The sequence below is a fragment of the Erythrobacter sp. S267 genome (assembly GCF_057365045.1).
In genome coordinates, this window is the sequence record NZ_CP200298.1 from 394585 (window position 1) to 451542 (window position 56958).

Sequence of the window (56958 nt, forward strand, 5' to 3'; positions counted from 1 at the left end):
TCTCCCGGAGCAAAGGCGCTGCAGGTGCTGTCGAGCATCAGCTCGCGCATTTGCAGCGTGGACAGCCCTTCAAAAATCGCGACGTTCTGGCGATAAACTTCGAGCCAATGGTCGACGCCTTTGTTGCCCGGCAGCCCCGCAAACACGGCTTCCAGCAAAGGCTCATCCGCAGGCTTGACCGGCTCACCGGTCGCCAGAGCTTCGATCACATCGTGACCCTGGTTCATGCAGTGTTTGATCAGCGGGTATCCGGCGAGCGCGCCGATGACGAAGATGCCTTCCTTGGTCGTCTCGAAAATCGGCGAGAGTTTGGGGAAGGCGTTGCGGTCTTCGCTGGTGAACTCGATCCCCATGCTTTCGATGAATTTGCGCGGGGGCTGAGAGCCGATGCGGGCGATGATCATCTCGCACGGGATCACTTCCTCGCCGGTCGCGGTTTCGACCACCATTTCGCCATCGCGGACCTCTGTTGGAGAGGTGCGGTAGGCGATGCGCAGTTCCTTCTCCTCATCCGCCGTGGTGAGGTCGGTCGCGTTCTTGGTCTTGGCTTTCGCGAAATTGTCGCCGCGGTTGAGGATCGTGACGGTGTTGCCGAGCGCTGGATCAGTCGCAAGGCCAAGCGCGTTCTCAATCCCTGCATCGCCGGTGCCCACGACCACGATATTCTTGTCGATGTGATCCTCAGGATCGTCGAGCTGCGAGGTAATCATCGGGTGGTCAGCGCCCGGACAGCGCAGCTTGTTGGGGTTCCCCTGCGTCCCGATGGCAAGGATGATCGTCTTGGCGTTGATCGTCTCGCCCGACTTGGTCTTTATCGTGAAGTTGCCTTTTTCGCCTTCGACCTGCGTCACTTCGGCGTTGAACTTCACATTGACGCCCCAAGCCTCAACCGCGTCTTCGCCGTCGAAGGCCGGGATGCTTTCATCCTCCACTCCGCAATGCAGGTTCCAGGTGCGCAAGATCCGCTCGCGCTTGCCTTCTGCAAACTGCATGCCGGGCGATCCGTCTTCCTCATATCCTCCGGCCCGCAATTGCAGGTCGGAAGGGGTCGCCATGACGTGCTTGCCCTTTTGATACTTGAAAATCGTGTCGGAGAGATGGTCTGTCTTTTCGAGCAAGACATGGCTCATGCCGCGCTTGGCCGCTTGGCCAGCAGCGCTCATCCCGGCAGGGCCGGAACCAATAATGACGACTTCATACAAGTCCGACAATCTATCCCCCCCTTTGGATAGATTTTTCCCTGTCGCCACCATACGGGAAGTGGACTTGAATGCCAGAGTCAATTGCTGTTTTCTGCACCGGTTGCTACGGAATTTCCCATGGAAACGAACACGGATGGAGCGGATCAGCGCTCAACGAATGAGGGCTCGACCAGCAAGGCTGCGTGGTTCCTGTTGGGCGGGGCCGCTTTGCTCGCGGCGGGCTCGATTGGCTACAACGCCTATGAGGGCGAAAGCGCGCCTGATGTTGAGCAAGCCGCCACTGACGCGGCCCCTTCGATAGAGGAATTGCGTGCGGCCGCCGAGGCGGCTGGTGATGATGCAAGGCCTTGGAGCAATCTGGCGTTTGAACATTACAACCGCAGCGAATTTGCATCCGCGGTCGAGGCCTATGAGCGAGCCATCGAAATCGACGATGGTGCAGCGGAATTGTGGTCAGCCTTGGGCGAAGCGCGGGTCATGGCGGTGGACGCGAATGATCCAGCGGCGGACCCGCTTCCTGCTGTTGCGCTCGACGCTTTCCGCAAGGCGATCGAACTGGACCCCAAAGATCCGCGCGCGCGCTACTTTCTCGCAGTGAAGCGCGATATTGATGGCGACCATGAAGGGGCGATTTCGGACTGGCTGGCGCTGCTCGCCGATACGCCGCCCGGTGCGCCGTGGGAGCGCGATGTCGTCCGCACGATCCAGCAGGTCGGCGCTATTCAGGAGATTGCAGTGGAGGACCGCATCGCGGCCGTCGTCGCAGCGCGCACGCCGCAAGTTGCGATACCCGGCTCAGGTTCTGTCGCGGGCGAGGCTGCTTCCGCCACCGTTCGAGGGCCTAGCGCAGAGCAAGTCGCGCAAGCCCGTAATATGAGCCCTGGCCAGCAAGAGGCGATGGTGGCTGGCATGGTTGAGTTGCTCGAAGCGCGGCTTGAGCAAGACAAAGGCGATCTCGACGGTTGGGTGATGCTGATCCGCAGCCGCATGACTTTGGGTGAAACTGGCAAAGCACGGCAAGCGCTGGAAGATGCCGTCGCCGCCAACCCGCAATACGCCCCGCAATTGCGCGCGCAGGCGCTGGAATTGGGGCTTGAGTAGGAGGCCTTCTTGAGCGCAGACGCAAAAAAGGGCGCCGCAGCGGGCGCCCTTTTCTTGTCCTATAAAGCTCTGGCTTAGACCACCCCAAACGCCAGCATCGCATCGGCGACCTTCTTGAAGCCTGCAATATTCGCGCCCTTCACATAGTCGACATAGCCATCGCCTTGATCGCCATATTCGGTGCACTTTTCGTGGATGCCCGCCATCAGGTCGGTGAGCATGTCGCCCAGGCGCTCCTGATTCCAGCTGATCCGCTCTGAGTTCTGGCTCATTTCCAGACCAGAGACCGCCACGCCGCCAGCGTTCGCCGCCTTGCCGGGGCCGTACATGATCTTGGCGTCGTGAAAGACTTTTACGCCTTCCAGAGTGGTCGGCATGTTTGCCCCTTCGGAGACGCCTTTGCAGCCATTGCTTACGAGCGTCTTGGCTTCGTCTTCGTTCAATTCATTCTGCGTCGCGCAGGGCAAAGCGAGATCGGCGGCGACACTCCAAGGACGCTCGCCTTCGTGATAGGATGCGCCTTTGAATTCATCGACATACTCGCTGATCCGGCCGCGCTTCACGGTCTTGAGGTGCTTGACCCAGTCGATCTTGTCCTGATCGATGCCGTCGGGATCATGGATAAAGCCGCCACTGTCCGACAGGGTCAGGACCTTGCCGCCCAGCTGTGTGATCTTTTCAGCCGCATGGGTCGCGACATTGCCCGAGCCTGAGATGACAGCGCTGTGGCCTTCAACATCCATGCCTTTGTGTTTGAGCATGTTTTGCAGGAAGTAGACCGCGCCATAGCCGGTTGCCTCAGGCCGCATTTGTGAGCCGCCATATTCCTGACCTTTACCGGTCAACACGCCTTCCCAGCGATTGGTGAGGCGTTTGTACTGGCCGAACATGTACCCGATTTCGCGGCCGCCGACGCCGATATCGCCGGCTGGCACGTCGGTGTTGGGGCCGATATGGCGGTAGAGTTCGGACATGAAGCTCTGGCAAAAGCGCATCACTTCACTGTCAGACTTGCCCCTTGGGTTGAAGTTCGCGCCGCCCTTACCGCCGCCCATCGGTAGGCCGGTGAGCGAGTTTTTGAAGGTCTGCTCAAAAGCGAGGAATTTGAGGACGCTTTCCGTCACACTCGGGTGAAAGCGAATGCCGCCCTTATACGGGCCGATGGCGTTGTTGTTCTGCACCCGCCAGCCACGCTGAACGCGGATATTGTGGTTGTCGTCTTCCCAGCAGACGCGAAAGGAGACCACCCGGTCTGGCTCCGCAATCCGGCGCAGGATTTGCGCTTCATGGTACTCGACCTTGTCTTCCATGAATTCGAAAATGTCCTGGGCGACCTCGTGGACGGCCTGGATAAATTCGGTCTGGCCCGGATTGCGCTTTTTCACACCCGCCATGAATTGTTCGAGATTGACGTGATCGGATACCGGCATTGCATTCTCCCCCCTAGAAGTGATGCGACCATAGATTGTTTTATGTTCTTGGCTTGTATGTTTTGCCCCAAAGCGCGCTGCGCGCAAGGGTTTGCTTCATGCCATGCGAGAACCGTTCGGCACTGGGACATCGGGCCGAGCAAGGATAATGGCCCCGTTTTCGTCGGGAAAGCCCAGCACCAGCACCTCTGACATAAAGGGCCCGATCTGGCGCGGGGCGAAGTTGACCACAGCCATCACTTGCCGCCCAACAAGGCTTTCTGGCGTGTAGTGATCGGTGATCTGTGCGGAGCTTTTCTTCACCCCGATTTCCTCGCCAAAGTCGACCCACAGCTTGATTGCGGGCTTGCGCGCTTCGGGAAAGGGTTCAGCCTTTGTGACCGTGCCGGCGCGGATGTCCACCGCCATAAAGGCGTCGAATTCGATTGTGCTCATGGGATGGATGCTAGGCAGAGGATGGCGTCAGGGGAAGGCCCTTCCCATCCGTCTCACCGTGCTATAAATTGCGTTTTGAAACCGAGCCCTCGACCGTTTGGGCGCGCAATCTGGAAAGGCGAAACCCGTGGCCAATTTCAAACTCAATGGCGAGGATGTGACGCTCGACGTCGATCCGGACATGCCGCTGCTTTGGGCGGTGCGTGAGGAAGCCGGATTGCTCGGCACCAAATTCGGCTGCGGCGTTGCGGCCTGCGGGGCCTGCACAATGCATCTGGATGGAGAACCAATCCGTTCATGCTCGACACCGGTGTCCGCAGCCGAGGGCCGCGAGATCACCACCATCGAAGGCATCGGTGAGGGTGAGGGCGCTCTGACAGCTATTCAGGAAGCTTGGATCAGTGAACAAGTGCCGCAATGCGGATATTGCCAATCCGGCCAGATCATGGCCGCGACCGCTCTGCTGCGCGACAATCCTTCGCCCAGTGACGACGATATCGACGAAGCGATGAAGGGCAATATCTGCCGCTGCGGCACCTACACCCGCATCCGCCGCGCGATCAAAGTCGCAAGCGGCCAACTCGAACCGCGTGTTGAGGAGGCATAAGCCATGAACGATATGTCTCCCGACAAGAAAGAGCGCTCGACCCTCGGCAAATGGAGCCGCCGTGCCTTTATCGGTGCAGGCGTGCTGGCTGGTGGCGGACTGCTGATCGGCATCGGCGTGCGACCCGGAAATCCGATCGACAAGCTCGCGCCCAAAGTGGCTCCCGGTGAGGACGAATTCCTCGTCAATTCCTGGGTCAAGATCGACGCCGACAACATCGTCACCGCCATCGTCCCGCATTGCGAGATGGGGCAGGGCGCGCATTCGGTGCTGGCACAGATGCTGGCGGAGGAGCTGGATGCGGACTGGTCCAAGGTCCGTGTGATGCAAGCGCCTGCTGACGGCAGCTATGTCGTTACCGACACTGCGCGGATGTTCGTAGCGCCCTTCACGATGAATGCCGCTGACTGGATTGAGCCAACATGGAACGGCCTGTTCACGCAGATCGCCAAGCTGGCTGATGCGATGATAACCGGCGGCTCCTCTTCGATCCGCACGACGGGGCAGTTCTCTATGCGGGTCGCGGGAGCCTCTGCGCGCAAGATGCTTGTCGGCGCGGCGGCTGAGAGCTGGGGTGTTCCGGCCTCCGAAATCACGACGCGCGATTCCACCCTCTTCCACGAAGCCTCTGGCAAATCCGCATCTTACGCCGAGTTTGCGACCGCTGCGGCCGAACAACCGATGGACCAGACGCCCGCTTTGAAGGCGCCCAAAGACTACCGCCTGATTGGCAAAAGCAAGGCGCGTACCGACATCCCGGCGAAGGTCGATGGCACGGCTGAATTCGGCATCGACGCGACGCCTGAAGGCCTCGACCTCAAATACGCAGCGACCCTCCGCCCGCCAGTGCCCGGACGCACGGTGGCCAGCATGGATGCAAGCAAGGCCGAGGGCATGCGCGGCGTGATCCAAGTCCTCAATATGGGCGATTTCGTGGCCGTAGTGGCCGACGGATACTGGCACGCGCAGCAGGCTCTGAACGCAGTCGATGTGACGTGGAGCGAGCCGACCAGCGCGATTGCGACCATGGACGACCAATATGCGGTCTTCACCAAGGCCATCGACGACGCTGGCGCGACTGGCGGAACGGCGGCGGCGGGCAAGGGCGACGTGGAGGCTGCTTTTGCGGGCGCTGCGACCACTCTGGAAGCTGAGTATCGCGTGCCCTATCTCGCCCACGCGCCGTTGGAGCCGATCAACTGCACCGCCCATGTCGCCGACGGCAAATGTGCGGTTTGGACCTCGACACAGGTGCCCTTGATGGTGCGCAGCGCGCTTTCCGAAGCGCTCGACATCGACAAGGATGCGATCACCGTCCACCACCCCTTCCTTGGCGGGTCGTTCGGACGGCGGTTGGAGGCGGTCTATGCGGTGATGGCGGCGCGGATCGCGGCGGAGACAGGCTTGCCGATCAAGTCGATCTGGAGCCGTGAGGAAGACACGCGCAAAGCGCTCTACCGCCCCGCTGATGTCAGCCGGTTCAAAGCAGGTCTTGATGAAAGCGGCGCTCTGGTCGCCTACGACAACATCTTCACGCAGCGCGACGAACCTGCCGAAGCGAGCGTTCCGGGCATCTACTCGATCCCCAACACCTCCGTCCGCGTGGCCGAGGCTGAGGCGCTTTTGCCCTTTGCCGCATGGCGCTCTGTGGACCACTCGCAGCACGGCTGGTTTATTGAGAGCTTCATCGACGAAGCTGCCCATGCAGCCGGCGCTGACCCGTATGAATATCGCCTCGCCATGCTCGACAAAGCACCGCGCCACGCAGCGGTTCTGACCAAGGTGGCCAAGATGGCCAACTGGTCTGCGCCTCTGCCAGAGAGGCACGCCAAAGGCATCGCGATTGTCGAGAGTTTCGGCACGATTGTCGCCCAAGTGATTGAGGTCGATATGACCTCTGGCAAACCGGTGATGACCAATATCTGGGCGGCCTGCGATGCGGGCTATGTCGTCAATCCTGACGGCTTCCGCAACCAGATCGAAGGCGGGATTGTCTACGGCTTGACCGCGGCGATGTATGGCGAGCTCGACCTCGTCGATGGCGCGATCGTGCAGGGCAATTTCTACGATTACCAAATGCTGCGGATGGACGAAGTGCCTGCAATCGAAGTCGCGATCATCAACAGTGGCGATGTGCCCACAGGCGGTGCTGGAGAGCCAGGCCTGCCGCCTGCAGCGCCAGCGCTGACCAACGCGATCTTTGCCGCAACGGGTGAGCGTTTGCGGTCCTTGCCCATCGCCAAGCAATTTGCCTGAATGCAGGCGTCAGCTTGCTTGATCTGAAGCCCGTCCTGCACTTTCTTGCCGATGCTTGCGGGCAAGGAAAGCCGTGCGTGCTAGTCACCGTATGCGCGGTTGAGGGCTCCTCCATGCGCGGCCCCGGCACGATCATGGGCGTGGCTGAGGATGGCAGCTTTGCCGGTTCACTCTCTGGCGGCTGTATCGAAAATGCGGTGGTGGCCGAAGCGTTGGAAGTGATCGCAGCGCGTGAGCCTCGGGTCGTGCGGTTTGGTGCAGGCTCTCCCTATCTCGACATCAAGCTGCCCTGCGGAGGCGGCCTGGATTTGCATTTCAGCCCCTTGGTCGAGCGCGCCTTTGCCGAGGCTTGCCTAGGCTCTTTGGAAGCGCGCCAGCCCTTCACAATCATGCTCAGCCCAATCGGATTGCAGCACCACGCAAGCTGGAGCGAGAGGCGTTTTGATCCGGCGTCAGGCGAGGGCGCATTTGGCTACTGGCCGGCTCCGCAATTGCAGATCATCGGCCATGGAGCAGGCGTTGAAGCGCTGGCTAAACTCGCACAGGTCATGGGCTGCACGGCCCGCGTGCTGACCCCGGATGAGCGCATTATCGCCGAGCTTGCGGAGCAGAACATCCCGGCCGAGCGTCTCAACCGAGTGGACCAAACCGATCTTGTCGCGAGCGATCCTTGGAGCGCTTTCGTCTTCCTGTTCCACGACCACGACTGGGAAATCGCGCTGATGGAGGCGGCTCTCAATGCGCCCCATTTCTATATTGGCGCGATGGGCGGACGAAAGGCGCACGCCTTCCGGACTGAGGCGCTGGCGGCGCGCGGTGTGAGCGAGGAAGCCCTCGCCACCATCCACGCACCGATTGGTCTGTTCCACTCCTCCCGCGACCCGCAGACGCTTGCGTTGTCTACTTTGGGCGAGGTGATCGAGGCCTATCACAAGGCGGATTTCGGCGGGGCCGATGGCTGATCCACGCATCTTTGTAGCGGTGCTGGCTGCTGGGGCCTCCCAGCGGTTCGGAGAAGAGGACAAGCTGCTCACGCCCTTTCGCGGCAAGGCTTTGGGGGAGCATGTCTGCGATACCTTTCCGAATGAGCGGATCGCGCCTGGCTGTGCCTCGGTCGTGGTTTCGGACATGAACCATCCTCTTGCTCCGCGCTGGCGAGAAGCGGGCTTTGGCTTGTCGGGCAATCTCAACAGCGCAGTGGGAATGAGCACTTCGGTTCAAACGGCTGCGACGACTGCGGGCAAGGCTGAGTGCGAGGCGGTGCTGATTGCGCTCGCCGATATGCCGTTGGTCCCGCGCGACCACTTTGAGGCTTTGCTTGACGCCTATGTAGGGCCGGAGAGCCTGATCTGTTCAAGCGACGGGAGCAAACGGATGCCACCTGCGATCATCGGCGCAGAGCATTGGGATGCACTCTTTGCGCTGCAAGGCGATCAAGGGGCTCGTGCACTTCTGAGCGAGGCGGAAGCCATCACCTGCCCGCCGGAATGGCTGGTCGATATCGACACACCGGACGACCTAGCGAGAGCATAGACAATCGCCCCAAATCAGCCCTAAGTCAGCTGCAAAGGGAGACATGAAATGAGCGGATTTGTCCCGCGTCCACAAAGCGACAGGCCTACCCATTGCTCAGCCGAGCAATATCGCGAACTCTACGACGCTTCTATCGCTGATCCCGACAGCTTCTGGCTTGATCAATCCGCGCGGCTCGATTGGGTCAAGGCACCGTCAAAGGGCGGAGAATGGTCCTATGATCCGGTCCAAATCAAGTGGTTCGCTGATGGTTCTCTCAACCTTTGTCACAATGCGGTCGACCGCCACGTGGAAGCCGGCCGGGGCGAGACTACGGCGCTGATCTTCGAACCCGATGATCCCGCCAGCGCAGGCCGCACGCTCACCTATGCGCAGCTGCAAGACGAAGTGGTCCAGATGGCCAATGCGCTCAAAGCCATTGGTGTCACTCGTGGCGAGCGGGTGACGATCTACATGCCCAACATCGTTGAGGGCGTCACAGCGATGCTCGCCTGCGCACGGATTGGAGCGATCCACTCGGTCGTGTTTGGCGGCTTCTCTCCCGAAGCGCTCGCCGGGCGGATCATCGACTGCGAGAGTCGCTTTGTAGTGACCGCTGATGCAGGAACGCGCGGGACAAAGCCGGTGCCTCTCAAGGCCAATGTCGATGCCGCTCTGGCGATTGAGGGGGTCGAGGTGGAAGGCGTGCTCATCATCCAGCACACCGGCACGAACGTCGCATTCACCGAAGGCCGGGATCACTGGTTCCACGACGTGAAATCCGACGCACCGGTGCCTTGCGAGGTTATGGCAGCCGAAGACCCGCTCTTCATCCTCTACACGTCAGGCTCAACCGGAAAGCCCAAGGGCGTGCTGCATACAACCGGCGGCTATGGCGTTTGGACCGCGATCACGTTCCAGACCGTGTTCGACTATCAGCTGGGTGAAGTGTTTTGGTGCACCGCCGATATCGGCTGGATCACCGGGCACTCCTACATGGTCTATGGCCCGCTGTTGAACGGTGCGACGCAGATCGTTTTCGAAGGCGTTCCCAACTATCCCGACCATGGGCGCTTCTGGGATGTCGTGGACAAGCACTCGGTCAACATTCTCTACACCGCGCCCACCGCAATCCGTGCCTTGATGCGTGAAGGCGACACGCATGTGACCAGCCGCGACCGGTCTTCTCTGCGCCTGCTGGGAAGTGTCGGGGAGCCGATCAATCCAGAGGCTTGGCGCTGGTATTTCGACGTAGTGGGAGGCGGGCGCTGCCCCATCGTCGACACGTGGTGGCAGACCGAGACAGGCGGCTGCATGCTGACCACGCTTCCCGCAGCGCATGACATGAAGCCGGGCTCTGCGGGCCTGCCGATGTTCGGCGTCCGACCTCAACTGGTCGACAATGACGGCAAGGTGTTGGAAGGGGAGGCCGAGGGGAACCTGTGCCTCACCCATAGCTGGCCGGGCCAGGCACGCAGCGTCTATGGCGATCATGAACGCTTCGTCCAAACCTATTTCAGCACCTATGCGGGCAAATATTTCACCGGCGATGGCTGCAAGCGCGACGAGGACGGCTATTACCGCATCACGGGCCGCGTTGACGATGTGATCAATGTCTCTGGCCACCGCATGGGAACGGCGGAAGTGGAGAGCGCGCTGGTGCTCCACCCCCTTGTCGCAGAGGCCGCAGTGGTGGGCTATCCGCATGACATCAAGGGGCAGGGCATCTATTGCTACGTCACGCTGAATGCAGGCGAGGAAGGCTCGGACGCGCTGTATGCCGAGCTGCGCGCCCACGTCCGCAAAGAGATCGGCCCGATTGCAACGCCCGACCATCTCCACTTCACTGACGGTCTGCCCAAAACCCGCTCCGGCAAGATCATGCGCCGCATCCTGCGTAAGGTTGCCGAGAATGATTTTGGCTCGCTGGGTGACACCTCGACCCTCGCTGATCCGTCGCTGGTGGATCGCTTGATCGAGGGAAGGCAGAACCGCTGAGCAGAGCGGGCCATCTGCTGCTGGTCGGAGGCGGACACGCGCAATTGGCGGTGCTTGCGGATTGCATTCGTGGTGGGTTGCCGTGCGAGCGTGTAACGCTGCTCACTCCGCACACGCATCTGCGCTATTCGGGCACAGTGCCGGGCTGGATTGCAGGGCAATATGCGCGCGACTTTGGCTTGGTCGATGTGGCAGGATTGGCACGGCGAGCAGGCGTGGAGTTTGTGGCCGGGCGTTGCATCGGGATCGACCCAGAGGCTCGAACCGCGACCATAGACGCGGGCGAGACCATCGCCTTCGACATCGCCTCGCTCGACACAGGCGGGGTCAGCCGCGCGCTTGTAGTTCTGGGCGATGATCCCCGCGTGATTGCTGTGCGTCCGATCGAGGGTCTGGTCGACCGGCTCGCTGGCATCACAGGGCGGCGGATCGCCGTTGTCGGCGGCGGAGCTGGCGGTGTGGAGCTCGCCTTTGCGCTGCAAAACAGGTGGGCGGAGGAACCCGTTCAAGTCACTTTAATTGCTGGAGAACAAGGGCTTGTCCCGAACCTCTCAGACGCTGTGCGAGGGAAGGTCGCAAGCGAACTCGCGCGGCAAGCCATCGCGGTAATCGCTGCGGACGCTCGGCTTGAGGGCGGCGCGCTGATGGCCGGAACCCAATCGCTTGAGCCGCAAGATGTCGTCATCGCAGCAATCGGTTCAGCTGCCCCCGATTGGCCAGTAGCGAGCGGTCTTGCCTGCTCCGACCAAGGCTTTGTCGCAGTCGACCGGCACCAGCGCTCAACCTCCCATCCGCACATCTTTGCAAGCGCGGATGTGGCGTCTCGCACAGACCTCCAAGTGCCACATTCGGGCGTCCATGCGGTGCATACCGGCCCCATCCTCGCCGCGAATTTGCGCGCGGTTCTGGAGGGACGGGAGCCGATCCGAACCTATCGCCCGCGGCCAGCACATCTCTATCTGCTTGCGACAGGCCGGGGGGAGGCGATTGCGAGCTACGGCCCGCTCGCTGCACAAGGACGCTGGGCGGCAAAGCTCAAACACGCCATTGATAAGCGCTGGCTGGCCTCCTACGCCAAGCTCATAGAGGGATCAGGTTCGGCCAACGCGAACAGCGCGTAACCAAACGTGCAAGTTCTGCGAACAGGCTGAAGGAACTAGGGACATCCATGAAGAAAATCGCCATCCTTGCCGTGCTCGCTGCGCTGATTGCTGCCTATTTCGTGTTCGATCTGGGCGCGTATCTGACGCTTGACGGGATCAAACAGGTCGTTGCGGATACGGAGGCTTTTTATCAGGAAAACCAGTTCCTTGTCCTGGCTGTCTTCTTCCTGATCTACGTCGCAGTAACGGCCGCTTCGCTTCCCGGCGCGGCGATCATGACCTTGGCGGCGGGCGCTCTTTTCGGGCTGGTGACCGGCACAATCCTCGTCTCCTTCGCATCCACTATCGGTGCGACACTTGCCTTTCTTTCGTCCCGCTATGTCCTGCGCGACACGGTGGAGGCGCGTTTCGGTGAGCGGCTGAAAGCGATCAATGACGGGGTCGAGCGTGACGGGGCCTTCTACCTTTTCTCGCTGCGAATGATCCCGCTTTTCCCGTTTTTTGTGGTCAATCTGGTGATGGGGCTGACGCGGGTCAGGACCTGGACATTTGTGTGGGTGAGCCAGCTGGGCATGCTGCTGGGCACCGTGGTGTATGTGAATGCGGGCATGCAACTGGCTCAGATTGACAGCCTGTCCGGCATCGCATCGCCTGCGGTGATCGGTTCCTTCGTCCTGCTGGGTATTGCCCCGTGGATCGCCAAGGCGATCATCGGCTTCATCCAGCGTCGCAAGGTCTATGCAGGCTATTCCCGGCCCAAGAGCTATGACCGCAATCTGATCGTGATCGGAGCGGGCTCTGCCGGGTTGGTTTCGGCGCTGATCGGATCGACGGTGAAGGCCAAGGTTACGCTGATCGAAGCGCATGACATGGGCGGCGATTGCCTCAACACGGGCTGCGTGCCCTCCAAGGCGCTGATCAAGAGCGCCAAAGTTGCGAACACGATGCGCCATGCGGACAAATATGGCCTCAAACCCGTGGAGCCCGACGTGCCGTTCGGCGAGACCATCCGCCGCGTTCAGGACATCATCAAGACGATCGAGCCGCATGACAGTGTTGAGCGCTACACGGGCCTCGGCGTCGATGTGATCAAAGGCTACGGCAAGATCGTTGATCCGTGGACGGTCGAGATCGCGCTTAATGACGGCGGTACAAAGCGCCTTACTACCCGCTCAATCATTATCGCCAGCGGGGCTGAGCCGGTTGTCCCGCCGATCCCCGGCATCGACGAAAGCGGCTACCTCACCAGCGAGACGATGTGGGACGCTTTTGCCAAGATGGACAAAGCACCCGCGCGTGTGGCGGTGCTGGGCGGTGGTCCGATTGGTTGCGAGATTTCGCAGGCGATGGCGCGGTTGGGATCAGATGTCACTCAGATCGAGATGGCCGACCAGCTTCTGGGCCGCGAAGACCCTGAGGTTTCCGAGGCGGCGAAAGCTGCGCTCGAAGCGTCCGGCGTCACTGTGCTCACCAGCCACAAGGCGGTACGGATTGAGGGCGGCGCGGTGATCGTCGAGGGCTCGGAGGGTGAAAGCCCCGTCCCCTTCGACGCGCTGATTGTCGCCGTGGGTCGCAAGGCGCGGCTCACCGGTTTTGGCCTTGAAGAGCTTGGCATTGATACGGAGCGGACCGTGGTCACCGACGAATTCCTCGCCACCAAGTTCCCCAACATCTTCGCCGCCGGAGATGTCGCAGGCCCCTATCAATTCACCCACACTGCCAGCCATCAGGCGTGGTTTGCCAGCGTCAACGCGCTGTTCGGTCAGTTCAAGAAGTTCAAGGCCGACTACCGCGTCATCCCCGCCGTCACCTTCACCGATCCAGAGATCGCCCGCGTCGGCCTCAACGAAACCGAAGCGCGCGAAAAAGGCATCGAGTTTGAAGTGACAACATATGGCCTGGACGATCTAGACCGCGCGATTGCGGAGAGTGAGACGGCGGGCTTTGTCAAAGTGCTGACCCCGCCGGGCAAGGACACGATCCTTGGCGCAACCATCGTCGGCGCACATGCGGGCGAGCTACTGGCCGAATACACTTTGGCGATGAAGTATAAGCTGGGCCTCAACAAGATCCTCGGCACGATCCACCCCTATCCGACCATGGCGGAGGCGAACAAATTCGCCGCGGGCAATTGGAAGAAGGCGAACAAGCCCGAAGCCCTGCTGAACTGGGTCGAGAAGTACCACAATTGGCGCCGTCGCTAAGGCGCAACCGGACACTGGAGAATTCTGAAATGCTGACTTCGATTTCACTGCTCATCATGCGCGTCGGCACGGGCGCGCTGCTGATTGTCTGGGGGCTTGTCCGGGTTATCGGCGGCATGGGACCGGGCCTTGCCGATAAGTATTACGCGGGCCTCGCCTCGCAAGAGACGTTTCAGTTGATCTTCGGTTGGAGCGAAGTGGCGCTGGGCGTGCTGGTCGTGCTTGGGCTCTTTCGCAAATACACGCTGATCGGCTCGGCGCTGATCCTTGTGGGAGGAGCTATCCCGATCTGGCGGCACTTCCTCGACCCGTTCGGACGCTATCTGTTTGAGGACCCTGAGCAGGCCAACATCCTGTTCTTTCCATCGCTGACAGTCGCGGGCGCGGCACTGGCGCTGATCGCTTTGCGTGAGCTCGACACGCTGGCGCTCGACCGCGTTTTCAGCAAGAAGGACGGCTGAACCTAACCAGGAGAGCCCTACTTGGAAATTTTCGATCAGCTGCGCGGAGTTCTAGGGATCGCCGTGCTGCTCACGCTCGCTTGGGGCTTGAGTGAGAACCGCTCGCGCGCACCCGGATGGCGCTGGATCGCAGGCGCGCTGGCTTTGCAAGCAGGGTTGGCGCTTTTGATCGTGCGGGTGCCGTTTGTTTGGGACGTGGTGACATTGGCCAATGAGGCTGTTGCCGCGATTGAGCGCGCGACATTGGATGGCTCGGCCTACATGTTCGGATACCTCGGAGGTGCGGACCTGCCGTTCGAGCTGAAAGGGGGCGCGCAGCCTCCGCTCATCATCGCGTTCCAGATCTTGCCGCTGGTGATCGTCTTCTCCGCGCTCGCTGCCCTGCTGTGGCACTGGGGCGTGCTGAGATGGCTGGTGAACGGTCTGTCCTTCCTGCTGCGGCGAACCTTGGGCGTCAGCGGCGTGGTTGGCCTGTCGGGAGGGGCGAATATGTTCCTGGGCGTGGTCGAGAGTCCGCTGGTGGTGCGCGCTTACTTCGCGAAGATGAGCCGGGCGGAGCTGTTTCAGGTCATGGTCCTTGCCATGGCGACGATCAGCGGTGCGATCCTGATCCTTTATGCGACGACCCTTCGTGAGACTGTGCCTGATGCGGTCGGTCATATGATTTCCGCCTCGCTCGTATCGCTCCCGGCCGCTTTGCTGATCGCCAAGCTGATGGTGCCGGGCGAGGAGGAGGACGAAGCGACCGAAGCAGACGATCAGGAAGAAGGCCTCAAATACGAATCCAGCATCGATGCGATTGTCAAAGGGACGATGGACGGGATGCAGCTGTTTCTGGCCGTCATCGCGATCATCATTGTGGTGTTCGCGCTGGTTTCGCTGTCCGACCAAGTGCTGGCGCTGCTGCCGCTTGTCGGGGATGAGCCGCTGACCCTGAAGCGCATCTTCGGGTGGGTCTTCGCGCCCTTCATGTGGCTGATCGGCGTTCCCTGGGCAGAGGCTCAGGCGGCTGGCGGCTTGATGGGGACCAAGGCGATCCTGAACGAATATGTCGCCTATCTGGAGCTGGCCGCTCTGCCGGAGGGAACCCTGAGCGAACGCAGCCTGCTGATCGTCACCTATGCCCTGTGCGGCGTCGCCAATCTCGCCAGCGTTGGGCTGCTTGTCTCCACCATCGGAACCTTGTGCCCAGAGCGGCGCGGCGATGCGGCGGGGCTGGGGATCAAGAGCTGGATTGCGGGCAATATTGCCACCGCGATGACCGGTGCGTGGATCGGGCTGGTGACTTTTGGGAGCGTGAGCGGTGCTTGACGCAAAGCTGCGCCCGCTGATTGATCCGCCGCTCAACCGCGTGGGCCGCGTGCTCGCAGGAGCGGGTGTCTCCGCGAACATGCTGACCTTTGTGGGGCTGGCACTGGGGCTGGGCGGGGCGGTCGCGATTGCGTTTGGACAGCTGTGGCTGGGCCTTGCGCTCATCATCGCCAACCGCGTGATCGATGGCTTGGATGGAGCTGTTGCGCGCGCTTCCAAGCCGACCGCTGTGGGCGGCTATTTCGACATCGTCGCCGACTTCGCCTTCTACGTCTCGGTCCCCTTGGGCTTTGGCGTCATGGCGTCTGCGAACACACTGCCTGCGCTGGTTCTGGTCGCGAGCTTTGTGCTGACAGGGGTAAGCTTCCTCGCATTCGCCGTCATCGCTGCGGAGCGGGGCGAGGAGACGCAGGCGCACGGGACAAAGAGCTTCTTCTACTCAACGGGCCTCGCTGAAGGGGCAGAGACCATCGCGGTATTCATCGCTATGTGCCTATTCCCCGCATGGTTTGGCCTGATCGCCTATGCCTATGCAGGGCTGTGCGTGTTGACCGTCATTCAGCGCAGCGCGCTGGCGGTTATTTCTTTCCGCTAAGTCTTAGCGCCCAAAACTATCTTTGGCCGATTTGCTCGGCAACACGCTCGCGCAGTTCAGCAATACGAGCGGCATTGGCGCCAAGGTCGCTTTGCCCGACGCGGCTGACTGAGCGGAAGTCGATCTCCTGCTCGCCAATGCGGGCGACGACGTCGTCTTCAAAGCCATACCAGAAGGTGACGGCGACCCCTTCAACTCGGCCCGCTTCGACGTCTGTCCTGATGTCCTCAAATCCCATATTGCCCATGGCGGCTGCCACAGCGGCCACTGCGTCGGCGCGCGACGCTCCGCCTAATGGCAAGGGAGAAAGCTCTGCATAGGTGTCGTTGATGATCTGGGCGTGGCTCTTGATCGCAAGCTCAGGCGCGGCGCGCGAATACATCTCTATCTCGCCCAGCGGCACCTGATAATCGTTCAGAGGATTGGCCTCACTCTCCGCCCGCGCAGCGATCGTTTCGGCGGAGAACATTGGCGGATTGGCCGTGTCAGTGGCGACGTCATGGATCGGGTTGTCGCCCGCTTTGCTCGCAGCGCTCATGCCGAAAATCGCCAGCCCCGCCGGCACGATCAGGCCCATGGCAGCAACGCCGATCACGCGCTTGCGACGCGGTTTGCGGAACACGCCGAGTAGCAGCGAAATCAGCGCCACCACTGCCAGAATGCCGAGCAGGAACGGCCCGCCGCTAAAGGTCATGCCCACAAGGCCCGTTTGCCAGCCCCAAAGGCCAATCTTGGAACCCAATGCCGCGTTCATGAAGTAGATCGGGAGGAAGACTGTGAGCCCAAGGACAAGCTTGGCGTGCCAAGGCCACCGCGACAGTGTCTTGGCCGCAGTCTCTGTGGCCCCGTCAAGTGTCGTGTCTGGCCCTGCATCGATCGTTGTCTCAGGGGGGCTCTGGGGTGCGCTTTCAGGCGTTGGTGTACTCATATCCGCCTCTTTAACGCGCGCCTTCAAATTGGCAATGTGGGATCGAATTCTCAGCCGAGCCGCAAATTTGCATCCATTGGCCGACATTTATCGTTTTTTCTCACCGGGATCGGAACGAAACCACCCCTCGGGCGTAAGGTTGAAGTTCCGGTCCCAAACGGCCATACTATGGGCGGGATGACATTAATTGGCCATGTGGCGTGAGCGCGTGGCGATTTGATCATTGAGTAGGGGAATTTCCTTATGCGTAAGATTGTTATGAGCTCGGTCGCGGTGACCGGCCTTCTGGCACTCGCTGCTTGCGGCAGCGGTAAGCCTGCTGGCGAAGAAACGGCAGCAACCGAAGAAACCACGGAAGAAGTCGCTGAAGAAACAGCCGAAGAAGCACCTGCGCCCGCAGCAGATGTGGCTTTCGCTGACCTGACTGGTGACGCAGCTGCTGGTGAAACCGTGTTTGCACAGTGTCGCACCTGCCACCTCGTTGAAGAAGGCAAGAACGGCGTTGGCCCGTCGCTTTACGGCGTGATTGGCCGCGAAGCTGGTTCGATCGAAGGCTTCAACTACTCAGAAGCCAACGCGAATAGCGGCCTCACCTGGACGCCAGAGATCATGTTCGATTATCTCGAAGCACCGCGTGAGTACATGCCGGGCACCCGCATGGCCTATCCGGGTCTGAAGGATCCGCAGGACCGCGCCAACGTCATCGCCTATCTTGAAGCGACCGACGACTAAGCACACGCCTTTACCGGCAAACTAAAAAGGGCGGCTTGGATCATCCAAGCCGCCCTTTTTGCTGGCGCGAAGGCTTCTGCTGGCAGGGATCAGGCCGCAGTTGCCATGCGCGCAAGCTCGCATTGGGACCAGATCTCGCTCAGCGCGTTGACGAGCCTGGTGATGTCGCCGGTGTCATGCACCGGAGACGGAGTGACGCGCAGCCGCTCAGTGCCCACTGGCACCGTTGGATAGTTGATCGGCTGCACATAGATGCCGTGATTGTCCATCAGCCAGTCGCTGATCATTTTGCATTTCTTCGCATCGCCAACCATCACCGGGATGATGTGGCTGGGATTGTCGAGATGCGGGATGCCCAGCATGTCGAGCTGGCGTCGCACTTCCCGCACGCGTTCCTTTTGCAGGTCGCGCTCGTGATTGCTTTCCTTCAAGTGGCGGATACTGGCCGCTGCGCCGGCTGCCACAGCAGGGGGCAGGGCGGTTGAGAAGATAAAGCCGCTGGCGAACGTGCGGACGAAGTCGACGAGGTCTTTGCTCGCCGCGATATAGCCGCCCATGACGCCGAACGCTTTGCCAAGCGTGCCTTCGATCACAGTGATGCGATCCATCAGCCCTTCGCGCTCTGCAATGCCACCGCCGCGCGGGCCGTAGAGGCCAACCGCGTGCACTTCGTCGATATAGCTCATCGCGCCGTGCTTCTCGCACACGTCAAGAATCTCGGCGATCGGGGCGATGTCGCCATCCATCGAATAGACACTCTCAAACGCGACCAGTTTGGGCACGTCGGGGCCGTAGTCGGACAGCATCCGGTCGAGGTCTTCGACGTCGTTATGCTTCCAGATTTTGTAGGGCGCGCGGCTATGGCGGATGCCTTCGATCATGGATGCGTGATTGAGCGCGTCGGAGAACACCACGCAGCCCGGAATCTTGCTCGCGAGCGTGCCGAGGCCCGCCCAGTTCGAGACATAGCCCGAGGTGAACAGCAGCGCGGCTTCCTTGCCGTGGAGGTCGGCGAGCTCGGCTTCCAGTTCCACGTGGTAATGGTTGGTGCCAGAGATATTGCGCGTGCCCCCTGCGCCAGCTCCGCATTCGTCCAATGTTGCGTGCATCGCGTCGATTACTTTGCGGTGCTGGCCCATGCCGAGATAATCGTTCGAGCACCAAACGGTGACCGCACGCGTCTCATCTTCGACAAAGCGGGTGGCGTGCGGGAATTTGCCGCAATGCCGCTTGATGTCGGTGAAAACGCGGTAACGACCTTCTTCGCGAACGCTGTCCAGTTCGCTTGCGAAATAGGCATCAAAGTCCATTTGTATTTCCCCCAAGGCGATTTTCTTTGGTTTTGGTATTCTGGCGGTTCCCGCGTTCGGGAAGCGCCCAGCCCCACAGCATTCCGTCGCGGAACGGTAGGGCGAGGAAGAGGTGTTCCAGCGCGCCCAACAGGCACAGTGCGGTAAGCAGGCTTGCGCCCACCATCTCCGGGCTTCCAGCAGGCACGGCCATGGCGAGGCTTGCGAACCAACCGCCCAGCGCGAGGATCGCAAGGATCGAGGCGGCGAGCAGCCAGGTCATGCGATTGCGGCCAAAATAGCTCTTCAGATAGTCGAGATGCGCAGGCAGCATTTCCGTGCTCGAATTGGGTACGCCGACGAAGAGATTGATCTTCGACGACAGGCGCAGGCCAAACATCAGTACGAAGACAATCGCTCCGATCTGATTGGGCGCGTTCCACGACAGCGAGATCAGCATGAGCGCCGTCAGTGCCAAAGCGACTTCGTGATGGATCACTGTGGCGCTGGCTTGCAGAAAGCGGTCCAGACCCTTTGATCCGGGCGGGCAGGCGGTGCGGCGTGGACCGGCAGCAGCTCCGGTAAGAAAGCCGATCTCGTGCCAGCCCCAAACCAGCAGAGCGCCGACAAAGGCGACGTAAACCGCCCCAACGCTGACGTCCTGTGCAGCAAACAGGATCGCGACAAGGCCAGCAATGCCTCCGATCCCGCCCAGCGTAATGCTGCGCCGGAAGGTCGCATGGCCGCGATTGTCCGCCCAGGCAATTAGCCCGGTCGCCATGAACCAGATGGCCACCGTTACGATGAACGGGACAATATGGCCGCTCCAGCTTACCATGCAGGGTGGAGCCTGATGGATTGCGGCAGCGTGTTGGGCTTGGGACGCATGAAGAACATGCGGGCAAAGTTGTAACCGGCGCCTGCCATGCCGCTGGCGCGTTTCAGCAGACCGCCAATGCCGCCTTGCGCTTTGCCATCCTCGATCCGGTTTGCCGCGATGCGCAGGGCTTCCATGCGCGCGCGGAATTTGGGATCGTCAATGTCAAGCTCAACCGGGAAGACCTGGCGCGCGATCTGATTGCAGACCTGAAAGACCTTGTAGTCATACTCGGTCGGATCAACGCCGAGCGCCGCGTGGAACACCGGCCGTGCGTGGTCGCGCACATACATCGTCGCATAGACCGAGAGCAGGAAGAAGCGGATCCATAGCTTGTTGCCGCCTTCCAGCAGCTTGGGGTCTGCGCGCATCAGCATCGCGAAGGCTTCGCCATGGCGGAACTCGTCATTGCACCATTCTTCGAACCAATCGAAGATCGGGTGGAACTTGTTGTCTGGATTGGCTGCGAGGTGCCGGTAGATCGTGATGTAGCGGGCGTAGCCGATCTTTTCGGACAGATAGACCGCGTACCAGATGAATTTGGGCTGGAAATAGGTGTATTTCTTGGTCTTCGTCAGGAAGCCGAGGTCGACGCCAATACCTGCATCCTTAAGCGTTTCGTTGATGAAGCCCGCATGGCGGCTTTCGTCGCGGGCGAGCAGTTTGAACAGCTGCTTCACATCCGGGTTCTTGGTCCGCCGGGCGATCTCTGCATAGAGCACGCAGCCAGAAAATTCGGATGTCATCGAGCTGACGAGGAAATCGGTGAACTCCGCGCGCAGTTCAGGCTCAAGCCCTTCGATGATGCCTTTGAAATCGTCCTTGTAACGGAAGTGGGTCTTGTTCGGATCGCCGACCATATCGGCGATCAGCTGGTCCCACTCCTCACGCACTAGGCTCACATCGATCGCATCGAGCGCGTCGAAATCGGTGGTGTAGAACCGCGGCGTCAGCATCGTCTCCTGCGTCGCGAGGCCCATGGCCTCCTCGCTGGTCATCATGCGGTCAGGCGCCGGGGCCTTATTGGCGTGCGCTTTGATGTCCGTATGGGCGTTCATTTGATCCTCCCAGCGTTGAAGCTGACTTCATAAAGTTCGGCAAAGTCGAAATAGGCGGCGGCGCGGATCAGCGCGCGCTTGATCGGGCCTGCCCGTGTGACCGTTGCGGTACGCTCAAACACTTCGCGGCTGCCGAAGGGGATCGAGATCGGATCGCCATGGACGCGGACCTTGTCGCCCGGCTCCATCTCGATCTCTTCGGGCAATTCAACATGGGCGTGGAAGTGTTCGGGAGACTGCTCGACCGTGATCGTGCAGGGCGTGTCGAACACCCGGGCGCCTGTGTCATATGTTTGAGCGAGCGTATTCATTGTGCCGCGCCGCCTTTCAGGAAAGCTGCAAAGGTTGCGCGGTTTCCGGTGCCAAAGGAGGCCAGCTCGACCGTTTGATCGGTGGTCGGGTCCATCAGCGTCAGTTCGCCATTGTCCCAAGCGACCAACTCAAACGGAACCTCGCGCCCGATGCCGTTGATGCGGCGCTTGTGGACAAGGCTGCGCGCGCTGGTGCGGACAAAGCCACCATAGCCTGGGCCGAAGCTCGCGATTTCCTCGCCGCTTACCGCGTCTTCGATCCGTACTGTGCCGTCCGGATCATCGAAGAAGTAGAGCGAGCGTGTCTCAACCATCTGCGCCCCTGACGCAGCCCGCGCTTCGCTGGGGATGGCTTGCCGTTCAACAAAGCCAAGACTGACCGACACAGTCAATGCCAGCACCGACGCGATGAGGAGGCCGGCCATGATCAGCGGCACCTTGTGGACGGTGACTTCGTCCTCTTCATATTCGCGTACGATCATGCTGGCGCTCCCCTTAGGTCATTGTCGGCATAGGCCCCTGCGGCAGGCTTGCTGTCAGCGGCGGTAGCAGGGCCGTTCACCTGCTTACCTGCCATGTTGTCAGGCTGAGCCTCGTCCGCATTGACCTGCGTCAACTCAGCACCGGCAGGCGCCATTTTTGCACATGCGTCGGCGACCAGCGCCGCGACTTTCTCCGCCTCAGGCAAAGCGCGCAGCATCGGCTCTGGCTCGCTAAACCGCCATGGGCGCACATGCGGCCACAGCAATGCGTAGCCGAGCAGCCGCTCGCCCTCGATCTTCAGCGCAATGTCGCCATGGGTCTTGTCGCGCATCCGCAGATTGGCTGAGGTGACCCGCTTCAACGGAATGTTGATCCGCGTCTCCAACGCCATCCCGATCCGCATGATCAGACGCTCATCGGTGAGGATGTACATCGTCGTGCGAACGCTCACCCAGGCGAGCACATGCAGGATCGCCATCGCGGCGAGCCCCAGCATCGTGCAGACAATCGCTGCATTGACATTGCCAACCATCGCCGCCCCTCCGATCAGGAGGAGGAAGTACAGCCCCACTTTGCGTGTATGAAATGCGCTGCGGGCCAGCATTGAGGTGTCCGGACGCCCCCGCCACAACACCCGCTCATCCGCAGCGGGTGTGCCCATGGGATCACCATGGGCGGTGGGGCCGTCGCTTTCCTCAAGCGAGGTGGGCAGAATGTCGTTTACAGCCATGGCTCTGAACGCTCCGCATTGGCGTACATGTAGCCGCCGCCATAATAGGCCATGATCTTGTCCTCTTCGAGACGAGTGATCTGGCCAGGAGTGGCGATGGCAGGCGTGTCGTCGAATTGGTCGGCGTTGATCGCGGTGATGTCGATCAGTTCGGTCTGATCATCGACAATCGGGATTAGGCCGCCGAGCCATGCCTTGCCCTGCACAGCGCACACACCCATCGGCGCGAGCACTTTCTTGCCCGAGTTGGTGGTCACTTCGAGATAGCGGATGAGATGCTCGGCCTGGTCGACCCAGACATCGCTGACGGTTCCGGCCAGCTTCTTGTCCGCTGAGTAGACCGGCAGACCAACAGGATCGCGGTCCATCGGAGCAATCTCAATCTCATGCGCGTCGCCAATCGGAACGATGCGTGGGCGGCCATCCATGGTCAGGTCTGGATAATCCTGACGGTTGGCATAGGCTGCTGGGCCAAGCCCATCTTTCATCGGATCGCCGGTCGGCACAAACGGAGCGCCGATGCCAGCAAAGGCTTGCTTGGCCGGGATGTTGATGTCGTCGCGTGGCACGTCTTCCGGGACATAAGTGCCCCGGCCATGCGGCAGCTTGAAGGTCTTCTTGTCGCCATCGGACAGCGGCGCACCGCGCATCACGATACCGGTTTGCTCATGCTCGACCGGATAGCCTTCACGGCGGCTTTCACGGTTGAGGTAGATAACGAGGCCGACAAAGAACAGGATGAAGAGCAGGATCGCCAGCTCAGCAACGTCGAAATCTCCGACGATGTAAGCCGCATTGCCCAGTAGGTTCATGGCATTCATGGTACTTTCCTCTCAGATGCAAAGGAGCGGACACGCCACTCGCTCCTTGCGGTATTGACCGCGCTATCCCCATTTGGCGCGGTCATGTCGGGAACTCCCGCAGGCCGAACGGCTGGTCTGCTTTGTTCCCTTGGTCGGTGGAATTTGTGCGGTTGCGACCGACAAGCGGTCCAATCGCGGCGAGACCTGCAAGAAGCAGCAGGATTTCGATGACATAAACGCTGGTGTAGCCCGTCGCACGCGTAGCAATCGCAGCAGAAGGGTCAGCATTTATGGCGAAGTAAGCGATGATGTCGCGCAAGGCTCCGCCGACAGCGATGCCAGCGCCAGCGCAGGTGGCCTGCACCGCGCCCCATGCGCCCAGCGCGAGGCCAGCGGTCTCGCTTTTTGCGAGCGCCATCGCCTCGATCAACGTGCCGACCGAGAACAGGCCAAGGCCAAGGCCGATCAGCATCGAACCGGCATACAGCATCGTGGGCGATGAGAAGGGCGCTGAGAACAGCACCAGGATAAAGGCGTTGAGGCCCACAACAAGGCCAAGCCCTGCGATCCGCAGCGGGTCCATGCCTTTGGTGAGCGAGCGTCCCGACCACATGAAACCGACCAGCGAACCGAGCGCCCATGCGCCTGTCAGCGCGGTGGTCGCTCCGACGGAGAGGCCAAGAATCTCACCGCCATAGGGCTCCAGCAGAGCGTCCTGCATCGCAAAGCCCGCAGCGCCAATTCCGATCGCGGTCAGCAGCCGCGCATTGCGGCCATCGCGCACGAAACCGTTCCACAGTTCGCTAAAGCTGGGCGCGTTAGGATCAGGCTTGGTCCGGGCGGGCGCGCGGGCCTCTTGTTTCCAAAGCGCGATCACATTGAGGACGAGGGTCAGAACCGCTGAGCCCTGGATTACCTGCACCAGCCGCGTGGGAGAGAAATCAATCAGCAGCCCGCCGATCACGAAAGCGGCGAGCATCATGCCGACCAGCAGCATGACATAAAGCAGCGCCACAGCGCGTGGGCGTTTGTCTTCAGGAGCGAGATCCGTTGCAAGCGCAAGACCAGCGGTTTGCGTCACATGGAAACCGAGGCCCGTCAGCAGGAAGGCGACAGCCGCAGCGATCAGGCCCATTTCAAACCGGCCCTCAAGTTCGAGCAGCAGCAGCGCGAAGGGCATGATCGCAAGACCGCCAAACTGCATCATCGTGCCGAACCAGATGTACGGCACGCGCCTCCATCCCAGAGCGGATACATGACGGTCTGACTTGTGCCCGATCAGCGCGCGGAAAGGCGCGACCACCATCGGTACCGCGATCAGAACCGCGATAAGCCAAGTCGGCGTACCCAGCTCAACCACCATCACGCGGTTGAGTGTGCCTGAAAGCAGCACCATCGCCATCCCCACGCTCACCTGGAACAGCGCAAGTCGCAACAGTCGGCTCAGCGGCAGCTCCGTGCTCGCCGCATCCGCAAAGGGAAGCAGCTCCACGAGCATCCGGGCAAAGGGGTAGGAAGGGCGAGGGTTTTGGCTCATCCGCGTCTCACCAATTCCAGCGCCTGGCTGGTGTAGAAGCCGGAGGAAACGCGCTCTGTCCGGCCAATTGCCCAGCCATCAAGGCGAGCGGCGATGCGTTCGCGCAGTTCGTCTTCGGCAATCGGAACAATGGCGGGCGAGCGGTCGCTTTTTGGGAAGACTTTGCCCACCGAATGCATCGCGCCCAGCAACTTTGTGTGCGGAGCGAAGGTGAACAGGATCGAGCCAGAGGTCCGCGTGCTCAGCTCTTCCAGAGCATCGGCCAGATCAGCAAGTTGGTAGTGGATCAGCGAGTCCATCGCGACGACATGCGCAAACTCACCATGGCTCGCGTCAAGCATGTCGCCCGCGCGCCAGCGGACCTTGCCGTGGCCGATAAATCCGGGAGCGCGTTCCTTGGCGACTTCGACTAGGCCGCCTGCGACGTCCACAGCGGTCACATCCGCTCCGCGACAGGCTGCGTCGATGGCGAGCGCGCCTGTGCCACAACCGGCATCCAGCAACCGTGTGCGGCGTAGATCAGCGGGCAGCCAGCTGACCAGCATATTGCGCATCTGCTTGCGCCCGGCTCGTACGGTTGCGCGAATACCGCTGACCTTCGTGTCCGAGGTCAGGTCGATCCACGCCTGTTTCGCGGTGGAGTCGAAATAGGTCGCAAGCGCCTCACGGCGGATCTCATATTCCGCTCCGGTGAATCCGGTATCAGGTGAACGTGTAGCCATCACTCAAACCCCAGAAAATCGAAGATGTCGCGGTCTTTCATCGCCTCTGCCGGTTGCGGCTCGACCCCGGCCCAAAGCTGCGCAGCGAGCCGCAGATATTCGTCCTGCGCTTGCTTCACCTCGGGGCTGTCCTCCATTTCGAACAGGGTGCATTTCTTGAGGCGCGAGCGGCGGATCGCGTCGACATCGCGGAAGTGGGCGAGGCGCTGCATACCGATCTCGTCGCAGAAGCGATCGATCTCGTCGGTCTCTCTTGAGCGGTTGGCGACCACGCCAGCGAGGCGCACGTCGTAATTCTTGGACTTCGCGCCAATCGCCGCAACGATGCGGTTCATCGCGAAGATGCTGTCGAAGTCATTCGCGGCCACAACCAGAGCGCGCTCTGCGTGTTGCAGGGGTGCAGCAAACCCGCCGCAGACTACATCGCCCAGCACGTCGAAAATCACGACGTCCGTATCTTCGAGAAGGTGGTGCTGTTTCAGCAGCTTCACCGTCTGCCCCACGACATAACCGCCGCAGCCTGTGCCCGCAGGCGGCCCACCAGCCTCAACGCACATCACGCCGTTATAGCCTTCGAACATATAGTCCTCTGGCCGTAGCTCTTCGCTATGGAATTCAACAGTTTCCAGCACGTCGATGACAGTTGGCATCAGCTTTTTGGTCAGCGTGAAGGTGCTGTCATGCTTGGGATCGCAGCCGATCTGCAAAACCCTGTGACCCAGCTTTGAAAACGCGGCGGAAAGGTTTGAAGAGGTTGTCGATTTGCCGATCCCGCCCTTGCCATAGACTGCGAAGACCTTCGCGCCTTTGATCTTGTCATTCGGGTCGAGCTGGACCTGGACCGATCCCTCGCCATCGGGCTTGGAAAAGCCGGAATTGGGTGTGTGAAGGTTCATAGTGTCAGATCCCCATCTTTCATTCCGCTACGAAGACGCCTTCGAGGCGATCTTCGAGCTCATCATTGGCTTCGCGCAGTGCGTTAAGGGTCGCCTCGTCCGGCTCCCACAATTGGCGGTCGCACGCTTCGAGCAGCCTTCCAGCCACACGCGCTGACGCCTTCGGATTGAGCTCGGAGAGACGCCGACGCATCTCTTCGTCGAGCACAAAAGTCTCGGATATCTTCTGGTAAACCCACGGTTCGACCTTGCCCGTCGTCGCCGACCAGCCGAGCGTGTTGGTCACGTGCTGCTCGATATTGCGCACGCCTTCGAAGCCGTGTTCCAGCATCCCTTCGAACCATTTCGGGTTCAGCGTGCGCGTGCGGGTTTCCAGGTCAATCTGTTCAGCCAGCGTGCGAACTTTGGTCGTCCCGCGTGTCGCATCGAGGATATAGACCGGTGCGTCTTCCCCTTTGGCGCGTGCGACTGAGCGGCTGACCCCGCCAAGCCCGTCGACATATTGGTCAAGATCGGTGATGCCGACTTCAACGCTTTCGAGGTTCTGGTAGGTGAACTCGACGTCTTTCAACGCCTCGGTCAGCAATTCGCGGTGTTGGACTGGTTCGCCTTTGACGCCGTAGGCAAAGCCCTTGTTGATCTCGAATGCGTTGGCGAGCTCATCCGGATCGGCCCATACGCCGCCGTCGATCATCTGGTTGACTTGCGCACCATAGGCGCCTTCTTTGTTGGAGAAGACCCGCAAGGCGGCGGTTTCGAGGTCGAGGCCGTGTGCAGCGGCGTGGCTCATCGAATGTTTGCGCACGAAGTTGACCTCGGCAGGTTCCTCGGCTTGCGCAGCCAGAAGAGCGGCTTCGGCCAGCATCCGGGTCTGAAGTGGCAGCAAGTCGCGGAAGATGCCCGAGAGCGTCATCACCACGTCGATGCGCGGACGGCCCAGCTCTTCCAGCGGGATCAGTTCGGCCCCGCACAGGCGGCCATAGGAATCGCGGCGTGGGCGTGCGCCCATCAGCGTCATCGCTTGCGCGATCTGGACGCCTTCGGATTTCATATTGTCCGTGCCCCAAAGCACCATCGCGATGCTTTGCGGGAAGCCGCCTTCCGCCTCGACGTGGCGCGCGACCAGACGCTCAGCCTGTTCAGCGCCCTGCTTGCAGGCATAGGCGCTGGGGATCAGGAACGGGTCGAAGCCGTGAATGTTGCGGCCTGTGGGCAGCACAGCCGGGTTGGCCACGACGTCTCCGCCCGGGGCAGGCTGGATATAGCCGCCATCCAGAGCATGGATCAGCGCGCCCAGCTCATCGCTGGAATCGAGCGCCGCAGCCAAGGCTTCACGGCTGCCATCCTCGCCTGCCGCTTCCATCATGGCGTCAACCATAGCCTCGCGCCGCTCGCCTTCCGGATTGCGGCCGAGAATGTGAAGACCATGCGGGATCAGCGCCTCTTCCAGCTCGTAAAGCTTGGCGGAGAGCGATCCGATGTCGTCATATTTAATGTCGAGCGCGTCGCTCTGGTCGGCGATGATTGCGGCGAGGTCGTCGCGTTCGTCACCGTCGGTTGCGATCCGCCAGCGTTCGACGCTTGCCTTGAGCTCTGTAAGCCCTTTGTAGAGCCCGGCCTGCGCCAGTGGCGGTGTCAGATAGCTGATGAGGCTCGCCGCGCTGCGCCGCTTTGCCAGCATGCCCTCTGTCGGGTTGTTGGCGGCGTAAAGGTAATAATTGGGCAGGTTGCCAATCAGCCGCTCGGGCCAGCATTCACCGGTCATGCCGGTCTGCTTGCCGGGCATGAATTCGAGCGCGCCGTGCGTTCCGAAATGCAGCACGGAATGCGCGCCGAAATCTTCGCGGATGTAGCGGTAAAAGGCGCTGAAGGCGTGGGTCGGGGCGAAGTTGCCCTCGAACAGCAGGCGCATTGGATCGCCCTCGTACCCAAAGGCGGGTTGGATGCCGACAAAGACGTTTCCGAATTGCGCGCCCAGCACCTGGATGTGCGACCCGTCGGACTGGGCTTTGCCGGGGGCAGGGCCCCATTGCGCTTCGATTTCAGCCAAGTGCTCTTCGCGCCGGACATGTTCGTCCGCAGGCACACGGTGCGCGACATTGGCGTCTGCACCAAAGCGTTCAGAATTTCCCTTGAGGATTGTTTCGCGCAGGGCGTCGACGCTTTCCGGGACCGCTACGTCGTAGCCTTCGGCGGACAGGCGCTGAAGGGTTGCGAAGAGCGATTCATAGACCGCCAGAAACGCCGCGCTGCCTGTCGCGCCCGCATTAGGCGGGAAGTTGAACAGGACGATAGCAAGCTTGCGCTCGGCCCGCTCAGACCGGCGCAAAGCGACTATTTTGGTGACGCGGGCAGCTAGCGCTTCGGCGCGTTCAGGGCAGGCCTGCATCGGGCTGAGTTTTTCTGACTGCGCCTTGGTGCAGCGCCGCTCGCAGCCTTCGCAAACGCCGCTTGGGTCGCTGAGACGCCCGCCAAAGACGCTCGGCGTGGTCGCGCCGTCCAACTCCGGCAGAGCAACCATCATCGTAGATTCGAGTGGCAGAAGACCCTGGTCGCGCGAGCGCCATTCGCCCAGCGATTGGAACTCGATGGCATGCGCCGCGATATAGGGCACGTCGAGGTCGCCCAGCACTTCGCGTGCAGCCTGCGCGTCGTTGTAAGCCGGTCCGCCTACCAGCGAGAAGCCGGTCAGGTTGACGATGGCATCGACCACAGGTTCACCCCGGTCGATGAAGAATTTCTCGATCGCAGGCCGCGCGTCCAGACCGCTCGCGAAGACGGGGACAACCCGCATTCCGGCTGCCTCAAACGCGGCAATCGCGCCGTCATAGTGGCCGCTGTCCCGGCCCAGCAGATAGGAGCGCAGCAAGATCAGCCCGACCGTGCCGTTCTTGCCGTGGCCATTTGCCTCGTTGTTGCGCGGGAGCAGGCGCAGGCTTTCGGAGATGCGCTGCTTGGTCCGTGGGTGATAGACGCCGGTTTCGGGATATTCTTGCGGAGCGTCCGCGCTGGTTTCGCCGCGCCGCTCCATCCGCTCACCATCGGCATAACGGTCGATCAGAGCGCGCGTCATCGCGATGACGTTCTCGTCCGAACCCGCCAGCCAGTATTGCAGCGTCAGGAAATAGGCGCGCACGTCTTGCGCGGTGCCGGGAATGAATTTGAGAATCTTGGGTAGACGCCGCAGCATTTTCATCTGACCCGCGCCAGAGCTTGCGCCTTTCTTGGGCGAGCCGCGCAGCTTCTTGAGCAGGGCGAGAGGCCCCTTGGCGGGAGCATCCATGCGGTAGCCACCCATGCGGGTTAGCTTAACAACTTCGCCCGCGCTCATCAGGCAGACCATCGCGTCGCATTGCTCGCGCCGTTCTTGCAACGTGGGTAGGATCGCGCGGACGTGATCGTCGAGGAAAAGCATCGTCGCAATGACGATATCGGCTTCCTCGACCGCCGCTTTCGCATCCTCCAACAGAGTGCCATCTGCACCCCAGTCGGACGCAGCGTGCAGGGTGACAGCGATATTCTCTTCAGCCAGCGCCGCATTCGCCCGTTCGACCGCACCGCGCAGGTGGTTGTCGAGCGTGATGATCGTCACACGAACCGGAGCGGGGCCGCCAGAGGCCGAAGGAGGGTGCGCCCTACCGTGCATAATGCGCCTTCGCATCATAGAGCGTGTCGAGGTCTATCTGTGCGCGCCCTTGGTCGGCAGCAAAGGCTTCTGTGTTGCGGCGTGCTTTGCCGCGCACGAAGAACGGGATTTTCTTGAGCTCGCGCTCCGCTTCGTCGGTCCACGCTGCCGCGTCGTTGGCCGGAGCGGCGGTGACTATGGCGGGTTCGGGAGCCGCTTCAGCCGGCGCCGATTGCTTTGGCGAATGCGCCGCGTGATGCGATGCGCCTGCCTCGTCGGAGAACTCAAAATCCTCGCGGAACATGGTGAGCAAGTGTTCTTCCAAGCCCATCACCAGCGGGTGGACCCAGGTGTCGAAGATCACATTCGCGCCCTCGAAACCCATTTGCGGAGAATGCCGCGCGGGGAAGTCCTGCACATGCACCGGCGAGGAAATCACCGCGCAGGGCAGGCCCAGACGCTTGGCAATATGCCGCTCCATCTGCGTGCCGAGCACCAATTCGGGCGCGGCCTCCGCAATCGCATCCTCGACCGCCAGATGATCGTCAGTGATCAGCGGCTCGACGCCATAGAGCTTGGCCGCCTCACGGATGTCGCGGGCGAATTCGCGGTTGTAGCAACCGAGGCCACAGACTTCGAAGCCAAGCTCATCCTGAGCGATCCGGGCTGCTGCCACGGCATGGGTTGCATCGCCGAAGATGAAAACGCGCTTGCCGGTCAAATAGGTTGAATCGACCGAGCGGCTCCACCACGGCATGCGGGAAGAGGTGTCGCCGAGGGCGGGCGTGGGATCTGCACCCGCCAACTCGGCGACTTCGGCAATGAACGCGCGTGTGGCGCTCACACCGATTGGGGTTGTGCGGACCGTGGGCTGCTTGAACGTGCGTTCGAGCCAACGGGCCGCCTCATCTGCTATTTCTGGGTAAAGGACGATGTTGAAATCCGCTTCGCCGATGCGGGCGATGTCCGCGGGTGTCGCGTTCAGAGGCGCGACAAGGTTTACTTCAACGTCCAGTGTTTCAAGGATCTTGCGGATTTCGACCAGATCATCGCGATGGCGGAAGCCAAGCGCGGTGGGGCCGAGGATGTTGGCGCGCGCTTTGCGGCCTTCGCGAGGGTCGGGCGTTGCGCTCTTATCCGCGAGGTGCCGGACGATCTGGTAGAACGTCTCCGCCGCGCCCCAGTTCTCTTTGCGCTGATAGCTGGGCAGTTCGAGCGGGATCGCGGGGCAGGGCAGGTCCATCGCCTCGCTGAGGCCGCCCGGATCGTCCTGAATCAGCTCGGCCGTGCAGGATGCGCCAACAATCATCGCTTGCGGTTTGAAGCGCTCCGCTGCTTCACGTGCGGCATCCTGGAACAGTTGGGCTGTATCCTTGCCAAGGTCGCGCGCCTCGAAGGTTGTGTAGGTTACAGGTGGACGAGCACCGCGCCGCTCAATCATCGTGAACAGCAGGTCCGCATAAGTGTCACCCTGCGGCGCGTGGAGCACATAGTGCAGCTCCTTCATCGCCGTTGCGATCCGCATCGCGCCAACATGGGGCGGGCCTTCATATGTCCAGACGGCGAGCTGCATCCCTACACCTCCAGCCTGTCGCGGCGGCGCAAGGGCCGCGCGAAGAGTTCAGCGAGGTCACCCGCCTGGTCGAAGCCGTGGATCGGCGAGAAGACGAGCTCAATCGCCCATTTGGTCGAGAGCCCCTCCGCCTCCAGCGGGTTGGCAAGGCCAAGGCCACAAACGGTCAGGTCCGGCTTATCTGCGCGCACACGGTCGAGTTGACGGTCGACATGCTGGCCTTCGCTGATGCGGGCCGATGGCGGGATCAGGTCCAGCTCCTGCGCACAATGCGCGCGGTGGAGATAGGGTGTGCCAACCTCGACCGGCTGCATACCCAGTTCGGTTGCAAGGAAGCGCGCCAGCGGAACTTCGAGTTGCGAGTCCGGCAGGAAGCTGATGCGCTTGCCTTCAAGGTCGCGGCGCACATGTTCGAGCGCGCGCTTGGCCCGCTCGCGCCCCGGAGCGACCACCGCGTTAAAGTGCATCTCATCAATGCCAAACTCGCGCGCGGCAGCGCGGAGCCAATTGGTCGTGCCCTCAGCGCCGAACGGGAACAGTGCGTCGAGCCGCGTTGCCCCGCGATTCTCTAGCGCCATGGCTGTGTCAGCCAGGAAAGGCTGGGCGAGCAGGTAGCGCGTATTCGCACCCACGCTGGGCAAGTCGCGCGCATTGCGCGGGGGCAGGACGCCGACATGCTCGATACCCAGCTCTTTGAAGAGGCGCAGGAACTGATCCTCGACAATGTCGGGGAGCGAGCCAACCATCAGCAGCTGCTTGGGCGCTTCGACGGCTTGCGTAGGCATTTCCGGCACCAGCGAGGCAAGGCAGGCGTCTTCGCCTTGGGTGAAAGTCGTCTCGATCCCGCTGCCCGAATAGTTGAGGATGCGCACATCCGGCATATGCCGCGCGCCGAGGCGTTCAGCGGCCTTGCCGAGGTCGAGTTTGATGACTTCGGAGGGGCAGGAGCCGACGAGAAACAAGGTCTTGATATCGGGACGGCGTGCCAGCAGGCGGTCGACCACTCGGTCGAGTTCATCCTGGCAATCGACCATGCCGGCGAGATCACGCTCTTCCATGATCGCGGTTGCGAAGCGTGGCTCGGCAAAGATCATCACGCCCGCTGCTGATTGCAGCAGGTGCGCACAGGTGCGCGAGCCGACGACGAGGAAGAAGGCGTCCTGCATCTTGCGATGGAGCCACACGATACCGGTGAGGCCGCAGAAGACTTCACGCTGGCCGCGTTCGCGTAAGACCGGGCGCGCATCCTTAGACTTCGGAGCGTCGCATCCGTCGATTGCCGGTGCGTTGATGGTTTCGGGCGGCGTCATGCTGGCACCGCCTGAGCGCTTGCCGCGCCTTCGAGCCTCGCCATGCGCAGCTTCCAAAGAAACTGGCCGGCATTGATGATGTAAGCGCCATAGGCTGCGAGCGCGACGAACATGCGTTGCTCAACCGTGCCAATGCTCGCGAACAGCATCACGAGGTAAAGCGTGTGCAGCGCCAGGACGAGCATGGAGAACACGTCCTCCCAGAAGAAGGAGGGGGCAAACAGCCATTTGCCGAACACGACCTTCTCCCAGATCGAGCCTGTCACCATGATCGTGTAAAGCACCACCGTCTTGACCACGATCGAGACATCAGCCGCAAACGCGCCTTCGCCAGTCCAGAGTGTGCGGATGACCAATCCAAGGCTGATGAGGAAGACTACAAATTGCAGCGGGGCGAGCACGCCTTGAACCACTGTCCAGACCGACTCGTCCCTGCGCCGCCGCTCCTCTACCGTGTAGAGCGCCGCGCCAATCCCTTGCTGTTTTACCCGCCCTTGATGGGGTGCAGATTCGACATGGGATGCTGGGTCCTGTCGGTTCATCCTTGAATTTGCCTTTGTATCTAGACTCGAGACTTACGCCTCCGGACAGCCAAGTGTCAAATAAATTTGACGTAAAATAGACTGGACAGTCAATCTGTCCACGATTAGGGCAGATTGCGCATAAATTGGACTTGGTGTATGGTTAGGTTGCTGTGACACTATGAGTCGGAACACGTTCGACTTCAGGCAGCCTCGACGCGGATCCCGCGCCATTTCCGGAGACTATCAGCCGGAAGACGGGAAGGGTCAGGCATGAGCGCCTCGACGGGAAACGGAAAAACAAAGAGTGTGATTGGCGCTGGCTCAGCCGCGCTGCGTCGTGCTGTTTCAACGACCTTGGGTCGAAAGGACGTCGCGGATGAAGCTCCACCAGTCTTGTCAGAAGTGAAAACTCACCCGCTCGAAGGCGATGCAATCAACGCGATCATCGAAGGTGAGATCATTCCGCGACTGCTGATGGCGCAATCTGAAGCGGCGGACAAAACCATGGCGCTGGGCGCGCTGAATGGGGCGCAGATCGCCCCTTCCGCGGCGAAAAGATTTGCGCTTCTCCCGCTTAAGGAGGACACGCCCAACCTGCTCGAAGAGGTCGACAAGTTCATCAAAGAAGGCGTGAGCGTTGAGGCGATCTATATCGACCTGCTCGCGCCAGCAGCCCGCCAATTGGGCGAAATGTGGGAGGGCGACGACTGCGATTTCGTCGACGTCACTATGGGGCTGTGGCGCTTGCAGGAAGTGATGCGCGAAATTTCGGAGCGGGCTCCGATCAAACCGATCAACCCAGCTGACACACCCTACCGCGCGCTGTTTGCTCCTCTCCCAGGGGATGAGCATTACTTTGGCGCGATGATGATGGACGAAGTTTTTGCCAGAGCGGGCTGGCAAAGCGAGGTCATGACGAAGCCTTTGCGCAAGGAACTGCTAGATGCGGTTTCCCGTGAACGCTTTGACCTGGTAGGATTGACCGTCTCGCGCGATTGCACTAGCGCGGCCCTCACAAATCTAGTCAAGGCCATGCGCAGCGTGTCCGCAAATTCGAACCTCTCTATTCTCATCGGTGGTCAAATGATCAACCAAAACCCAGCAATCGTTGCCGAAGTAGGAGCCGATGGGACCGGCGCCGACGCTCGTGCCGCCCTCGAGGTGGCGCGAACGTTGGTCCAGTCCTCCGAGGTACGTGTGCGTTCGCTGAAATAGCGGGGTGCATTGATGCTAACCCGCAAACACTCCATCGAAGGCAAGCACCCCTTCGGCAAAGCCGCCGAACTGTTTGACGAGCTTGACGCCGATGCGGCGATGAAGCTGGCAATGGTGGCAGGCGACATCACGCTGGTCCTCGATGAGACGGGCCTGATCGTAGACACCGCTTTCAACCCTTCTGATTTCCCGGGTTTCGAAGGCTGGGAAGGCACGAACTGGCTTGAAACTGTCACGGTTGAGAGCCGCCCGAAAGTCATGGAAATGCTGGCTGCCGCGCGCAAAGGCGAAGTGCAGCACTGGCGTCAGGTCAACCATCCGACGCGCGATGGCGATTTCCCAATTCGCTATGCAGTGCTCAGCATTGCGGGCGGATCATACCGCATTGCGATTGGCCGCGACCTGCGCGAGGCCAGCACTATGCAGCAGCGTCTGTTGCAGGTGCAACAATCGCTTGAGCGGGACTATATGCGGATGCGCCAGCTTGAAGCGCGCTACCGGATGCTTTTTGAAAAATCGGGCGAGGCGGTCCTCATTGTCGAGGCGTCTGGCCTGCGTATCAGAGAGGCAAACCCTGCGGCGCATGATCTGATGGGAGTCCGTCAGGGAAGTCTTGCCGGCAAGAAGCTGCCAAGCCTGATTGAGAAAGGCTCGCGCGACGATTTGCAGGCGCTGGTTGGTGCCGCTTTGTCCTCGAACCAGACGTCTCCTGCGACCATCACATTGACCAAGGGCTCAACCGAAGTCGCAGCGAGCATCGCAGGTTTCACGCAGGACCGTGGCAAGTTCCTGTTCCTGCGGTTTTCTCCGGTGGGAGAGGCAGAGGCTGCCAACGATGATCACTCAACGCTGGCGCTGATTGATCAGATGCCCGACGCCTTTGTAGTCGCCGACGGCAATCTGCAAATTGTCAGCGCGAACCACGCCTTTATCGAGCTGGTCCAAGCGCCAGGCCTCGACACGTTGCGCGGCAAATCGCTGGCGGGCTGGATTGGTCGGCCTGGCATTGATCTGGACCTGATTGAAGGGCAGATCGACCAATATGGAGCGGCCCGCAATGTCGCGACAGTCTTGCGCACCAATGATGATCTGGAAGGCGAGCCGATCGAGCTTTCCGCCGTTCGCAGCAGCGGGGAGACCGGGCTTTACGCCTTTGTTGTGCGGCCTGTAGGTCGTCGTTTGCGCGATTTGCCACCGGGCACGCAAGATTTGCCGCGCTCGGTAGAGCAGCTGACTGATCTGGTTGGGCGCATGTCGCTCAAGGAGATTGTACGCGAAAGCACTGATTTGATTGAACGTTTGTGTATTGAAGCCGCGCTTCAATACACTTCGGACAATCGTGCTAGTGCTGCTGAAATTCTCGGCCTGTCACGCCAGAGCCTCTATTCCAAACTCCACCGTCATGGGCTTGGCAATCTGCCCGGCGACGGAGAGTAATCTCATAAAATCATAAGGTTATGCCATGCTGGCCTGATGCAGCTCTGTGCTCGGTGGAGCACAGAATGCTGAGTCGCGGCTACGAGGAAAAGTGCCTCAAAATGGAGCGCGAATCTCGCTTCAGAACCCAATTCTGATCCCGAATTGGACCATTTTCGCGTTTGAGACAGAAATAGTGTCCAAATAATTTGACGCATGCCCATGTCAGGCATAGCTTTGCACTTATGGACAGCTCCGTATCATCGACTCGCGCGCCCGCTGGAACGGGACCGGGGTCTGATGCGCCTGCTGTTCCTTCCCCATCCATCCAATCGCGCCCCCAATCACGGCACCAATCACGGCCCAAACTGCGTGACGTGCTGGAGTTGCTTAAGCCGATCACCTGGTTCCCGCCGATGTGGGCGTTCATGTGCGGCGCAGTTTCCTCTGGCGCAGGCTTGGACGGACGTTTGTGGTTTGTCGCGGGGGGAGTGATGCTCGCAGGGCCGCTGGTCTGCGGAACGAGCCAGGCGGTGAACGACTGGTTCGACCGCCATGTCGATGCGATCAACGAACCGGACCGTCCAATCCCCTCGGGCCGCATTCCGGGCCGTTGGGGTCTGTATATCGCCATCATTGCTACATTGCTGTCGGCGCTGGTCGGATGGTTGCTTGGCCCGCTGGTCTTTGTTGCCTCGCTGGTCGGGTTAGCGCTCGCCTGGGGCTACAGCGCACCGCCTTTCCGCTTCAAGACGAGCGGTTGGACAGGCCCTGCCGTGGTCGGCCTCACCTATGAGGGCCTGAGCTGGTTTACAGGCGCCGCGGTGATGCTGGGCGCGATGCCAAGTGCCGAAGTGCTGACCGTGCTGGTGCTCTATAGCGTCGGAGCGCACGGCATCATGACTTTGAACGACTTTAAGGCTGTCGAGGGCGACCGCGCAACAGGCCTCAAATCGCTGCCCGTGACTTTAGGCGTGCGAAATGCGGCCCTGCTGGCTTGCGGAGTGATGGCTCTGGCGCAGGTTGCGGTCATCGTGCTGCTGGCGGTGTGGGACCATCTACTCTCCGCCGGAGTGGTGGCGCTGGTCCTCGCGCTGCAATTCGCCGCCATGCCGCGGCTGATCGGCGATCCCAAGAAATACGCGCCTTGGTATAACGGTGTGGGCGTGACGCTTTATGTGCTGGGTATGCTCGCCGCAGCTCTCGGCCTTGGCGGTTACCTCGGAGGGCTCATCTGATGCACGCGCCTCCGCCCGACTCAGCAGTCCAAGGCCTCAGCTGGTTTGCGATCATCCGCATTGGCTTGGTCCAGGCCTCCATCGGCGCGATGGTGATGCTAATCACAACGGTGCTCAACCGCTTGATGGTGGTTGAGTATGCACTGGCCGGAGCGATTCCCGCCGGGCTAGTTGGCTGGCACTATGCGGTGCAGCTATGCCGCCCGCTATGGGGCCATGGCTCTGACAAAGGCGGAAACCGCGCGCTGTGGATTGTTGGCGGGATCGTAGTGCTTGGCGCTGGCGCGATCATGGCGGTGCAGGCGACCGTGATGGTCACGGAAAGCTTCGCTGCTGCCATGACGCTCGCTATCCTCGGTTACTCGCTCATCGGCATCGGCGTGGGGGCGGCGGGCACGTCGGCGCTGGCCTTACTCGCTTCTGGCGTAACGCCCACTCGCAGAGCTGCAGCTGCTGCGACAACCTGGATCATGATGGTTGCCGGTATCGTTGTCTCGGCCGTCATCGTGGGCCAGCTGCTTCAACCCTATTCGCCTGAGCGTCTGCTCACCGTTGCCGCCGGCCTGCTCATCACCTGCATCGCGATCACCGCGCTGGCTGTTTTGCGGATTGAGCCGCGCGGCGGTGTGAGCTTCGCGGAGACCACCAAGAGCGCCCCGCCACCTCCCTTGCGCGGGGCCTTGCGTGAGATTCTGAACGAGACGGCCGCGCGCCGCTTCACGCTTTTCATCTTCGTCTCGATGATGGCGTTCAACATGCAGGACCTTATCCTGGAGCCCTTCGCAGGACTGATCTTTGGCATGACACCGGGCGAGTCGACGCAGCTGGGCGGAATGCAGAATGGCGGTGTGCTCGCAGGTATGATCGTCGCAGGGATTGGCGGCAGCGCCTTTGCCGGACGGATGCCGTTCGAGCTGCGCCACTGGATCGTCTTTGGCTGCCTTGGATCAGCTCTCGCGCTTGCTAGCCTCGCGCTTGCGGCTGTGGCTGGGCCCGGCTGGCCGATCGCCGCCAATGTCTTTGTCCTTGGCTTTTGCAACGGGCTTTTCGCGGTTGCTGCCATCGGCGCGATGATGGGGCTTGCCGGCGCAGGTGAGAAAACGCGCGAGGGCGTGCGCATGGGCGTTTGGGGCGCAGCGCAGGCCATCGCCTTTGGCCTTGGCGGGATGCTGGGAGGAGGCGGGCTCGATGCCGCGCGCCGTCTGATTGGCGCCGACGCGCAGGCCTTCCAAGTGATTTTCGCCATCGAGGCTGGGCTGTTTGTCCTTGCCGCATGGCTCGCCATTCGCGCGACGGCAAAAGGGCTCGCGCCCAGACCCATGGACGCAATCAACATTCACGAAAGAGAAGCAGAGGTATTCGCATGAACCAGGAGATTTATGACGCCGTCGTGGTTGGCGGAGGCCCTGCTGGAGCGACTGCCGCGACCGAACTGGCGCTGGCCGGACACTCGGTTCTGCTGATGGAGCGGGGCGGGCGGATCAAGCCCTGTGGCGGGGCGGTTCCACCGCGTCTGCTCGAAGACTTCGACATTCCGCAAAGCCTGCTCGTTGCGCGCGCGCGCTCTGCCCGCATGATCGCGCCCTCAGGTCGCGCTGTCGATATGCCCGTTGGCGAGATCGGCTATGTCGGCATGGTCGACCGCGATGAGTTCGACGAATGGCTGCGCGAACGTGCGCGCGAAAGCGGGGTCGAACGCCTCGGCGCGACCTTCGAAAAGATCGAGCGCGACGATGAAGCCCATCCGCTCGTCACCTTCCGCCGTGAGCGAGGAGGCCCGATTGAGAAAGTCCGCGCGCGCTGTGTCATTGGCGCTGATGGTGCGCGTTCTGCGGTCGCGAAACAATGCTTGCCCGATGCCGAGCGGGTCAAATGCGTCTTCGCCTATCACGAGATCATCAAGTCGCCCGAGCCCTTCATGCTCGCCGACAACGAAGCCTATGATCCGGACCGCTGCGACGTGTTTTATCAGGGCAAGCTCTCACCCGATTTCTACGCCTGGGTCTTCCCACATGGCGAAACTGCCAGCATCGGCGTGGGCAGCGCGAACAAGGGCTTCTCCTTGCGAGGCGCTGTCTCGCAAATGCGCGAGGAGCTGGACCTTACCCGCTGCGAAACCGTTCGGCGCGAAGGCGCTCCGATACCGCTTAAACCGCTAAAACGCTGGGACAACGGCGCGGACGTCATCGTTGCTGGTGATGCGGCGGGGATTGTCGCGCCTGCCTCGGGCGAGGGAATATATTACGCGATGGTCGGCGGGCAATTCAGCGCGCAGGCCGCCTCGCAGTTCCTCAAGACGGGCGAGGCCAAGCAGCTCAAAACCGCGCGCAAGCGGTTCATGAAGGAGCATGGCCGGGTCTTCTGGATCCTCGGGATCATGCAGTACTTCTGGTATTCCAGCGACAAACGGCGCGAGCGTTTCGTCGACATGTGCGACGACGAGGACGTCCAGCAGCTGACCTGGCAGGCCTATATGAACAAGAAGCTGGTGCGCAAAAAACCACTCGCTCACGTCAAGATTTTCCTCAAGGACACAGCCCATTTGCTGGGGCTTAGACCGGCAAGCAGTTCATAGGAGAGGGATCCGCTATGGCTACCAAAGCAACCAACAAGCACATTTCACTTGGCGTGAAGCGGACGTGGATTCTTCCCGCCGTTGTGGCCGCCTTTACAGCGGCGATTGTCGCGCTGATGGGAGCGGCGATCACTGACACTGGCCCGTGGTATCAGGCGCTGGCGAAACCCGAATGGAACCCGCCTGACGTGCTGTTCCCGGTCGGCTGGACGATCATCTTTGCGCTCAACACAGCGGCGGTTGTCAGCGCCTGGCGCGCCGCCCCGACGCGGCGCGTGGCAGACAGGATTATCGCCCTGTTCGCCCTCAACGCCTTCCTCAACATCACCTGGTCGATGGTGTTCTTCCGCCTACAACGGCCCGACTTGGCCTTTATCGAAGTGATGGTCCTGTGGCTCTCAATCGCGGCGCTGATCGGCTATTGCGGGCGCTATTCGAAGAACTCGGCGCTGCTGTTCATGCCTTATCTGGCGTGGGTGACATTCGCCGCGGCGCTCAACTGGGCGGTGGTCGATCTGAACGGACCGTTCGGCTGAGCTGAGCTGGGGCCGCGCGCTCTGATGGATATGATCGAAGCCTTCTTCGCGAGTGGCAACGCGGCTGACCTCGTGCTGGCTGTGCTGGCGCTGGAGGCGCTTTGGCTGAAGCTCGCCAAGGGTTGGGGCTGGGCGCGCATTCTCGGCCTCATCGGCCCGGCGGTGTTCATCGTACTGGCGCTGAGAGCGGCCCTGGTGGGCGCAGGCTGGGAGTGGGTCGCGGTGCTACTGGCGCTTTCCCTGCCTCTGCATCTGATGGACTTGCGGGGGCGGTTGGCGAAAGTAAACTAGGACGGTTATCGGTTTGACGGATTGATCGAACGGTAGCTGATCGTGACGCCGTCGACATCGCGTTCCTGCTCAAAAATTCGAGATCCCCTAGCGTAGCTGACCTCGAGATGATCGGGCGTCACCCAACGTAGTTCGGCCCAAGGTCCACCCCAATCGCCGACACTAGCGGCGCCGCGATCTGCATCAGCGACGAATGCGTTACCGCTTCCGGAGAACTGGTCACCTATTTCGATCACAGACACTTGGGTTGTGAAGGAAGTCGTTGCTCCACAATCGCGCTGAAACAGGATCGCACGGTGTTGCCCGTTTGGAGCTTCGACTTCTGTGACGATGGTGTTTGCACAATCGGCAGAACATCCACCAATCGCGATCAATGAAATGAGGAGAGAGACGACTTTTCTCATGCCGATAGGCTTACCGCTCCGAGGGCGAACGTCAATTGGTCGAGGTCAAGCCCTTTCGCCCCAAAACCAAAAAGCCCGGCCGCGTCTCGCAACGCAGCCGGGCCTCTTGGATAGATAGACCTATGAGGGTCGATGTTCGCCTACATCGCTTGCATCGGCCCCTTACATCGGAGCGTAGTGATGCTCCTGTGCCCACAGGTACCAATTGTCGACTACCGTGCCGGACAGCAGGATGCCGATCCCGCCGGTAAGGGTCGTCAGAACTGCGAACCACCACGCCCAGCGGTGGATCGATTCCATCGTGGCGTTGAAGCCCATGGTCCAGCGCCAGAACAAAGCGCCACGTTCCGAGGCAGTGCCGCGGTCAGTGATCTGCTCGATCTCACGCTCACCACCATAGCGGCCCAACGCCAGGATCGTTGCCCCGTGCATGGCGAACAGCACAGCTGAGCCATAGAGGAACACAATCGAGAGCGCGTGGAACGGATTGTAGAACAGGTTCCCGTAAATCAGCGAGAAGTTGTTCGTCCAATCCAGGTGGCTAAAGATGCCGTAAGGCACGGCCTGCGACCAGTCCTGAAGCAGCAGCGGGCGGATAAAGCCCAGCACCAGGAACAACCAGATAGCCGAAGCAAAAGCCCACGGAATGTGCATCCCCATGCCGAGCGATTTCGCTCGCATATAGGTCCGCACCCACCAGCACAGCACTGAGATCGTGAGGAACGCGCCGGTCATGATGAACCAGCCGCCTTCGTTCAGTGGTACAAACGGGCTAAAGCCATATTCCGGTCCCGGAGGATCAAGCGAGAGCCAGAACAGCTCGCGCATGAAGGTCTGCGGGTCCCATCCAGCTTGCGCCCAGAAGTTCAGGCCGATGATCATGATTGCCGCCGCGCCAAACGCGAGGGAGATCATACCCAGCCAGCCCAAATAGAGCGGGCCGATCTGAGCCTGACCAAACTTGCCCATCCAGTAGGAATAGCCAGTGATCGGGATCCGTTCCTCATCGCCAGCCGGTAGGGGAACCCCCATCTCCGGCTCAGCTTTGACCTGGATCTGCGTAAAGATGTTTTGATAGGTTGCCATCAGACCGGACCTCCTGCCCAAATCGGGATCTTGCGCCAGAATTCCCAGAACTCGATCCAGCTACCGGCATACAAGGTGCCAGAGATCACGATGCAGATCGCGCTCCAGAACGCTGCGTTCAGCGCCAGGAACAGACCCACACGGTGAATGCCCAGCGTGCCGACCGAATATCCGATGAAGTCACGGAAATACGTGTCCTCATATTCGGGCGAGCGAACTTCGGCATCGTCAGAGGTGTTAACCGCTGAGAGCACGAGGCCGCCATGCAGCGCCAGCGCGAGACAGTTCGTGAAGAAGAACGTGATCGCCAGCATGTGCACCGGATTATAGTGGAAATTCACATAGTTATATCCGGTGTAGGACACCCAGTCCAAGTGGGTCCAGATGCCGTATGGGAACGCATGCCCCCATGCGCCCATCCAGAACGGGCGAATGATGTTCAAGGTTACAAAGGCAAAGACCGCCACACTGAAAGCGATGGGAACATGATAGCTCATGCCCAGCTTGCGAGAGATCTCTGCTTGTCGCATCACCCATGACAGGAAAGCGACGGTCGCACACAGAGTTATGATCTGGTGATACCCGCCCTCTTTCAAAGGCATGAGTGCCAATCCGGCTTCTATCGATGGTGGCTGAATGTCGATAAGCCAGGGATTGAGCGTCGGTCCTTGCGCTGCAGCGGCGAAAATCAGCATTGTGCCCAAAAGGGCGCTGACTGCCGTCGTTACACCGAAGAAACCGACATAAAACGGGCCTATCCAAAAATCGAATAGGTCTCCGCCAATTATAGTGCCACCGCGCGTGCGGTATTTCCGCTCGAAACTTAGGAGCGCCATAGGTCCATCCTTCCCGCCTCAAGGACGGGTATTGTCGTTTCCGTGTCGGTTCGGTTTGTGGGAGGCAGGCAGGCGAACCTGCCTCCTCACAGAATTTGCCTGTCAGCTAAAAAGCATGACCAGCATCAGCTGATTAGCTGAGCCAGTTGTAGCTTTCGGTGCTGAGCAGGATGAAGTGAATCGTGAACGCGAGAACCGCGAGGCCGACATGCAGCGCTACGAGGGTCCGGCGAACATCGAAATGATGCCAAATCTTATACATGATTATTTCCTTATTCCATTAGCTTGGGTCGCTCAGACCACGCGCCCAAAGGCAACGTGCAAAGAGCAATCAGGCAGGGTGGAAGATCAGAGCGGCAGCCACGGTTTGTTGGCCCACAAAAGGATGTGAGCGACAACCGCGATTGCAACGTAGAGCCCAAAGGTGCCCATGAACGCGCCATGGATTTCCTTTGCTTCTTCGTCGGTCAGATACGTCCCCACGCTGGGGCGATCACCATCGGCCATTGTAGTATCTCCATTCATTTTCTTTGGAGCGGGGACGGAATTGTCCCCGACGGTATCCGCGCGTGATCCCCCACGTGGATTGCGGATGCCCGATACGGTCAGGCAAAACTGATGATTGCGAAGCGGCTGCGAAGCTGGTCAGAAGAGAAAAAGTCACACGCTCTCTCCTTCAAGCAACGCCTCTGCGAGGCAATCTGCGGAAACGGTTGTCGCACCTGTACGCCGCGCGTGCCGTTCGGCGGCGTCGCGCATGCGTTTGGCGGCGGAAATACGGACGAGCACCGGCTGCTTCTCGACCAGTTCATCAAGCTTGGACTTGGCGTCGATGTCCCATTGGAGCTGGCTTTCCAGCTTGGTTGGCGTCGCGGCGCCTTTATCCATGTCGGTGCCGAGTGGCAGAATATGGAACAGCGCGTCGAACAGCGCATTGCACACTTCCTGCACCAGATAGGTCGCGCCCGAATATCCCATGAAGGGTGTGCCGGTGTGGCGACGTATCGCAGCGCCTGGGAAGCTGGCTGGGATAAACTGACCTTGGGGGCCGTGACCGACGCCCTTGTTCTCGGCCATGTACATCCGCTCATTATAACTGCCGAACAGGACCAGCGGCGGATTTGTATGAATCGCCTCGCGCACGTCTTCGTTCTTGGGCTTCACGCCTGCCTCTCGGCTGAAGGCGAAGGAGCAGGGCAGGCCCATATCCTCTTCAAGGAAGTGGCGGATACCGCGCGCATAGGTTTCGTTCGCAACGATCCCGAAATTCGCGGTGCCAAAGAAGTCCTGCGTAACAGAGCGCCATAGATCCCACAGCGGTTTGATCGTCGTGTGTTTCTCGCGCTCGATAAACGGTTCCGGGTCGAGACCCAATTCTGCGCCCAGAGCGCGCAAGAATTTGGTGGTTGAGCTGAGCCCAAGCGGCGCCTGGTAATAGGGCCGCTCAAGCGTCTCACACAGATTGCGTCCGAACTCGCGGTACATGCAGACATTCGCGTCCGCCATGCCCAGCTTGCGGATGTCGGCAAGGTGGCATCCCAGTGGGAAGACCACGCCAACTTCGGCTCCGATCCCTTCGACCATGCGGCGGATTTCCGCCAGATCCGAGGGCATATTGAACATGCCGTAGGAGGGGCCAATGATGTTGACGACCGGCTTCTCGCCCTCTTTGCGCTCCCGCAGTTTGGGCATTTTCTTGGGGCCGAATTCGGTCCACAGCCAGGTCAGGGCGCGGTCCGCGCTTTCCCACTGATCTTCGTCGATCGTGCGCGGCAGGAAGCGCTTGATATTGGTGCCTTCAGGCGTGACGCCGCCGCCGATCATCTCTGCGATAGAGCCGGTCACAACCACAGCGGGCAGTTCGGGATCGAGCACTTCCCAAGCGCGCTTCATCGCGCCTTCAGTGCCGGTCTTGCCGAGCTCTTCCTCGCCCAAGCCCGTTACCACAATCGGCAGTTCATGCGGGGGCAGGGCGTCGGTGTAGTGCAGCACCGATGTCACCGGCAGGTTCTCACAACCCACCGGGCCATCGATGATGACCTGCAGGCCTTTGACTGCGGTAAAGACGTAGGTCGCACCCCAATAGCCGCCGGCCCGATCATGATCGAGGACAAGGGTCATGTGCCCACCGCCTCTGACGCTTTGCGCGCCGCTTCGTTCAAGGCCGCATATTTCTTGCGGAATTTGGGACGGTCGACGGGAGTGTCCTCCCACACGCCGGTCGCGTGGCCATCGCCGACGCCTTCAAAAAATTCGCGCATCGTCTCGAAACGCGCTTTGTTGCCCATCGCCGCGTTGACGACTTGAGCAAGGCTGCCAGCCCCTGCCGGACCCATTAGAGGGCGCGCGGAGATCAGGTTGGTGAAATAGAGCGCCGGGATCGCCTTCGCCTTGGCATGCTGGACCACGGGCGTGGTGCCAATAGCGAGGTCGGGCTGATATTCCTCAACCGCGGCGATGTCCTCTTCAAGGCTCGCGCGGAAATTGACGGTCACGCCTTTGGCTTCGAGCCATTCGCGGTCCGCATCCGACCATTGCGTCTTGGGACAGGCGCTGCCGACATAACGAACATCCGCCCCGCTTTCGACGAGCAGACGCGCGACCAGCAGTTCGGAGCCTTCATAGCCCGATACCGTGATGCGCCCTTTGATCGGCATTTGCGACAAAGCGCCTTTGCACGCGCCGATCATCGCGTTCTTGACCCCATCGACCTGGGCTTGCGGCAGAGCGAAAGTCTCGCCAATATTCTGGAGCCATGCGGCCGTGCCATCAGCGCCCACCGGGGCTGAACCGATAATCGGGCGGCCAGCGGCCTGAAATTCGCGAATGCTCGCAGTGTAGAACGGGTGGATCGCCGCGACCGCTCCGCAATCGAGGGCGGAGTAAAGTTCACGCCATTCGCGGGTTGGAACAACGGGGCCAGTGGCAAGGCCAAGCGGCTCCAGCATCTGGCCGATTACGACCGGGTCAGCCGGGAACATTTCGCCCAGCAGAGTAACGGTCGGCCTGTCGCTGACGACTGTATCCGGCGCAGCAACGGGGCCTTCCATGACCTCTTCGCGCGCATATTGAAGCATCGCTCCGGCCAGCACATCCTTCGCCTCTGCATGGGTCGGGATGCCAAAGCCTGGCACGTCGATTCCGATAATGCGCACGCCGTTGATCTGCTTCTTGAGCAGGCGCAGCGGGACGCCGCTGGCGGTAGGCACGCACAGGTTCGTGACGACGATGGCGTCGTAATTCTCAGGATCAGCGAGGTCTTCGACCGCTTCCTTGATGTCTTCAAACAGTTTGCCTGTGACGAGCGTCTCTGAGGAGAAGGGCACATAGCCCACCGTCCGCCGCGCACCGTAAAAGTGCGATGTGAAGGTCAGGCCATAGACACAGCATGCGCTGCCTGAAAGGACCGTCGCGGTGCGCCGCATGCGCAGGCCCACTCGAAGTGAGCCGAATGCCGGACACATGCTCTGTGGTTGATCATGCGGGCCTTTTGCCGGGTCCACCGGATAGTCCGCCGCGTACTGGTCGAGCACATCGCTCTTGCCCGCTTTGCGCGCGGCATCGAGCATCGTTTCCTTGCTCGAGCACGCGCCGCCCGAAGAATCGGGGGCACCGCCCATATCAAGGGTGTCTGGTGCGCGTGTCGCGTTAGAGGCGGGCAGATCAGTCAGTTTCAGACCTCGTCGTAAATCACTTCAAGTGACGGTTTTTCTTCGAAAACTCCGCCGCGCATATCGGCCTGGGTGGCCGGGATCAGTTCGACATTTCCGCCCGTTTCTTCGGGTGAAAACAGGTCGAGCAGGCCATCCTGGTCGAGAGGAGAGGGTTGGCGCGGCGGCGCCTCAGCGACGTTCTTGGCAAGCTCTTCAAAGAGCCCGGCCCATTCGCCGCCCGGCTTTCCAATAATCTGGTAATTTGCGCTCTTGCGGCGGATGTCTTCGTCCGCCGGGATTGCTGTCAGCACCGGAATATCGACCGCGTCGGCAAAGGCTTGCGCTTCGCCAGTTCCGTCATCCTTGTTGATGATCATGCCAGCCACGCCGACATTGCCGCCCATCTTGCGGAAGTACTCAACCGCATGGCAGACATTGTTGGCGACATAGAGCGACTGCAGGTCGTTCGATCCGACCACGATCACTTTCTGGCACATGTCGCGGGCAATCGGCAGGCCGAAGCCGCCGCAAACAACATCGCCAAGGAAGTCGAGCAGGACGTAATCAAAGCCCCATTCATGGAAGCCCAGCTTTTCCAGCAGCTCGAACCCGTGGATGATCCCGCGTCCGCCGCAACCGCGACCGACTTCGGGTCCGCCCAATTCCATCGCGAAGACGCCGTCGCGCTGGAAGCACACGTCTTCGATTGAGACGTCTTCGCCGGCGAGCTTCTTCTTGGAAGAGGTTTCGATGATGGTCGGGCAGCTCTTGCCGCCAAACAGCAGACTGGTCGTGTCCGATTTGGGGTCGCAGCCGATCAGCAGCACGCGTTTGCCTTGCTGCGCCATCATGTAGCTGAGATTGGAGAGCGCGAAGCTTTTGCCTGAACCGCCTTTGCCATAGATCGCGATGACCTGCGTCTCACTGGTCGCTTCTCCGGTGTGGACCGGATCGGGTTCCTGAGCCGCTTCATCGCGCAAGGCTTGGGTTTGATCTTCTAGCATTGTCATTCGGTGCCACTCCAATCGAGGACCATTTTGAGGCAATCGGGATTGCTGAAGGCCCGCGGATAGGCCTCGCACGCGCGGGCGGCGGGGCTGTGATCTGAAATGAGGCCGGATAGATTGAGCAAGCCGTCGCGCAGCATTCCATGCATTTGCGCTGCATCATCAGGCTGCCATTCGGCGGCGATCCGCATCCGCGCTTCTTTCATAAAGGCAGCCGCGAAGGCGAAGTTGATGCGATCAGAGTAGAAGCCTGCAAGGACTATCTCCCCACCCTTGGCCAGGCGCCCGATCAGCGTGTCGAACAGTCCTGCATCGCCGCTCGCATCGTAGATCGAGGCGTAGTCAGTGCGCGGGTCACTCTCTGGCGTCGTGACAGTGTAGCCAAGCGGCGTGCCATCCAGGCTGGCCTGCCGGCCTTCGCTCTTTTCCCAAACGGTAGGCGCAGGCGCTCCCGATGCGATAGTCAGGCGCGCGAGCAGTCGTCCCAGCACGCCGTGGCCGATGATAAGGTCGGGAGCCGTGCCGCCATTGATCGCGTGAAGCGCGGTGGCGGCCAGCGCGCAAAGCACGCCGTCAGAACCCAAATGTTCCGGCACAGAAAGTGCGCGGGCGGAGGGGAGGACAACGCGGCTGGCGGTTCCACCAAACAATCCGCGCGCATTGGCAAATCCGTTTGAGCCGGGGACAAACACCCATTCGCCAATCCGCACACGGGTGTTGCTGCCTGCGTCGATGATGCGTCCGACAAATTCGTAACCGGGCACCAGCGGATAACCCATGCCGGGGAATTTCGGCATCTGGCCGCTCCACAGCAATTTCTCGGTTCCGGTGCTGATCCCGCTCCAGGCGATTTCGACGAGGACATCGTCCGCACCCACCGGATTCAACTCGAGAGTCTGGAGCGCCAAACGCTCCGGTCCCTCAAGTATGACGGCAAGTGTGTCCATGGCCCTCTCATTTCCCCTTTTTCAAGCGGTTAAGTCGGATCCCTACGACTCGCCCCTGCGGCAAGAGATACTTTCTCTCAGGGGTTTGCTACGCCTTACACATACAAGTGTCAACTTAAGCAGACACTATTTGTGTCAAGCATGTGCAAGAACGAGACTGGCGTTGATCGGTTGCGGGGTTGCGATGAAGCGAGTGCGGGAAAAACCTGCGGCGCGCGCCATCGCAGCAATCGTCTCGGCGCTGCGCGGGCGGCCAGAGCCCATTGCCCACAGATACATGCCGAAGAACGCCTCTCCCATGCCCTCTGCCCCGCGCGCCTGGGCCATCGGTTCGGCGATCAGCAGGCGTGCGCCGGGGGCAAGGCTCTTGCGGATGTTGGCGAGCAAGCGGGAGGCGGGCTCGTCATCGTGGTCGTGCAGGATCCGCACCAGGCTGACGAGGTCGTAGCCGGTGGGAATGTCGCTCTCAAAGAAGTTGCCCGGGTGCGCGCTGACGCGGGCATCGCCAAAGCGGCCACGCAGGATGGCCGCGCCTTGCTCGGCCACTTCGGGCAGGTCGAACAGGCCGAGGTGGAGGTCCGGATTCGCCTCTCCCATACGGGTGAGAAACGCGCCGTGCCCTCCGCCCACGTCGAGCAGCTTAGCATTGGCGGGGAAGCGGAAGCTGGCGAGAACCTGATCAGCAACGAAGTGCTGGGAAGTTGCCATCAGCTCGGAATATTCCGCTGTGTCCTCGCCGCGCTCGGCCGCGCCGTGCAGGGCGCCGGCATAAGACCAATAGCGTGAGAGCTGCGTCGGCTCTTTGCGGTCGCGGCGCAAAAGCTCCATCGGATCGGCGAGGTCGGCATAGAGCAGCCGGTGGTGTCGAACCATCGCCTGTGCGCCTTTGTCGGCGCCCAGAACCGCGCCTTGCTCGCCCAGCATCCAATGGTCGAGTGCGGGCGCTTCGGAGAGGCGCAGCGCACGGCCTGCCCGCAGCAGGGTGAGAGTAGCGTCCTCGCTCAGCTCCAGCTTTGCTGCGACCTCGGCATGACCAATCGGCCCGCCCTCCAGGATGTCGAACAGGCCGCTCTCCACATAGGCGCGCAATATCTGTGAGTAGGAAAAGCCCGCGAGCACGTCGAACGCCTCGCGCGCCCGTGTCCGCGCGATCCAGTTGGTCAGCGGCAGCTTGGCCGCCCAATATTGGAATTTGGGCGAGGCAAACAGCCGGTTGCGCCGCGCGGCCAGCCGCACACGCCAGGGGTGGTTCGATCCCTCAATAGCCATTTGAAAAGCAACAATGACACTGCATATGTCCAAATGATTGGACACATGCTAGTGTTGCGTCAATCATATTCGCGGGACTCGGGTCATTATCTCGGGTCGTGACGGGGTAAAGAGGGAGCGGACACGCGGTTGGATCAATGACGAAGCGGGTCATCATCATCGGAGCCGGAATGGGTGGGCTGGCCAGCGCCGCTCAGCTTTCCGCGCGCGGATATGATGTGACCGTGGTCGAGAAAGAGCGCCAAGTGGGCGGCAAGGCGCGGCGAGTGACCGTCGACGGGCAAGAGATCGACGCCGGCCCCACCGTCTTCACCATGCGCGATGTCTTTGACGGCATCTTCGCCGAATGCGGCGCGCGGCTGGACGATTACGTCAACCTCTCCCGCAGCGAGGTGATCGCGCGCCATGCGTGGAGCCCGGAAGAACGACTCGACCTCTATGCCGATCCGGAACGCAGCGAGGAGGCGATTGGCGACTTTGCCGGGACCAAGTCCGCGCAGCTCTACCGCAAGTTTCGCCACACGACGCACCGGATGCACGACATCTTGGACAAGCCAATGATGCGCGGGGACAACGTCTCGACACCGCTGCCGCTGCTGTGGCGCATCGGCCTTTGGCGCGTTCACGACTTCCTCGCCATGCGTCCGCATCAGAGCATGTGGGGTGCGCTCGGAGGGTTCTTCCCTGATCCGCGCCTGCGCCAGCTGTTCGGACGCTATGCCACCTATTGCGGTTCCTCCCCCTTCGCCGCGCCCGCAACCCTTATGTTGATCGCCCATGTTGAGGCGACCGGCGTGTGGCTGATCGAGGGCGGGATCAACGCGCTGGCCAAGGCGTTACGGACCTTGGGTGAGAGCAAAGGCGCGGCGTTCCGAATGGGCGAGCAGGTGACTCAAATCCTCACAGACGCGTCCGGCGCGGCCAGCGGCGTCGGGCTCGCCAGTGGTGAGGTGCTCCAAGCCGATGCGGTAATATGCAACGGTGATCCCAATGCGATTGCGACTGGCAAGTTCGGAGGGCTAGCTACCCGCGCAGTCAAACCTCTGCCACCTGCCAAACGCTCGCTCTCCGCCAATGTGTGGTTCGCGCATACGAACACTTCCGGCTTTGACCTCTCGCACCACAACGTCTTTTTCTCGCGCGACTACAGGCGGGAATTCGACGAGATCGCGGGCGGAACGAGCCCGTCCCACCCTTCCGTCTACATCTGCGCCATCGATCGCTCAGCCAAGCTTGGCGGCGCAAACGTCACGCGCGGTGAGCAGAACCGTGAACGCATCCAAATCATCGTCAACGCGCCCGCTGATGGCGACACCCATTCCTACTCAGACAAGGAGAAAGCCCAATGCACAGCTCAGATGAGAGCCACGCTCGAGCGATGCGGGCTCACGCTGGAGGCGGACATGCCGCACCAGCTGGCGACGCCGAACTCATGGGAGCAGCTGTTCCCGGCAACGGGCGGGGCTCTCTATGGCAGAGCGTCTCACGGATCGGCAGCGTCCTTTCAGCGGCAAGGGCCGACGACGCGGATCAAGGGCCTCTATTGCGCGGGCGGGGCAACGCACCCTTCGGCCGGGGTCCCGATGGCCGCCTTGTCCGGGCTGCTCGCGGCGAGGACACTGGAAGCGGACCACGTTTCGACATGGAGATCGAGCCGGGTGGCTATTCCTGGTGGTACGTCGATGCCATCAGCGCGGACGGGCGCCACGGGCTGACGATCATCGCCTTTTTGGGGAGCGTTTTCTCACCCTATTACAAGCGTTCGGGGCGGGGCGACCCGATGGATCACTGCTCCTTGAACGTGGCGCTCTATGGCCCGCAGCACCGTTGGGTGATGCATGAGCGACCCCGGGGGAACGTCACTCGCAACGCCCATGATCTGACCATCGGGGCGAGCAATGTGCGCTGGGATGGCGATGCGCTGACGATAGAGATTGAGGAGCGTGACACGCGGCTGTTCAACCCGATCCACCGGCGCGTGGCGGGCACCGTAAAGGTCTATCCCGAGGCCTTGAACCGCGCGAGTTTCGCGCTCGACCCGCAGCAGAACCACATTTGGCACTGCATGGCTCCGCGCGCCCGAATTGAGGTCGATATGCAGGAGCCCGGCCTCTCATGGAGCGGGGAGGGCTATTTCGACCACAATCGCGGACGTGAACCGCTGGAGAGCGGCTTTAACACCTGGCATTGGTCACGCGCGCATATGAAACGCGGCGCGGTTGTCTGCTATGAGGGCGAGCGCGGCGATGGCTCTGTCTTTGCAAGCGCCATCCGCTTTGATGCCGAAGCTGTGCCAGTCGAGGTCGACCTGCCTGCCATCGCGCCTCTGCCCAAAAGCGGCTGGCGGATAGATCGCAGCACACGCTCCGAAATCGGCACCGCCTCAGTGCGTCGGACATGGGAGGACACGCCCTTCTACGCGCGCTCTGAATTGGCGACAAAGCTTTATGGCGAAGAGGTGGTCGCGGTGCAGGAAAGCCTCGATATGCGGCGCTTCGATAGCCGCGTGGTGCAGTTCATGCTGCCGTTTAGGATGCCGAGGAAGCCTGTTTGATAGGCTAAGAGGCTTCGGCCTCGTCCGCCTTTTGTGCAGCGGCTTTCTCCTCAGCCTCACGCGCCTCTCTTTCGACCCGCATTTCGCGCACCTCGCGGCGCATCTTGGCCCATTGCCAAAAGCACACGCCGATAGCGATGCCATAGAACAGCGCGATTTCGATCCAGCCGAAGTTTTCGGTGAAGTTCTCGATCATGCTTCTGCTCCCAGCGTCTCCTCAGCGAAAGCGGCGATCAGGCTTGCGACCTGCTCCGGCGCCTCTTCGTGAGCGAGATGGCCGAGAGCGGGCAGGGTTTCAAGGCGCGATGTCGCAAGCCATCCGTGTGCTTCTTCCGCCCAGTCGAGCGGGATGGTCGTATCGCCTTCAGAATGGAGCAGCAGGATTGGATTGGTGATCTCGCCCATCTGCGTGCGGAGGGTCGGCAAGTCCCAATTCGCCATCATCGCCAGCGCGCCTTTGGTGTGGCGGGCGTTCTTGAGCAGCGTGGTGTAGCACTTGAGCCCGACGTCATCGATGTTCGAATTGGTCGAGCGGGCGATGAACCGCTCTCCCTCACTCCCGAAACTGGCAGCCGCAGAGAAGATGCGCGGGACGAAAGGGTTCACGAACAGGACCTTGGCAATCGCGGGGAAAATCTGAGCGGCGGGTCCGGGGAAGGGGCGAAGGGCCGAGTTCAGCCCGACGACAGGCCCGCGATAATGGTGGTCGAGCGCGATCTGGAGCGCCAAAGCTGCGCCCGCCGAATGGCCGGCGATAAGGTCAGGCGCGAAGTCCTGATCTTCCAGCAGGCGTTGCACCGCGTTTGCCATGCGCGGCAGCGACATATCCTCGGGAGGGTGGCCTTGCGTAAAGCCATGACGCGGCAGGTCACAGGCGAGGATTTCGAACTGGTCTGCAAGCGTGGGAGCCAGATCGCGCCACGAATGGACTGAGGCTCCGGTGCCATGGAGCAGGAGCAGACGCGGCTTACCGGCTTCTCCGAAACGCTGGATATGCCAGCGGGCGGGGCCACTTTTTACAAAACTCGACGCGTCGCGATTGGGCCAGATGCGTCCTTCGCGCTCCCAGTCCAAAGGGCGGCTCATGCCATTTCTCTTGAGTTTTCCGAGATCGCCTTGTGCAGCGCCTTCGCATCGGCACGGGGCAAAGCGAGATAGCGGGCCTGCATGGCGGAGGCGAGCGCGGGTCCCTCGCGGCCCGGACGCGGGGCGATGTCAACGACCAGAGCATCTACGCCGGAGCGGGCGATGGCCTTGGCCGCGGCTTCGGCGTCTTCGCCTGCTTGCTTGCGGCCCGGCTGCCCCTCAGCGTCGAGATTGGCGCGTCCGTCGGTCAGCACGACGAGGCTAGGCGTGCGACCTCTCTGGACCGTCGCAGCCGCCACTTCGCGTGCCGCATTCAGACCCATGGCAAGCGGCGTGCCGCCTCCTCCGGGCAGCTCAGCCAGCGCGCGGCGGGCGCGGGTGAGTGAGCGGGTCGGAGGGAGCAGCAGCTCAGCCGTTTCGCCCCGGAAAGCGACCAGCGCGACCTCGGAGCGGGTGACATAGGCCTGCGCCAGCATCAGCTCGACCGCGCCCTTGGCCTCGGCCAGACGCGCGGCGGCAGCAGAGCCACTCGCATCGACGGCGAAGATCGTGACCCGTGCGGCTTTCTCATCAAAGCGGCGGACGCGCAGGTCGTCTTTCCGCATCAGGATCGGCGCATCCGGGTCGGAGCCCGCCTCTCTGCGCCGCACCTCCTGCCACGGCACCGCCGCGCGCAGAGTGTCGATCAGAGCAAGCCTTGCGCCGCCCCTCGGCATACCCGGACGTGCGCCCAGCGGTTTCCCGCGCAGCCCCGATTTGCGCCGCTGACCCGTGCCAGCCGCGCCGCGTTTGGGCGCGTTGCCCTTGGCGAGCTGCTCCAACAGATCGCGCGGGATCGAGGCGGCGGCAGCCTCGACCAGCAGCTCTTGCAATTCTTCAGGCGAGGGCATGTCGTTGTCATCGGGGGTGTCGGTGTTCTCGGGCGGCGGGGGAGGCGGTTCCTCCTCTTGCGGTGGCGGCTCTTCGTCTGGCGGAGGCGGCAGTTGCGTTGCGCGCGGAGCGAGGGTCAGGCGCACGGCGGTTTCGAGATCAGCGCGGGTCGCAGTCTCTCGCTCGTGCACCGCCGCATGGGCAAGCGCGACTTCGCTGGCATGGAGCAGCGCGCGGACCGAATGGACACCAAACGCGGCAGCTGTCGCGGCAAGGCTGGCGAGCGCATCGTCGTCTAGGGGTGCGGGTTCGGAGAGGTTCTGGGTCAACTCCAACGCCACCCCGCGCCATTCGCGCGACGCGCTAAGGTCGCACAGAAAGGCCATTCGCTCGGTCAATGTCACTGGGGGCGCGTCCTCAGGCTCGATCCCGTCGTCGAGCAGCACCAGCGCCACTTTGCGATCGTCCAACGCCTGAGCCAGCCGTCCCGCAACGCCTTCGTCCAACCGCTCCGCCATGGGCACGATCAGCACGCCGCCCACGGCCTCGGCGAGTAGCCCGCGTGTCTCAACCGGTTTGCCCGCTGCAAGGCTGGCCGCAATGTCGATCCCGCCGAGCAGGCGTTCATCGTCGACATGGCCGGGCAGGCGGCGGCAGGGGAGCGTGTCGGAGATCGCCTCGACCAGAGCATCGCGCGCCGGAGAGGCTCCGCGCAGGACCATTCCTCCAAACCGTGCCGGGGCAGTGGCGAAGAGCCGGGCGGCGAGGACGGCCTGCCAAAGCGGGTCGGGTTGGAGCGGATCAGATGGCTCGGGGCTCACCCGAACAGCTCGTCAAGCGCACGCAATATGCGCACTGTCGATCCGGTTTCATCCAGCACATCGCGGCGCAAACGGTGGCGCAGGGCCGAGGGAGCGACGGCGATTAGATGTTCGCGCTTGACCGAACGTGCGCCTTTCAGCGCTGCCAAAGCCCGTGCCGCGCGCATAAGGGTCAGCTCTCCGCGCAGGCCATCAGCGCCCACCGCCATGCACAAATGCGCGGCGTCAGTGAGGACGTCTTCGCCCAGCTCCAGCTTGGCGAGTTTGGTCTTGCCGCGCGCGATCTGTTTGAGGATCTTCGTGTCTTCGTCCGCCCATTTGGCCGCGAAGGCTTCGGGGTCACGCTCATTCGCCGCGACCAACCGCATGATTTCGACGCGGGTTTCAATATCCTCCGGCGTTCGGACATCCACTGAGAGCCCAAAGCGGTCGAGCAATTGGGGGCGCAGCTCGCCTTCTTCAGGGTTGCCGCTGCCGATGAGGACAAAGCGGGCGGGGTGGCGCACGGATAGACCTTCACGCTCGACCACATTCTCGCCCGATGCTGCCACGTCGAGCAGCAGGTCGACCAAGTGGTCTTCGAGCAGGTTGATCTCGTCAATATAAAGGAACCCGCGATGGGCCTTCGCCAGCAGCCCCGGCTCAAAGCCCTTCTCGCCTGACCGCAAAGCGCGTTCGAGATCGAGCGATCCGATCACCCGGTCCTCGGTCGCGCCCAGTGGCATGTCGACAAAAGGAACGGGCCGCTTGCGAAGTGGGCCTCCGCCACAAATTTCGGGATAGCGAACCGCGTCTTCCTTGGAACCGCCATAGGCGCAATTCTGGTGCGCTGTGATCGGCGGGAGCAGGCCAGCAAGCGCGCGCGCGGCGGTGCTTTTGCCTGTGCCGCGGTCGCCGAAAACCATCACGCCGCCAATGCTGGGGTCGATCGCCGCGATCAGCAGCGCTTGCTTCATCTCGTCCTGACCGACGATAGCGGAGAAAGGAAACCTTGCCATAACAAGGCTCTTTTGGACCCTCTAGGCGAGTTGGACAAGCTAAAGTGACAATTTCGCCTGACACTTGCGCGATTTGGGACAGTTCAGCGCTTTCCGGTCCGCGTCAGCAGCAAAACCGGCAGCAATCCGGCGGCGAGCAGGATCAGGGCTGGGATTGAGGCTTCGACCAGCCGCTCATCTGAAGCAAGGCGGTAGGTGCGGGTCGCGAGCGTCTCGAGATTGAAGGGCCGCAGGATCAAGGTTGCTGGCAGCTCGCGCACCGTGTCGATGAAGACCAACGCAGCGGCGGCGGCTAGGCTGGGAGAGAGCAGCGGCGCATAGATGCGGCGCAGGACGCGGGTGGGTTTGGCGCCGAGCGAGCGCGCCGCGGCGTCGAGCGATGGCGGAATTGCGCTCATGCCGCCATCGACCGAATTGTAGGCGACCGTCAGAAACCGCACGCCCAATGCGTAGACAAGGATGATGCTCGTACCCGTCAGCACCAGCCCTCCACCATAGCCGAAGCTGTCGCGTAGAGTGCGGGTTAGGGCGATGTCGAAGGCT

54 protein-coding genes (2 of these 54 cut by a window edge) are annotated in these 56958 nt (G+C 61.4%); 21 read left to right on the top strand and 33 right to left on the bottom strand.

Annotated elements, in window-relative coordinates:
• A protein-coding gene (locus AC0V6X_RS01640; protein WP_486182852.1) for a cyclic nucleotide-binding domain-containing protein crosses the window boundary here: on the bottom strand, window positions 1-1253 show its start. 1315 nt of this gene lie to the left of the window's left edge; 1253 of the gene's 2568 nt are visible here — the first part of the coding sequence; its start codon is at window positions 1251-1253; its stop codon lies off the left edge, out of view.
• A 66-nt stretch (window positions 1254-1319) separates the two neighbouring features.
• Here AC0V6X_RS01640 and AC0V6X_RS01645 point away from each other — a divergent pair, with 66 nt between their 5' ends.
• The gene (locus tag AC0V6X_RS01645; protein ID WP_486182853.1) at window positions 1320-2303 is read left to right on the top strand and encodes a tetratricopeptide repeat protein; all 984 of its coding nucleotides are present in this window, start codon (window positions 1320-1322) and stop codon (window positions 2301-2303) included.
• Between the two features lie 74 nt (window positions 2304-2377).
• Here the strand turns inward: AC0V6X_RS01645 and gdhA are convergent, their stop codons facing one another.
• Window positions 2378-3733 carry an NADP-specific glutamate dehydrogenase gene (gene gdhA / locus AC0V6X_RS01650; protein WP_486182854.1) on the bottom strand — a complete coding sequence of 452 codons (1356 nt, stop codon included), beginning with the start codon at window positions 3731-3733 and terminating at the stop codon, window positions 2378-2380.
• A 96-nt stretch (window positions 3734-3829) separates the two neighbouring features.
• Complete coding sequence (locus tag AC0V6X_RS01655) at window positions 3830-4168, bottom strand: tRNA-binding protein (RefSeq protein WP_486182855.1); 339 nt, start codon at window positions 4166-4168, stop codon at window positions 3830-3832.
• A gap of 127 nt (window positions 4169-4295) precedes the next feature.
• Between AC0V6X_RS01655 and AC0V6X_RS01660 the strand changes: the two genes are divergently transcribed.
• The 10 genes from AC0V6X_RS01660 to AC0V6X_RS01705 are packed head-to-tail and all read left to right on the top strand — an operon-like array spanning window position 4296 to window position 16215.
• Entirely contained in the window at window positions 4296-4775 is a 480-nt protein-coding gene (locus tag AC0V6X_RS01660; protein ID WP_486182856.1) for a (2Fe-2S)-binding protein, read from the top strand.
• A 3-nt stretch (window positions 4776-4778) separates the two neighbouring features.
• A complete protein-coding gene (locus AC0V6X_RS01665; RefSeq protein WP_486182857.1) occupies window positions 4779-7031 on the top strand; it encodes a xanthine dehydrogenase family protein molybdopterin-binding subunit in 2253 nt (750 codons plus the stop codon).
• A 14-nt stretch (window positions 7032-7045) separates the two neighbouring features.
• Window positions 7046-7993 carry an XdhC family protein gene (locus tag AC0V6X_RS01670; RefSeq protein ID WP_486182858.1) on the top strand — a complete coding sequence of 316 codons (948 nt, stop codon included), beginning with the start codon at window positions 7046-7048 and terminating at the stop codon, window positions 7991-7993.
• On the top strand, window positions 7986-8564 hold the full coding sequence (locus AC0V6X_RS01675) for a nucleotidyltransferase family protein (RefSeq protein WP_486182859.1): 579 nt from the start codon (window positions 7986-7988) through the stop codon (window positions 8562-8564). The genes AC0V6X_RS01670 and AC0V6X_RS01675 overlap by 8 nt, the downstream gene beginning before the upstream one ends.
• A gap of 48 nt (window positions 8565-8612) precedes the next feature.
• Entirely contained in the window at window positions 8613-10541 is a 1929-nt protein-coding gene (gene acs, locus AC0V6X_RS01680; protein ID WP_486182860.1) for an acetate--CoA ligase, read from the top strand.
• Window positions 10542-10561: 20 nt separating this feature from the next.
• Entirely contained in the window at window positions 10562-11662 is a 1101-nt protein-coding gene (locus AC0V6X_RS01685) for an FAD-dependent oxidoreductase (protein WP_486185496.1), read from the top strand.
• 47 nt (window positions 11663-11709) lie between these two features.
• Window positions 11710-13848 (top strand): FAD-dependent oxidoreductase, encoded by a 2139-nt coding sequence (locus AC0V6X_RS01690; RefSeq protein WP_486182861.1) that lies wholly within the window; start codon window positions 11710-11712, stop codon window positions 13846-13848.
• A gap of 29 nt (window positions 13849-13877) precedes the next feature.
• The gene (locus AC0V6X_RS01695) at window positions 13878-14309 is read left to right on the top strand and encodes a hypothetical protein (protein WP_486182862.1); all 432 of its coding nucleotides are present in this window, start codon (window positions 13878-13880) and stop codon (window positions 14307-14309) included.
• A 21-nt stretch (window positions 14310-14330) separates the two neighbouring features.
• Complete coding sequence (locus AC0V6X_RS01700) at window positions 14331-15620, top strand: NupC/NupG family nucleoside CNT transporter (RefSeq protein ID WP_486182863.1); 1290 nt, start codon at window positions 14331-14333, stop codon at window positions 15618-15620.
• A complete protein-coding gene (locus AC0V6X_RS01705; protein ID WP_486182864.1) occupies window positions 15613-16215 on the top strand; it encodes a CDP-alcohol phosphatidyltransferase family protein in 603 nt (200 codons plus the stop codon). Before AC0V6X_RS01700 ends, AC0V6X_RS01705 begins: the two co-directional genes overlap by 8 nt.
• A 16-nt stretch (window positions 16216-16231) precedes the next feature.
• On the opposite strand, the gene AC0V6X_RS01710 is transcribed toward AC0V6X_RS01705, so the two are convergent.
• A complete protein-coding gene (locus AC0V6X_RS01710; protein WP_486182865.1) occupies window positions 16232-17143 on the bottom strand; it encodes a DUF1499 domain-containing protein in 912 nt (303 codons plus the stop codon).
• A 243-nt stretch (window positions 17144-17386) separates the two neighbouring features.
• On the opposite strand from AC0V6X_RS01710, the gene AC0V6X_RS01715 reads away from it, so the two are divergent.
• A complete protein-coding gene (locus tag AC0V6X_RS01715) occupies window positions 17387-17875 on the top strand; it encodes a c-type cytochrome (RefSeq protein ID WP_486182866.1) in 489 nt (162 codons plus the stop codon).
• Window positions 17876-17964: 89 nt separating this feature from the next.
• Here the strand turns inward: AC0V6X_RS01715 and hemA are convergent, their stop codons facing one another.
• The 14 genes from hemA to bchF form a co-directional block, all read right to left on the bottom strand.
• A complete protein-coding gene (hemA, locus tag AC0V6X_RS01720; protein WP_486182867.1) occupies window positions 17965-19185 on the bottom strand; it encodes a 5-aminolevulinate synthase in 1221 nt (406 codons plus the stop codon).
• Window positions 19175-20002 carry a putative photosynthetic complex assembly protein PuhE gene (gene puhE, locus AC0V6X_RS01725; RefSeq protein WP_486182868.1) on the bottom strand — a complete coding sequence of 276 codons (828 nt, stop codon included), beginning with the start codon at window positions 20000-20002 and terminating at the stop codon, window positions 19175-19177. The genes hemA and puhE overlap by 11 nt, the downstream gene beginning before the upstream one ends.
• Entirely contained in the window at window positions 19996-21099 is a 1104-nt protein-coding gene (gene acsF, locus AC0V6X_RS01730) for a magnesium-protoporphyrin IX monomethyl ester (oxidative) cyclase (protein ID WP_486182869.1), read from the bottom strand. The genes puhE and acsF overlap by 7 nt, the downstream gene beginning before the upstream one ends.
• Window positions 21096-21410: a hypothetical protein gene (locus AC0V6X_RS01735; protein WP_486182870.1), complete on the bottom strand. Its 315-nt coding sequence runs from the start codon at window positions 21408-21410 to the stop codon at window positions 21096-21098. The genes acsF and AC0V6X_RS01735 overlap by 4 nt, the downstream gene beginning before the upstream one ends.
• Window positions 21407-21892, bottom strand: a complete 486-nt coding sequence (gene puhC / locus AC0V6X_RS01740) for a photosynthetic complex assembly protein PuhC (protein ID WP_486182871.1) — start codon at window positions 21890-21892, stop codon at window positions 21407-21409. Before puhC ends, AC0V6X_RS01735 begins: the two co-directional genes overlap by 4 nt.
• Window positions 21889-22623, bottom strand: coding sequence for a photosynthetic complex putative assembly protein PuhB (puhB, locus tag AC0V6X_RS01745; protein WP_486182872.1), 735 nt, complete (start codon window positions 22621-22623; stop codon window positions 21889-21891). The genes puhC and puhB overlap by 4 nt, the downstream gene beginning before the upstream one ends.
• Window positions 22614-23444, bottom strand: a complete 831-nt coding sequence (gene puhA, locus AC0V6X_RS01750; protein WP_486182873.1) for a photosynthetic reaction center subunit H — start codon at window positions 23442-23444, stop codon at window positions 22614-22616. Before puhA ends, puhB begins: the two co-directional genes overlap by 10 nt.
• Window positions 23445-23526: 82 nt before the next feature.
• Window positions 23527-24963, bottom strand: a complete 1437-nt coding sequence (locus tag AC0V6X_RS01755) for a BCD family MFS transporter (protein ID WP_486182874.1) — start codon at window positions 24961-24963, stop codon at window positions 23527-23529.
• Window positions 24960-25685 (bottom strand): magnesium protoporphyrin IX methyltransferase, encoded by a 726-nt coding sequence (gene bchM / locus AC0V6X_RS01760; protein WP_486182875.1) that lies wholly within the window; start codon window positions 25683-25685, stop codon window positions 24960-24962. Before bchM ends, AC0V6X_RS01755 begins: the two co-directional genes overlap by 4 nt.
• Window positions 25685-26581, bottom strand: a complete 897-nt coding sequence (gene bchL / locus AC0V6X_RS01765; protein WP_486182876.1) for a ferredoxin:protochlorophyllide reductase (ATP-dependent) iron-sulfur ATP-binding protein — start codon at window positions 26579-26581, stop codon at window positions 25685-25687. Before bchL ends, bchM begins: the two co-directional genes overlap by 1 nt.
• Window positions 26582-26600: 19 nt before the next feature.
• Window positions 26601-30227, bottom strand: coding sequence for a magnesium chelatase subunit H (locus AC0V6X_RS01770; protein ID WP_486182877.1), 3627 nt, complete (start codon window positions 30225-30227; stop codon window positions 26601-26603).
• Window positions 30217-31779 carry a ferredoxin:protochlorophyllide reductase (ATP-dependent) subunit B gene (gene bchB, locus AC0V6X_RS01775; protein WP_486182878.1) on the bottom strand — a complete coding sequence of 521 codons (1563 nt, stop codon included), beginning with the start codon at window positions 31777-31779 and terminating at the stop codon, window positions 30217-30219. Before bchB ends, AC0V6X_RS01770 begins: the two co-directional genes overlap by 11 nt.
• A gap of 2 nt (window positions 31780-31781) precedes the next feature.
• Window positions 31782-33089 (bottom strand): ferredoxin:protochlorophyllide reductase (ATP-dependent) subunit N, encoded by a 1308-nt coding sequence (locus AC0V6X_RS01780; protein WP_486182879.1) that lies wholly within the window; start codon window positions 33087-33089, stop codon window positions 31782-31784.
• Window positions 33086-33631: a 2-vinyl bacteriochlorophyllide hydratase gene (bchF, locus tag AC0V6X_RS01785; protein ID WP_486182880.1), complete on the bottom strand. Its 546-nt coding sequence runs from the start codon at window positions 33629-33631 to the stop codon at window positions 33086-33088. The genes AC0V6X_RS01780 and bchF overlap by 4 nt, the downstream gene beginning before the upstream one ends.
• Window positions 33632-33883: 252 nt before the next feature.
• Between bchF and AC0V6X_RS01790 the strand changes: the two genes are divergently transcribed.
• The 7 genes from AC0V6X_RS01790 (at window position 33884) to AC0V6X_RS01820 (ending at window position 40884) form a co-directional block, all read left to right on the top strand.
• A complete protein-coding gene (locus AC0V6X_RS01790; protein ID WP_486182881.1) occupies window positions 33884-34828 on the top strand; it encodes a cobalamin B12-binding domain-containing protein in 945 nt (314 codons plus the stop codon).
• 12 nt (window positions 34829-34840) lie between these two features.
• Window positions 34841-36265: a transcriptional regulator PpsR gene (gene ppsR / locus AC0V6X_RS01795; protein WP_486182882.1), complete on the top strand. Its 1425-nt coding sequence runs from the start codon at window positions 34841-34843 to the stop codon at window positions 36263-36265.
• A 305-nt stretch (window positions 36266-36570) separates the two neighbouring features.
• Window positions 36571-37482, top strand: a complete 912-nt coding sequence (gene chlG, locus AC0V6X_RS01800) for a chlorophyll synthase ChlG (RefSeq protein WP_486185497.1) — start codon at window positions 36571-36573, stop codon at window positions 37480-37482.
• Window positions 37482-38849, top strand: coding sequence for a BCD family MFS transporter (locus AC0V6X_RS01805; protein WP_486182883.1), 1368 nt, complete (start codon window positions 37482-37484; stop codon window positions 38847-38849). Before chlG ends, AC0V6X_RS01805 begins: the two co-directional genes overlap by 1 nt.
• Window positions 38846-40057: a geranylgeranyl diphosphate reductase gene (locus tag AC0V6X_RS01810; protein WP_486182884.1), complete on the top strand. Its 1212-nt coding sequence runs from the start codon at window positions 38846-38848 to the stop codon at window positions 40055-40057. Before AC0V6X_RS01805 ends, AC0V6X_RS01810 begins: the two co-directional genes overlap by 4 nt.
• A 14-nt stretch (window positions 40058-40071) precedes the next feature.
• A complete protein-coding gene (locus AC0V6X_RS01815) occupies window positions 40072-40593 on the top strand; it encodes a TspO/MBR family protein (RefSeq protein WP_486182885.1) in 522 nt (173 codons plus the stop codon).
• Window positions 40594-40617: 24 nt separating this feature from the next.
• Window positions 40618-40884: a hypothetical protein gene (locus AC0V6X_RS01820; RefSeq protein ID WP_486182886.1), complete on the top strand. Its 267-nt coding sequence runs from the start codon at window positions 40618-40620 to the stop codon at window positions 40882-40884.
• A gap of 5 nt (window positions 40885-40889) precedes the next feature.
• Here the strand turns inward: AC0V6X_RS01820 and AC0V6X_RS01825 are convergent, their stop codons facing one another.
• The 10 genes from AC0V6X_RS01825 to AC0V6X_RS01870 all read right to left on the bottom strand — a co-directional run bounded on the left by AC0V6X_RS01825 (window position 40890) and on the right by AC0V6X_RS01870 (window position 50086).
• Window positions 40890-41288, bottom strand: coding sequence for a hypothetical protein (locus tag AC0V6X_RS01825; protein ID WP_486182887.1), 399 nt, complete (start codon window positions 41286-41288; stop codon window positions 40890-40892).
• Window positions 41289-41450: 162 nt separating this feature from the next.
• Window positions 41451-42374 carry a photosynthetic reaction center subunit M gene (gene pufM, locus AC0V6X_RS01830; RefSeq protein ID WP_486182888.1) on the bottom strand — a complete coding sequence of 308 codons (924 nt, stop codon included), beginning with the start codon at window positions 42372-42374 and terminating at the stop codon, window positions 41451-41453.
• Entirely contained in the window at window positions 42374-43210 is an 837-nt protein-coding gene (pufL, locus tag AC0V6X_RS01835; protein WP_486182889.1) for a photosynthetic reaction center subunit L, read from the bottom strand. Before pufL ends, pufM begins: the two co-directional genes overlap by 1 nt.
• Before the next feature lie 133 nt (window positions 43211-43343).
• Window positions 43344-43472, bottom strand: coding sequence for a light-harvesting antenna LH1, alpha subunit (pufA, locus tag AC0V6X_RS01840; protein ID WP_007164990.1), 129 nt, complete (start codon window positions 43470-43472; stop codon window positions 43344-43346).
• Window positions 43473-43558: 86 nt separating this feature from the next.
• Window positions 43559-43717, bottom strand: a complete 159-nt coding sequence (gene pufB / locus AC0V6X_RS01845) for a light-harvesting antenna LH1, beta subunit (protein ID WP_486182890.1) — start codon at window positions 43715-43717, stop codon at window positions 43559-43561.
• Between the two features lie 153 nt (window positions 43718-43870).
• Window positions 43871-45331 (bottom strand): chlorophyllide a reductase subunit Z, encoded by a 1461-nt coding sequence (gene bchZ / locus AC0V6X_RS01850; protein ID WP_486182891.1) that lies wholly within the window; start codon window positions 45329-45331, stop codon window positions 43871-43873.
• Window positions 45328-46830, bottom strand: coding sequence for a chlorophyllide a reductase subunit Y (gene bchY / locus AC0V6X_RS01855; protein WP_486182892.1), 1503 nt, complete (start codon window positions 46828-46830; stop codon window positions 45328-45330). Before bchY ends, bchZ begins: the two co-directional genes overlap by 4 nt.
• A 53-nt stretch (window positions 46831-46883) precedes the next feature.
• A complete protein-coding gene (locus tag AC0V6X_RS01860; RefSeq protein WP_486182893.1) occupies window positions 46884-47873 on the bottom strand; it encodes a chlorophyllide a reductase iron protein subunit X in 990 nt (329 codons plus the stop codon).
• Window positions 47870-48817: a chlorophyll synthesis pathway protein BchC gene (bchC, locus tag AC0V6X_RS01865; protein WP_486182894.1), complete on the bottom strand. Its 948-nt coding sequence runs from the start codon at window positions 48815-48817 to the stop codon at window positions 47870-47872. Before bchC ends, AC0V6X_RS01860 begins: the two co-directional genes overlap by 4 nt.
• Window positions 48818-48952: 135 nt before the next feature.
• The gene (locus tag AC0V6X_RS01870) at window positions 48953-50086 is read right to left on the bottom strand and encodes a methyltransferase (RefSeq protein WP_486182895.1); all 1134 of its coding nucleotides are present in this window, start codon (window positions 50084-50086) and stop codon (window positions 48953-48955) included.
• Window positions 50087-50223: 137 nt separating this feature from the next.
• On the opposite strand from AC0V6X_RS01870, the gene crtD reads away from it, so the two are divergent.
• Both crtD and AC0V6X_RS01880 read left to right on the top strand, forming a co-directional pair.
• Complete coding sequence (gene crtD, locus AC0V6X_RS01875) at window positions 50224-51801, top strand: 1-hydroxycarotenoid 3,4-desaturase CrtD (RefSeq protein ID WP_486182896.1); 1578 nt, start codon at window positions 50224-50226, stop codon at window positions 51799-51801.
• A complete protein-coding gene (locus AC0V6X_RS01880; protein WP_486182897.1) occupies window positions 51729-52640 on the top strand; it encodes a hydroxyneurosporene dehydrogenase in 912 nt (303 codons plus the stop codon). The genes crtD and AC0V6X_RS01880 overlap by 73 nt, the downstream gene beginning before the upstream one ends.
• Before the next feature lie 4 nt (window positions 52641-52644).
• On the opposite strand, the gene AC0V6X_RS01885 is transcribed toward AC0V6X_RS01880, so the two are convergent.
• The 5 genes from AC0V6X_RS01885 to AC0V6X_RS01905 all read right to left on the bottom strand — a co-directional run.
• Window positions 52645-52836 carry a hypothetical protein gene (locus tag AC0V6X_RS01885; protein ID WP_486182898.1) on the bottom strand — a complete coding sequence of 64 codons (192 nt, stop codon included), beginning with the start codon at window positions 52834-52836 and terminating at the stop codon, window positions 52645-52647.
• Complete coding sequence (gene bchO / locus AC0V6X_RS01890) at window positions 52833-53726, bottom strand: alpha/beta fold hydrolase BchO (protein ID WP_486182899.1); 894 nt, start codon at window positions 53724-53726, stop codon at window positions 52833-52835. The genes AC0V6X_RS01885 and bchO overlap by 4 nt, the downstream gene beginning before the upstream one ends.
• Entirely contained in the window at window positions 53723-55417 is a 1695-nt protein-coding gene (locus tag AC0V6X_RS01895) for a magnesium chelatase subunit D (protein WP_486182900.1), read from the bottom strand. Before AC0V6X_RS01895 ends, bchO begins: the two co-directional genes overlap by 4 nt.
• Complete coding sequence (locus tag AC0V6X_RS01900; protein ID WP_486182901.1) at window positions 55414-56415, bottom strand: magnesium chelatase ATPase subunit I; 1002 nt, start codon at window positions 56413-56415, stop codon at window positions 55414-55416. The genes AC0V6X_RS01895 and AC0V6X_RS01900 overlap by 4 nt, the downstream gene beginning before the upstream one ends.
• Before the next feature lie 83 nt (window positions 56416-56498).
• On the bottom strand, window positions 56499-56958 hold the final stretch of the coding sequence (locus AC0V6X_RS01905) for an ABC transporter permease (protein ID WP_486182902.1). 1175 nt of this gene lie beyond the right edge of the window; the window shows 460 of its 1635 coding nt (coding positions 1176-1635); the start codon falls outside the window, past its right edge; its stop codon occupies window positions 56499-56501.

Coding starts and splice junctions, on each gene's coding strand:
- AC0V6X_RS01780 (WP_486182879.1), bottom strand. CDS start 33,089: ATGACGCCGCCCGAAACCATCAACGCACCGGCAATCGACGGATGCGAC.
- AC0V6X_RS01790 (WP_486182881.1), top strand. CDS start 33,884: ATGAGCGCCTCGACGGGAAACGGAAAAACAAAGAGTGTGATTGGCGCT.
- pufA (WP_007164990.1), bottom strand. CDS start 43,472: ATGTATAAGATTTGGCATCATTTCGATGTTCGCCGGACCCTCGTAGCG.
- AC0V6X_RS01870 (WP_486182895.1), bottom strand. CDS start 50,086: ATGGCTATTGAGGGATCGAACCACCCCTGGCGTGTGCGGCTGGCCGCG.
- AC0V6X_RS01655 (WP_486182855.1), bottom strand. CDS start 4,168: ATGAGCACAATCGAATTCGACGCCTTTATGGCGGTGGACATCCGCGCC.
- AC0V6X_RS01805 (WP_486182883.1), top strand. CDS start 37,482: ATGCACGCGCCTCCGCCCGACTCAGCAGTCCAAGGCCTCAGCTGGTTT.
- AC0V6X_RS01885 (WP_486182898.1), bottom strand. CDS start 52,836: ATGATCGAGAACTTCACCGAAAACTTCGGCTGGATCGAAATCGCGCTG.
- AC0V6X_RS01645 (WP_486182853.1), top strand. CDS start 1,320: ATGGAAACGAACACGGATGGAGCGGATCAGCGCTCAACGAATGAGGGC.
- gdhA (WP_486182854.1), bottom strand. CDS start 3,733: ATGCCGGTATCCGATCACGTCAATCTCGAACAATTCATGGCGGGTGTG.
- bchC (WP_486182894.1), bottom strand. CDS start 48,817: ATGGACACACTTGCCGTCATACTTGAGGGACCGGAGCGTTTGGCGCTC.
- AC0V6X_RS01690 (WP_486182861.1), top strand. CDS start 11,710: ATGAAGAAAATCGCCATCCTTGCCGTGCTCGCTGCGCTGATTGCTGCC.
- AC0V6X_RS01815 (WP_486182885.1), top strand. CDS start 40,072: ATGGCTACCAAAGCAACCAACAAGCACATTTCACTTGGCGTGAAGCGG.
- AC0V6X_RS01900 (WP_486182901.1), bottom strand. CDS start 56,415: ATGGCAAGGTTTCCTTTCTCCGCTATCGTCGGTCAGGACGAGATGAAG.
- bchM (WP_486182875.1), bottom strand. CDS start 25,685: ATGGCTACACGTTCACCTGATACCGGATTCACCGGAGCGGAATATGAG.
- AC0V6X_RS01820 (WP_486182886.1), top strand. CDS start 40,618: ATGGATATGATCGAAGCCTTCTTCGCGAGTGGCAACGCGGCTGACCTC.
- ppsR (WP_486182882.1), top strand. CDS start 34,841: ATGCTAACCCGCAAACACTCCATCGAAGGCAAGCACCCCTTCGGCAAA.
- bchY (WP_486182892.1), bottom strand. CDS start 46,830: ATGGGCGGTGCCCCCGATTCTTCGGGCGGCGCGTGCTCGAGCAAGGAA.
- hemA (WP_486182867.1), bottom strand. CDS start 19,185: ATGGACTTTGATGCCTATTTCGCAAGCGAACTGGACAGCGTTCGCGAA.
- pufL (WP_486182889.1), bottom strand. CDS start 43,210: ATGGCGCTCCTAAGTTTCGAGCGGAAATACCGCACGCGCGGTGGCACT.
- puhB (WP_486182872.1), bottom strand. CDS start 22,623: ATGGCTGTAAACGACATTCTGCCCACCTCGCTTGAGGAAAGCGACGGC.
- acsF (WP_486182869.1), bottom strand. CDS start 21,099: ATGAACGCCCATACGGACATCAAAGCGCACGCCAATAAGGCCCCGGCG.
- AC0V6X_RS01810 (WP_486182884.1), top strand. CDS start 38,846: ATGAACCAGGAGATTTATGACGCCGTCGTGGTTGGCGGAGGCCCTGCT.
- bchL (WP_486182876.1), bottom strand. CDS start 26,581: ATGAACCTTCACACACCCAATTCCGGCTTTTCCAAGCCCGATGGCGAG.
- AC0V6X_RS01715 (WP_486182866.1), top strand. CDS start 17,387: ATGCGTAAGATTGTTATGAGCTCGGTCGCGGTGACCGGCCTTCTGGCA.
- crtD (WP_486182896.1), top strand. CDS start 50,224: ATGACGAAGCGGGTCATCATCATCGGAGCCGGAATGGGTGGGCTGGCC.
- pufB (WP_486182890.1), bottom strand. CDS start 43,717: ATGGCCGATGGTGATCGCCCCAGCGTGGGGACGTATCTGACCGACGAA.
- AC0V6X_RS01770 (WP_486182877.1), bottom strand. CDS start 30,227: ATGCACGGTAGGGCGCACCCTCCTTCGGCCTCTGGCGGCCCCGCTCCG.
- bchZ (WP_486182891.1), bottom strand. CDS start 45,331: ATGACCCTTGTCCTCGATCATGATCGGGCCGGCGGCTATTGGGGTGCG.
- AC0V6X_RS01880 (WP_486182897.1), top strand. CDS start 51,729: ATGGAGATCGAGCCGGGTGGCTATTCCTGGTGGTACGTCGATGCCATC.
- AC0V6X_RS01825 (WP_486182887.1), bottom strand. CDS start 41,288: ATGAGAAAAGTCGTCTCTCTCCTCATTTCATTGATCGCGATTGGTGGA.
- acs (WP_486182860.1), top strand. CDS start 8,613: ATGAGCGGATTTGTCCCGCGTCCACAAAGCGACAGGCCTACCCATTGC.
- AC0V6X_RS01755 (WP_486182874.1), bottom strand. CDS start 24,963: ATGAGCCAAAACCCTCGCCCTTCCTACCCCTTTGCCCGGATGCTCGTG.
- bchF (WP_486182880.1), bottom strand. CDS start 33,631: ATGAACCGACAGGACCCAGCATCCCATGTCGAATCTGCACCCCATCAA.
- AC0V6X_RS01675 (WP_486182859.1), top strand. CDS start 7,986: ATGGCTGATCCACGCATCTTTGTAGCGGTGCTGGCTGCTGGGGCCTCC.
- bchB (WP_486182878.1), bottom strand. CDS start 31,779: ATGCAGCTCGCCGTCTGGACATATGAAGGCCCGCCCCATGTTGGCGCG.
- puhE (WP_486182868.1), bottom strand. CDS start 20,002: ATGGTAAGCTGGAGCGGCCATATTGTCCCGTTCATCGTAACGGTGGCC.
- puhA (WP_486182873.1), bottom strand. CDS start 23,444: ATGAATGCCATGAACCTACTGGGCAATGCGGCTTACATCGTCGGAGAT.
- puhC (WP_486182871.1), bottom strand. CDS start 21,892: ATGATCGTACGCGAATATGAAGAGGACGAAGTCACCGTCCACAAGGTG.
- bchO (WP_486182899.1), bottom strand. CDS start 53,726: ATGAGCCGCCCTTTGGACTGGGAGCGCGAAGGACGCATCTGGCCCAAT.
- pufM (WP_486182888.1), bottom strand. CDS start 42,374: ATGGCAACCTATCAAAACATCTTTACGCAGATCCAGGTCAAAGCTGAG.
- AC0V6X_RS01710 (WP_486182865.1), bottom strand. CDS start 17,143: ATGAGTACACCAACGCCTGAAAGCGCACCCCAGAGCCCCCCTGAGACA.
- AC0V6X_RS01860 (WP_486182893.1), bottom strand. CDS start 47,873: ATGACAATGCTAGAAGATCAAACCCAAGCCTTGCGCGATGAAGCGGCT.
- AC0V6X_RS01695 (WP_486182862.1), top strand. CDS start 13,878: ATGCTGACTTCGATTTCACTGCTCATCATGCGCGTCGGCACGGGCGCG.
- AC0V6X_RS01735 (WP_486182870.1), bottom strand. CDS start 21,410: ATGAATACGCTCGCTCAAACATATGACACAGGCGCCCGGGTGTTCGAC.
- AC0V6X_RS01665 (WP_486182857.1), top strand. CDS start 4,779: ATGAACGATATGTCTCCCGACAAGAAAGAGCGCTCGACCCTCGGCAAA.